General features: G+C 58.3%; 47 protein-coding genes, 2 tRNA genes and 1 other RNA gene (2 of these 50 cut by a window edge). 29 read left to right on the forward strand and 21 right to left on the reverse strand.

All coding sequences use genetic code 11. The annotated features are described in order from the left end of the window. On the reverse strand, window positions 1-589 hold the start of the coding sequence (gene amrS, locus JFU58_RS13645) for an AmmeMemoRadiSam system radical SAM enzyme (protein WP_063033242.1). The gene continues 896 nt to the left of window position 1, outside the view; only the first 589 of its 1,485 coding nucleotides appear in the window; it begins with the start codon at window positions 587-589; the stop codon falls past the left edge of the window. An 81-nt stretch (window positions 590-670) separates the two neighbouring features. Continuing rightward, window positions 671-1,387, reverse strand: coding sequence for a YczE/YyaS/YitT family protein (locus JFU58_RS13650; protein ID WP_063033241.1), 717 nt, complete (start codon window positions 1,385-1,387; stop codon window positions 671-673). A gap of 194 nt (window positions 1,388-1,581) precedes the next feature. Between JFU58_RS13650 and JFU58_RS13655 the strand changes: the two genes are divergently transcribed. Beyond that, window positions 1,582-2,022 carry an Lrp/AsnC family transcriptional regulator gene (locus JFU58_RS13655; protein ID WP_201140929.1) on the forward strand — a complete coding sequence of 147 codons (441 nt, stop codon included), beginning with the start codon at window positions 1,582-1,584 and terminating at the stop codon, window positions 2,020-2,022. Between the two features lie 324 nt (window positions 2,023-2,346). Here JFU58_RS13655 and ssrA read toward each other — a convergent pair. The 4 genes from ssrA to JFU58_RS13675 form a co-directional block, all read right to left on the reverse strand. Further along, window positions 2,347-2,744, reverse strand: a transfer-messenger RNA (tmRNA) gene (gene ssrA, locus JFU58_RS13660). 102 nt (window positions 2,745-2,846) lie between these two features. After that, window positions 2,847-3,131: a hypothetical protein gene (locus JFU58_RS13665; RefSeq protein WP_063033225.1), complete on the reverse strand. Its 285-nt coding sequence runs from the start codon at window positions 3,129-3,131 to the stop codon at window positions 2,847-2,849. A gap of 186 nt (window positions 3,132-3,317) precedes the next feature. Further along, window positions 3,318-6,128, reverse strand: coding sequence for an FAD-binding and (Fe-S)-binding domain-containing protein (locus tag JFU58_RS13670; RefSeq protein ID WP_201140930.1), 2,811 nt, complete (start codon window positions 6,126-6,128; stop codon window positions 3,318-3,320). Between the two features lie 70 nt (window positions 6,129-6,198). Continuing rightward, the gene (locus JFU58_RS13675; RefSeq protein WP_063033223.1) at window positions 6,199-7,893 is read right to left on the reverse strand and encodes a lactate permease LctP family transporter; all 1,695 of its coding nucleotides are present in this window, start codon (window positions 7,891-7,893) and stop codon (window positions 6,199-6,201) included. 261 nt (window positions 7,894-8,154) lie between these two features. Between JFU58_RS13675 and JFU58_RS13680 the strand changes: the two genes are divergently transcribed. After that, window positions 8,155-8,922: an FCD domain-containing protein gene (locus tag JFU58_RS13680; protein ID WP_063033222.1), complete on the forward strand. Its 768-nt coding sequence runs from the start codon at window positions 8,155-8,157 to the stop codon at window positions 8,920-8,922. 55 nt (window positions 8,923-8,977) lie between these two features. On the opposite strand, the gene smpB is transcribed toward JFU58_RS13680, so the two are convergent. After that, window positions 8,978-9,460 (reverse strand): SsrA-binding protein SmpB, encoded by a 483-nt coding sequence (gene smpB / locus JFU58_RS13685; protein WP_017478553.1) that lies wholly within the window; start codon window positions 9,458-9,460, stop codon window positions 8,978-8,980. 167 nt (window positions 9,461-9,627) lie between these two features. Between smpB and JFU58_RS13690 the strand changes: the two genes are divergently transcribed. Further along, complete coding sequence (locus tag JFU58_RS13690) at window positions 9,628-10,062, forward strand: type II toxin-antitoxin system RatA family toxin (protein WP_003212236.1); 435 nt, start codon at window positions 9,628-9,630, stop codon at window positions 10,060-10,062. Next, window positions 10,055-10,369, forward strand: coding sequence for an RnfH family protein (locus tag JFU58_RS13695; RefSeq protein WP_063033220.1), 315 nt, complete (start codon window positions 10,055-10,057; stop codon window positions 10,367-10,369). Before JFU58_RS13690 ends, JFU58_RS13695 begins: the two co-directional genes overlap by 8 nt. A gap of 62 nt (window positions 10,370-10,431) precedes the next feature. Here the strand turns inward: JFU58_RS13695 and JFU58_RS13700 are convergent, their stop codons facing one another. Further along, complete coding sequence (locus tag JFU58_RS13700) at window positions 10,432-10,959, reverse strand: outer membrane protein assembly factor BamE (RefSeq protein WP_017478555.1); 528 nt, start codon at window positions 10,957-10,959, stop codon at window positions 10,432-10,434. A 98-nt stretch (window positions 10,960-11,057) separates the two neighbouring features. Here JFU58_RS13700 and fur point away from each other — a divergent pair, with 98 nt between their 5' ends. Then, entirely contained in the window at window positions 11,058-11,462 is a 405-nt protein-coding gene (gene fur / locus JFU58_RS13705) for a ferric iron uptake transcriptional regulator (protein ID WP_003212228.1), read from the forward strand. A 96-nt stretch (window positions 11,463-11,558) separates the two neighbouring features. On the opposite strand, the gene recN is transcribed toward fur, so the two are convergent. Then, window positions 11,559-13,232 carry a DNA repair protein RecN gene (recN, locus tag JFU58_RS13710; protein WP_017478557.1) on the reverse strand — a complete coding sequence of 558 codons (1,674 nt, stop codon included), beginning with the start codon at window positions 13,230-13,232 and terminating at the stop codon, window positions 11,559-11,561. 253 nt (window positions 13,233-13,485) lie between these two features. Between recN and grpE the strand changes: the two genes are divergently transcribed. The 8 genes from grpE to JFU58_RS13750 all read left to right on the forward strand — a co-directional run bounded on the left by grpE (window position 13,486) and on the right by JFU58_RS13750 (window position 23,952). Then, complete coding sequence (gene grpE / locus JFU58_RS13715; RefSeq protein ID WP_003212224.1) at window positions 13,486-14,046, forward strand: nucleotide exchange factor GrpE; 561 nt, start codon at window positions 13,486-13,488, stop codon at window positions 14,044-14,046. A gap of 102 nt (window positions 14,047-14,148) precedes the next feature. Continuing rightward, a complete protein-coding gene (dnaK, locus tag JFU58_RS13720; RefSeq protein ID WP_063033219.1) occupies window positions 14,149-16,065 on the forward strand; it encodes a molecular chaperone DnaK in 1,917 nt (638 codons plus the stop codon). Between the two features lie 316 nt (window positions 16,066-16,381). Beyond that, window positions 16,382-17,506: a molecular chaperone DnaJ gene (dnaJ, locus tag JFU58_RS13725; RefSeq protein WP_063033218.1), complete on the forward strand. Its 1,125-nt coding sequence runs from the start codon at window positions 16,382-16,384 to the stop codon at window positions 17,504-17,506. 10 nt (window positions 17,507-17,516) lie between these two features. Then, window positions 17,517-18,323 (forward strand): 4-hydroxy-tetrahydrodipicolinate reductase, encoded by an 807-nt coding sequence (dapB, locus tag JFU58_RS13730; RefSeq protein ID WP_017478561.1) that lies wholly within the window; start codon window positions 17,517-17,519, stop codon window positions 18,321-18,323. Window positions 18,324-18,582: 259 nt separating this feature from the next. Then, window positions 18,583-19,719, forward strand: a complete 1,137-nt coding sequence (carA, locus tag JFU58_RS13735) for a glutamine-hydrolyzing carbamoyl-phosphate synthase small subunit (RefSeq protein WP_063033216.1) — start codon at window positions 18,583-18,585, stop codon at window positions 19,717-19,719. A gap of 105 nt (window positions 19,720-19,824) precedes the next feature. Further along, complete coding sequence (carB, locus tag JFU58_RS13740) at window positions 19,825-23,046, forward strand: carbamoyl-phosphate synthase large subunit (protein ID WP_201140931.1); 3,222 nt, start codon at window positions 19,825-19,827, stop codon at window positions 23,044-23,046. Beyond that, entirely contained in the window at window positions 23,043-23,519 is a 477-nt protein-coding gene (greA, locus tag JFU58_RS13745) for a transcription elongation factor GreA (protein WP_003212209.1), read from the forward strand. Before carB ends, greA begins: the two co-directional genes overlap by 4 nt. Before the next feature lie 28 nt (window positions 23,520-23,547). Next, window positions 23,548-23,952 carry a hypothetical protein gene (locus JFU58_RS13750; protein WP_063033215.1) on the forward strand — a complete coding sequence of 135 codons (405 nt, stop codon included), beginning with the start codon at window positions 23,548-23,550 and terminating at the stop codon, window positions 23,950-23,952. Window positions 23,953-23,960: 8 nt separating this feature from the next. Here JFU58_RS13750 and yhbY read toward each other — a convergent pair whose 3' ends face one another. After that, window positions 23,961-24,269, reverse strand: coding sequence for a ribosome assembly RNA-binding protein YhbY (gene yhbY / locus JFU58_RS13755; protein ID WP_003212205.1), 309 nt, complete (start codon window positions 24,267-24,269; stop codon window positions 23,961-23,963). A 105-nt stretch (window positions 24,270-24,374) separates the two neighbouring features. Here yhbY and rlmE point away from each other — a divergent pair, with 105 nt between their 5' ends. The 16 genes from rlmE (at window position 24,375) to JFU58_RS13835 (ending at window position 40,600) form a co-directional block, all read left to right on the forward strand. Next, window positions 24,375-25,025: a 23S rRNA (uridine(2552)-2'-O)-methyltransferase RlmE gene (gene rlmE, locus JFU58_RS13760; RefSeq protein ID WP_003212203.1), complete on the forward strand. Its 651-nt coding sequence runs from the start codon at window positions 24,375-24,377 to the stop codon at window positions 25,023-25,025. A gap of 200 nt (window positions 25,026-25,225) precedes the next feature. Continuing rightward, window positions 25,226-27,136, forward strand: coding sequence for an ATP-dependent zinc metalloprotease FtsH (gene ftsH, locus JFU58_RS13765; RefSeq protein ID WP_017478564.1), 1,911 nt, complete (start codon window positions 25,226-25,228; stop codon window positions 27,134-27,136). A gap of 8 nt (window positions 27,137-27,144) precedes the next feature. Continuing rightward, on the forward strand, window positions 27,145-27,996 hold the full coding sequence (gene folP / locus JFU58_RS13770; protein WP_093201994.1) for a dihydropteroate synthase: 852 nt from the start codon (window positions 27,145-27,147) through the stop codon (window positions 27,994-27,996). Window positions 27,997-28,012: 16 nt separating this feature from the next. Continuing rightward, a complete protein-coding gene (gene glmM, locus JFU58_RS13775; protein ID WP_093201990.1) occupies window positions 28,013-29,350 on the forward strand; it encodes a phosphoglucosamine mutase in 1,338 nt (445 codons plus the stop codon). Between the two features lie 66 nt (window positions 29,351-29,416). Further along, window positions 29,417-30,172, forward strand: coding sequence for a triose-phosphate isomerase (tpiA, locus tag JFU58_RS13780; protein WP_063033212.1), 756 nt, complete (start codon window positions 29,417-29,419; stop codon window positions 30,170-30,172). Between the two features lie 4 nt (window positions 30,173-30,176). Then, a complete protein-coding gene (secG, locus tag JFU58_RS13785) occupies window positions 30,177-30,560 on the forward strand; it encodes a preprotein translocase subunit SecG (protein ID WP_026078118.1) in 384 nt (127 codons plus the stop codon). A 21-nt stretch (window positions 30,561-30,581) separates the two neighbouring features. After that, window positions 30,582-30,667 (forward strand) — tRNA-Leu (locus JFU58_RS13790). A gap of 96 nt (window positions 30,668-30,763) precedes the next feature. Further along, window positions 30,764-30,840, forward strand: a tRNA-Met gene (locus tag JFU58_RS13795). Window positions 30,841-30,980: 140 nt separating this feature from the next. Next, on the forward strand, window positions 30,981-31,439 hold the full coding sequence (gene rimP, locus JFU58_RS13800) for a ribosome maturation factor RimP (RefSeq protein WP_003235029.1): 459 nt from the start codon (window positions 30,981-30,983) through the stop codon (window positions 31,437-31,439). Window positions 31,440-31,486: 47 nt separating this feature from the next. Further along, a complete protein-coding gene (gene nusA / locus JFU58_RS13805; protein WP_003212187.1) occupies window positions 31,487-32,968 on the forward strand; it encodes a transcription termination factor NusA in 1,482 nt (493 codons plus the stop codon). Window positions 32,969-32,995: 27 nt separating this feature from the next. Continuing rightward, the gene (gene infB / locus JFU58_RS13810; protein WP_003212186.1) at window positions 32,996-35,518 is read left to right on the forward strand and encodes a translation initiation factor IF-2; all 2,523 of its coding nucleotides are present in this window, start codon (window positions 32,996-32,998) and stop codon (window positions 35,516-35,518) included. Window positions 35,519-35,677: 159 nt separating this feature from the next. Beyond that, on the forward strand, window positions 35,678-36,079 hold the full coding sequence (gene rbfA, locus JFU58_RS13815) for a 30S ribosome-binding factor RbfA (RefSeq protein WP_017478568.1): 402 nt from the start codon (window positions 35,678-35,680) through the stop codon (window positions 36,077-36,079). Window positions 36,080-36,082: 3 nt separating this feature from the next. Continuing rightward, on the forward strand, window positions 36,083-37,000 hold the full coding sequence (gene truB, locus JFU58_RS13820; protein ID WP_003212182.1) for a tRNA pseudouridine(55) synthase TruB: 918 nt from the start codon (window positions 36,083-36,085) through the stop codon (window positions 36,998-37,000). 115 nt (window positions 37,001-37,115) lie between these two features. Beyond that, window positions 37,116-37,385 (forward strand): 30S ribosomal protein S15, encoded by a 270-nt coding sequence (rpsO, locus tag JFU58_RS13825; protein WP_003177875.1) that lies wholly within the window; start codon window positions 37,116-37,118, stop codon window positions 37,383-37,385. 194 nt (window positions 37,386-37,579) lie between these two features. Beyond that, window positions 37,580-39,685, forward strand: a complete 2,106-nt coding sequence (pnp, locus tag JFU58_RS13830; RefSeq protein WP_003212180.1) for a polyribonucleotide nucleotidyltransferase — start codon at window positions 37,580-37,582, stop codon at window positions 39,683-39,685. 294 nt (window positions 39,686-39,979) lie between these two features. After that, window positions 39,980-40,600, forward strand: a complete 621-nt coding sequence (locus tag JFU58_RS13835) for a BON domain-containing protein (RefSeq protein WP_063033211.1) — start codon at window positions 39,980-39,982, stop codon at window positions 40,598-40,600. A gap of 228 nt (window positions 40,601-40,828) precedes the next feature. Here the strand turns inward: JFU58_RS13835 and JFU58_RS13840 are convergent, their stop codons facing one another. From JFU58_RS13840 to JFU58_RS13890, 11 genes are all read right to left on the reverse strand, one after another. Beyond that, entirely contained in the window at window positions 40,829-43,768 is a 2,940-nt protein-coding gene (locus JFU58_RS13840) for a DUF748 domain-containing protein (RefSeq protein ID WP_201140932.1), read from the reverse strand. 108 nt (window positions 43,769-43,876) lie between these two features. After that, a complete protein-coding gene (locus JFU58_RS13845) occupies window positions 43,877-44,893 on the reverse strand; it encodes a class I SAM-dependent rRNA methyltransferase (RefSeq protein ID WP_201140934.1) in 1,017 nt (338 codons plus the stop codon). 43 nt (window positions 44,894-44,936) lie between these two features. Next, a complete protein-coding gene (locus JFU58_RS13850) occupies window positions 44,937-45,812 on the reverse strand; it encodes an oxygenase MpaB family protein (protein ID WP_063033208.1) in 876 nt (291 codons plus the stop codon). Window positions 45,813-45,818: 6 nt separating this feature from the next. After that, window positions 45,819-47,756 carry an acetate--CoA ligase gene (gene acs, locus JFU58_RS13855; RefSeq protein ID WP_201140936.1) on the reverse strand — a complete coding sequence of 646 codons (1,938 nt, stop codon included), beginning with the start codon at window positions 47,754-47,756 and terminating at the stop codon, window positions 45,819-45,821. A gap of 105 nt (window positions 47,757-47,861) precedes the next feature. Then, window positions 47,862-49,526, reverse strand: a complete 1,665-nt coding sequence (gene pgi / locus JFU58_RS13860) for a glucose-6-phosphate isomerase (RefSeq protein ID WP_017478575.1) — start codon at window positions 49,524-49,526, stop codon at window positions 47,862-47,864. A 225-nt stretch (window positions 49,527-49,751) separates the two neighbouring features. Further along, window positions 49,752-50,603 carry a pantoate--beta-alanine ligase gene (gene panC / locus JFU58_RS13865; protein WP_201140937.1) on the reverse strand — a complete coding sequence of 284 codons (852 nt, stop codon included), beginning with the start codon at window positions 50,601-50,603 and terminating at the stop codon, window positions 49,752-49,754. Then, window positions 50,600-51,400 (reverse strand): 3-methyl-2-oxobutanoate hydroxymethyltransferase, encoded by an 801-nt coding sequence (gene panB, locus JFU58_RS13870; RefSeq protein ID WP_201140938.1) that lies wholly within the window; start codon window positions 51,398-51,400, stop codon window positions 50,600-50,602. The genes panC and panB overlap by 4 nt, the downstream gene beginning before the upstream one ends. A gap of 215 nt (window positions 51,401-51,615) precedes the next feature. Beyond that, the gene (gene folK / locus JFU58_RS13875; protein WP_063033204.1) at window positions 51,616-52,113 is read right to left on the reverse strand and encodes a 2-amino-4-hydroxy-6-hydroxymethyldihydropteridine diphosphokinase; all 498 of its coding nucleotides are present in this window, start codon (window positions 52,111-52,113) and stop codon (window positions 51,616-51,618) included. A gap of 4 nt (window positions 52,114-52,117) precedes the next feature. Continuing rightward, on the reverse strand, window positions 52,118-53,524 hold the full coding sequence (locus JFU58_RS13880) for a polynucleotide adenylyltransferase PcnB (RefSeq protein ID WP_017478579.1): 1,407 nt from the start codon (window positions 53,522-53,524) through the stop codon (window positions 52,118-52,120). A gap of 710 nt (window positions 53,525-54,234) precedes the next feature. Further along, window positions 54,235-55,671 (reverse strand): sigma-54-dependent transcriptional regulator, encoded by a 1,437-nt coding sequence (locus tag JFU58_RS13885; RefSeq protein WP_177025802.1) that lies wholly within the window; start codon window positions 55,669-55,671, stop codon window positions 54,235-54,237. A gap of 22 nt (window positions 55,672-55,693) precedes the next feature. After that, window positions 55,694-57,671, reverse strand: partial view of a sensor histidine kinase gene (locus JFU58_RS13890; protein ID WP_167410169.1) — the 3' portion only. It continues 977 nt past the right edge of the window; 1,978 of the gene's 2,955 nt are visible here — the last part of the coding sequence; its start codon lies beyond the right edge, outside the window; the stop codon is at window positions 55,694-55,696.

Genomic DNA, 57,671 nt, shown 5'->3' on the forward strand with positions numbered 1-57,671 from the left:
GAGAGATAGATTTTAGTGAAATTGAAAATATGTCGATGACCGGCAGAAGTTCATCAATGGCTTCCTCGCTGATAAAAAAAGCCGATTTATACAAATTGATCAAGCCCGCTTCTTTTGCAAGCTTTGCAGTGTCCAGTATGAACTCATGCCAGACGACGGGATCGTTATAAGTCCAAGAAATAACCCGTATGCCGTGCTGCAAAGCAGTTTCCACGACTTGTTCGGGTGTGTAGTAATACACATCCTTGTCGGTCACGTATTTCGCTTGTGAGGTTTTCCAGTTGTGGCAGTACCCACAATTCAGCATGCAACCAATATTGCCCAGAGATAGGATTCGCTCCCCTGGCGCAAAGTGGAAAACGGCTTCAGTTTCTATTGTTTCTTCGGTGCTATGGACGCCTTTTCCATAGTTCAGAGTGACTAGCCGCCCACCCCTGTTTCCACGTACCTTGCAAAATCCCAACTTCCCTTCCTGTATCACACAGTTTCTGGGTGACAAATGGCATTTCACGGCACCATTCGGGAGCAACTCTTCCAACATGGCTGGGGTACTTTCCAGCATCCAGTTTTTTCCATTAGTACTTTCCATGTTCCACTCCTCATCACGAAGTTACATTGTGCACATCACGGGCTAAATACTCGGGGCGAACGATTTTGCAGCCAATGGTCATCAATAAGCAGCAGACGTATTGGCTAATCCGTAATTCTTAAGTGAAAGCCGTTTGGCGTTCATATTCATGAACGGTTGAATAAGAGGGCCTATAACCAGCAGGAATGCGATTGTTCCAAGTCCGAATGGGCCACCCAACAGCCATCCGATCGAAAAGATACCAATCTCGATAACCATTTTGGCTTTGGTAAATGACCAGGACCACTTTGAAACCATAGTCAGCACCACCAGGTCCATGATCCTGATTCCAATTCCACTCATGATGATCAATGCAGAAGAATAGGCGCACAAAATCAAGCCAACCGCCAACATTGCGTAGCCATTCAGTCGAACCGTGAGGTAGTCGCCCATTCCGAGGAATGTCCAGAGGTCAATGAGTAACCCTGTTAGGGTAGTTGTAATAAATGGACTGATGGGTGGATACTTTTTGTTCCAAAGCGTCCACCACGTCAAAAAGAATACAGACACTATTCCTGAGCACACTCCCATCCCGTACCCAAGCTGCCTATCGATAGAAATGATAAGAACATCCAGTGGGTCGGTGCCGAGCTGGCTGACAATAAAAAACTTTGCACCCAGTGAAAAAACCGTGACGCCCAATAAATACATCAAGACCTGATCGATCTTGAAATCAAGGAACCCGAGCGTTTGTGTTTTTAGGTAGCTCCGGAAATAGAAGCCGGATGTTTTTTCTGACTTTATCTGTTCGTCGCGCATACGATTACCCGCTCTTTGAGGAAAGCTTTAGTTGGGCAGCGTTTAAGAAGTGAAGCAGTTGATAGTCTGTTTTTTTTGCAGGGTTTTATGGGCTGAAAATAGGCTAGCACTGGCTAGTTTTTTGATGCATTATTTTTTAATGGAAATTGTATGGGTTTCGTTAAAATTTTCACTTTTTTTCAGAGAAAACCTTCATGGATCGTATAGACATCAAAATCTTGAGCGTGGTGCAAGATTCGGGGCGCATTTCAATTACCGAATTGTCAAAGCACGCGGGCCTTTCCATCCCCGCTACAACTGACCGGCTGCGAAAGCTCGAGGATGGGGGCGTCATTTCTGGCTATTGTGCTCAGGTTGATCCTGCAAAGCTTGGGTTTGGCATATCAGCTGTTGTCGGCATGACGACCTTCAAACCCTCAAAATCCAAGTTGATTGCAACGCTCAACGACATCCCCGAAGTCGTTGAATGTCTGCACGTTACGGGTAATGACTCTTACCTTATTAGGATCTATGCCAAGTCGATGGCAGACATTGAGAGCGTTATCGCGCAGATTAATAACTATGGCGAAACGCGCACCAGCATCGTGTTATCGGTTCCAATTGAAAGAAGGAAACTGGTACTCGCCGACAGATAGAAACTGGTTACAGAGGGGATCGCCTCCTACATGTCAAGATGAGTGCGAGGCCAGTGGATCAAAGGTCGCCTTCAGGATCGGTTCACTTCACCAAGCCTCATCGGACGTCAGCGTTCGATGTGATCCGCCCAAAACGGGCAGCTCACGCGCGTCTGCGGCTTTCGGGAGAGGCCGGTAAGGGCCAAGTGCCATATCGCCATCGCTAAGCACGAAGTCTTCACCAGCCGCCTTGGCCGGCTGGAACCAAAAAAACACGAGAGCTCGCCTATTTACTGGATTTCAGACACAAAAAAAGACGTCCGTGGACGTCTTTTTTTGTTGAGTTGGTGGAGCCGGGGGGATTTGAACCCCCGTCCGCCAGTACTCCGCTGTCGGTACTACATGCGTAGCCGTATCTATTAAGTTAACCCTCAGCGACCCGAAGGGCAGGGTGCTTTGGGCGAGTTGTGTAAGTTTTAGCCGATTCGTCCACAACGTACTGCACGGCGATTCTGTTCTATATGACAATCACTTTGGGTTTACAGACATCCCCTGGTGATTGCTGGACCCGAAGGTACCAGAAGCTCAGGATCTAAAGCTGCTTACGCAGCGAGAGAGAATTCCTGGCCGTAGGTTTCGTCATTGGCAACTATAAGAAGTTGCAACAGTGGATTTACGAGTTCTGTTACCAACTCGGCATGCACCTAAAGTTTCGCAACCGGCGTCGAATCCTAAACGGCCCCGTGCTTGTAACTCGTTGTTTCTTAGTGAGTGACAAGCCTGTGCAGTGTACGCCAATCACTCACAGAAGGCCAACCCGAAGGTTGGCCTGAGCAGTCAGCGGGTTATTGATTGCCGCCTTTGTCCGTGTCCTGCAGGCTTTGCAGCGCCTTGGAGGTGATCTCGATGCACTTCTTGTCATCGCCTGCCGCATGGGCTGCCTTGGCTTGGGAGACGGCGGTGTCAATTTCGCCGGCTTTGCCGCTGGTGTCGGTGGCGAGCAAGGCTTTCCCGTTGTTGATTTTGTCCAGGTTGATTTGGCACAGATCGTCTTTTGTTCCGGCGGCAAACGCGGGGGACGCCAGCATCGCAGCGGTAATGAACAAACCAGCAAGAGCGGAACGCTTCATGGGTATCTCCTTGTGCAAATAGGGCTCGATGCTGCCGGTTTTCCGTGCAGCCAGCGAGGTCACTGATGAGCCTCGTTTGTCGAGGCCTATGCAGATGACTACGCCGGCGCGCAGGGGTTCTGTTTTGTCGCTGGATTAGTCGAAAAACCCCGAAGTCATTAGGTTTGGCACCAAAAAGGGGCGGCTCTAATGGGCCCGCGCCTGGGTTACTCGGTCCACGAGGTACACCAGGCCGTGGTAATCAATTCCACCATGTTGCGTCAGACCAATCTCACACGTACGGCTGGTGGAAATGCCCTCGCTGCAATACTGCACGGCGTCCTTCAGGCTGCGCAGTGAGTGCGCGTTCAGCTCCGGCGTGGTGAAGCCTTTGTCGCCGGCAAACCCGCAGCAATGAATGCCTTCGGGGATCACCACGTTTTTGCTGCACTGCCTGGCCAGGTCGATCAGCGCCTGGCTTTCTCCCAGGTGCTGGGTGCTGCAGGTGACGTGCACGGCGATCGGGGCTTCCTGGGGGGTGAAGTCGAGGCGGTCCATCAGGTGCGTGCGGATAAAGCGTACCGGGTCGTAGAGGTCGAGGCGGGTTTCGGCCAGGTCCTGGACCAGGCGCAGGGTGCACGGGCTGGTGTCGCAGTAGATCGGGTCGAGGCCGCCACGGCTGGCGTGGAGCAGGGCGCCGATCAGTTCCTGGCGTTTGTGTTCGGCTTGTTCGGCGTAGCCCTTGGATGCGAAAGGCTGGCCGCAGCAGAGGTTGTCCTGATTGTCGGGAAAGACTACCTGGTAACCGGCTTTTTCCAGCAGGCCGCGGGTTTTGTCGTACAGCGACATCTGTTCGTGGTCTCCGGCTGCCGGGCCCATGGCGCGTGATACGCAGGCAGCGAGGTACACCACCCGTGGTCGCTCGTCGCTCACGGCGGGGCTGAAACGAATGGCCTTTTCCGGTTGCGGCATGGCGTTGGTCCACTGGGGGATTTGCCCCTTGGACAGGCGGGTTACCGTGGCGGAGAGCTTCGCCAGTCGCGGCGCGCCCAGCAGCATGCGCGCACCGTTGGCCACGTGCAGGGTGAAGCGCGCACCCTGCAGTGCCGTGGCGAAATGCGTCGACAGCCATTCGGCGGTTTTGGTGCGGTCGGCGTCGCGGCTGCGTAGCTTTTTCACCAGGTCGCCGGTATTGATGCCTACCGGGCAGCGTTGGGCGCAAAGCCCGGTGGCCGCGCAGGTGTCGATGCCTTGGTATTGATAGGCCGCTTCCAGTTCGGTGGTATCGATGCCGGCGCGTTTTCGGGCCTGGATATCGCGCCAGATCACAATGCGCTGGCGCGGGCTCAAGGTCAGTCCTTTCGACGGGCATACAGGTTCGCAGAAACCGCACTCGATGCACTTATCCACAAGCTCGTCCGCGGCGGGCAGTGGCTTGAGGTGCTTGAGGTGGATTTGCGGGTCTTCGCTGAGCACCACGTCCGGGTTGAGAATGCCGTTGGGGTCGAGCAGGCGCTTGAGTTGCCACATCAACTGGTAGGCATCGCTGCCCCATTCCAGTTCGACGAAGGGTGCCATGTTGCGACCGGTACCGTGCTCGGCCTTCAGCGAGCCGCCAAACTCCACGGCCACCAACTGGGCGACGTCGTCCATGAACGCCTGGTAACGTGCGACTTCTTCCGCGCTGTTGAAGCCTTGAGTGAACACAAAGTGCAGATTGCCTTCCAGGGCGTGTCCGAAAAGGATCGCTTCGTCGTAGTGATGTTTGTCGAACAACTCGATCAGGCGGTTAACGCCAATAGCCAGTTGTTCCACCGGGAAGGTCACGTCTTCGATGATCACGGTGGTGCCGGTTTTACGCACGGCGCCCACGGCGGGGAAGGTGTCTTTGCGGATCGCCCACAGGCGGGCGTTTTCAATCGGGTCTTCGGTGAAGTCGACTTGTTTCTCCACCGGGAAGCTGGCCAGGGAGGCCATGATCAGCGCCAGTTGCTCCTGCAGCAGCGAGGGCGAGGCGGCGCGGGATTCGATCAGCAGGGCGCAGGCATTTTCCGATAGCTGCTGTACGAAAGCCGGCATGCCGGGTTTGTCCTGCACCGAACGCATGCTGCGGCGGTCCAGCAGTTCAACCGCTGAAACAGGTTGGGATTTGAGTACCGTCACCGCGTTGCAGCAGGTTTCCACATCCGGGAACACGATCAGGGCCGAGGCTTTGTTCGGGTGGTTGATCACCGTGTCATAGGTCACTGCGCTGATAAAACCCAGGGTACCTTCGGAGCCCACCAGCAGATGGCTGAGGATATCCAGCGGCTCGTCGAAATCCACCAGGGCGTTGAGTGACAAGCCGGTGGTGTTTTTCAGGCGGTATTTGTGGCGGATTTTTGCAGCCAATTCGGCGTTGGCCCGCGTTTCGCGGCCCAGTGTCGCCAGGCGTTCAAGCAGGTCGCCGTGACGTTGGCGAAAGGCTGAAACACTGGCCGGATCTTCCGTGTCCAGGCGGCTGCCGTCGGCCAGCACCAGGCGGATGCCCGCCAGGGTGTGGTAGGTATTCTGCGCCGTGCCACAGCACATGCCGCTGGCATTGTTGGCGACGATGCCGCCAATCTTGCAGGCATTGATCGACGCCGGGTCCGGGCCGATCTTGCGTCCGAACGGCGCCAGCCAGGCGTTGGCTTGCGCGCCGATCACGCCGGGCTGCAAGCGGATTTGTGTGCCCTGGCCGCGAATCTCGCGCCCGTTCCAGTTGTCCCCCAGCACGATCAGTACTGAGTCGCTGATGGCCTGTCCCGAAAGGCTGGTGCCCGCCGCACGAAAGGTCACCGGCACGCGGTCGCGCTGGGCCAGTTGCAGCAGGGCCACCACTTCATCTTCCGATTCAACACGGATCACCAGTTGTGGGATCAGTCGGTAAAAACTGGCGTCGGTGCCGAAGGCGAGGGTGGAAAGTGGATCGTCGAAGCGACGATCTTGCGGGATCAGTTGTGCGGTGTCGCTCAGAAAAGCAGCAGGCAGGCTCATCGGTCCTCCAGAAATAGCTGACGCCGGAATCGCTGTCCGGCGTCGGTTCTTACCCTATTACGTGCAGGTCTTAGTGCACCAGCATACCGGTGAACCAGTAGGCCTGGGCCAAGGTAATCAGCCCGACAATCGTCGCGAAGAACAGGCTGTGCTTGAGGGTGAAGCGGAACAGGTCAGATTCCTTGCCCACCAGGCCAGTCGCGGCGCATGCCACGGCGATCGACTGCGGCGAGATCATCTTGCCGGTCACGCCGCCGCTGGTGTTCGCCGCCACCAGCAAGACGTCGTTGACGCCGATCTGGTGGGCGGTGGTTGCTTGCAGCGAGCTGAACAGCGCGTTGGACGAGGTGTCGGAACCCGTCAGAAACACACCGAGCCAGCCGAGGAACGGCGAGAAGAACGGGAATGCCGCGCCGGTAGCCGCCAGTACCAGGGCCATGGTCGATGACATACCCGAGTAGTTGGTGACGAAGGCAAAGGCCAGCACCATGCCGATGGACAGGATCGGCCAGCGCAGTTCATAAAAAGTTTCTTTCAAGGTGGTCAGACCAGTTTTGAAATCGATCTTCAGCACCAGCATCGATACCAGGGCGGAGAAGAAAATCGCCGTGCCGGTCGCGGAAATCGGATCCAGCTTGAATACCGCAGGGATGGCTGTTGGCGTAGCAACGATGGGCGCAACCTTGATCACCAGTTGATCCAGGTACGGAATCGCAAAGTTGAACACCGAGCTGTACATCGCGCCGCCAGCGGCGAACATCGCCTTGAACGGCTTCAGGGTCCAGATGGTGACCAGCACGGTCAGGATCAGGAACGGCGACCAGGCTTTGAAAATTTCCCCCAGGCTGTAAGGCGAAGCCAGGGTGTTGCGAGGCAGGCCAAAGCCACCGGCGCTGGCAGTGACAGCAGTGCCGGACGTTGCGCCAGCGATTTGCGCGCCGGCACTACGCTTGGGCTGCCAGACTTTCAGGAACAGGGTCAGGGAAATCAGGCTGGCCAGGGCCGAGGTGATGTCTGGCAGTTCCGGGCCGATGAAGTTCGAGGTGAAGAACTGGGTTACGGCGAAGCTCAGGCCCGCAACCAGTGCGGCTGGCCAGGTTTCCTTGACACCGCGCAGACCGTCCATCATGAACACCAGCCAGAACGGCACGAACAACGACAACAGCGGCAATTGGCGGCCGGCCATGGCGCCGATCTTGAACGCGTCGATGCCCGTCACTTGGCCGGCCACGATGATCGGAATCCCCAGCGCGCCGAACGCGACGGGTGCGGTGTTGGCAATCAAACACAGGCCGGCGGCGTACAGCGGGTTGAAGCCCAGTCCTACCAGCAATGCGGCAGTAATCGCCACCGGTGCGCCGAAGCCGGCCGCACCTTCCAGGAACGCGCCGAAGCAGAAGCCGATCAGCAGCACTTGTAGGCGCTGGTCGTCGGTAATCGACAGCACGGAGCTGCGGATGATCTCGAACTGGCCGCTCTTGACCGTCAGTTTGTAGAGGAATACGGCGGCGACGATGATCCAGGCGATGGGCCACAGGCCGTAGGCAAAGCCGTAACCGGCGGCGGCGAGCGCCATATCGACCGGCATCTGGAAGGCAAAGATCGCCACCAGGATCGACAGTGCCAAGGTGATGCTGCCCGCAACGTGGCCTTTGAGGCGAAACACCGCCAGGGCCAGGAAGAAAAATACGATGGGAATAACGGCGGCCAGTGCGGACAGGCCAAGGCTGCCGAGCGGGCTGTAGAGCTGTTGCCAGGTTTGCATATGGGGTGGCCCCTAATTGTTGTTGGTCAGGCACTGCTTTGGTGATTTGGATAATTGGTATTACCAATTTACAATCACCGTTGGCTAGGTTAAAAGCCTTCAGGGGGATGTGTCAATTTGCCGCTTGCGAATCTTTGGTCGTAGGTTGGCTTGAACGGATGCTGATCGGCTGAAACGAGGACGTTCTGATAGGTGCCGGATACACGGCAATAGGCCAGAATAGGGGCCCCGGCGAGTGGTCGGGATGGTGGAGAGTGAGTTATGGGGTTTGATCAGGTGCGTCAGCGCCGTTTGTCTGACGATATCGTCGAGCAGCTTGAGGGCATGATCCTTGAGGGCACGCTGAAGTCGGGCGAGCGCTTGCCGGCCGAGCGCGCACTGGCCGAGCAGTTCGGGGTGTCGCGTCCGTCGTTGCGTGAGGCGATCCAGAAGCTGGCGGCCAAAGGTTTGCTGATCAGCCGTCAGGGTGGTGGCAATTATGTGGTGGAGTCGCTGGGATCAACCTTCAGCGATCCGCTGCTGCATCTGCTGGAAAATAATCCCGAGGCTCAGCGCGATCTTCTGGAGTTTCGTCAGACGCTGGAAGCCTCGTGCGCGTATTACGCAGCGTTGCGTGCCACTGAGGTTGATCGCGAGCGGCTGACGGCAGCCTTCGAAGAGCTGCAGGATTGCTATACGCGGTCAGACGAAGTGAGCCGGGCGGAAGAGGGCGCGGCGGATGCGAGGTTTCACCTGGCCATCGCCGAGGCCAGCCATAACGCGGTATTGCTGCATACCATTCGCGGCCTGTTCGATCTGCTCAAGCGTAACGTGGTGACCAACATTGGTGGCATGTATCAGCAGCGTACCGAAACACGGGACATGCTGATCAATCAGCACCGTGATCTGTACCTGGCGATTATCGAAGGGCGTGCCGAGCAGGCGCGGGAGGTTTCAACACGTCACCTGCTGTATGTGCAGGAAGTGCTGGAAGAAGTGCGTCAGGAGGTTCAGCGCATGGCGCGGGCGGAGCGGCGCAAAGGGATCTAGCAATTGTTGTGGCTGAGGGAGCGGGCTCCCTCAGCCATATCAAGTCACAAGAAATTCAATCTTCCTTGCCCTTGTTACGCACGGCGCGCTGCAATTCCCGGTTGGAATCGCGTTCGCGCTCGGTGTCACGCTTGTCGTATTCCTTCTTGCCCTTGCCCAGTGCGATCTCGCACTTGACCAGGTGCTTGCTCCAGTACCACGACAGGCAAACGCAGGCGTAGCCTTTTTGCTGCACGGCAGCTTGGAGTTTTTCCAGCTCGCGAGCATTGAGCAGCAGCTTGCGCGTGCGCACCGGGTCGGCAATCACGTGGGTGCTGGCGGTCATCAGCGGCGTGATATGACTGCCGAGCAGCCATGCCTCACCGTCTTTGAGCAGCACGTAACTGTCGACCAGTTGCAGCTTGCTGGCACGCAGACTTTTTACTTCCCAGCCGGCCAGGACCAGACCAGCCTCGAACCGATGTTCGATGAAGTAATCGTGTCGCGCCTTTTTATTTTGCGCGATGGTCCCTGTTGGGTGTTTCTTTTGTTTAGCCATAGGGGCGGCATTATAGGGAGTTGCGAGCGCGTCGGCTACGGTCAACCTGCGTGCTTGAGCGTGTTGAATGAATCCCGGACAATGCAGGCTGGTTTTTGATTTTTTCTTTCGCGAATCCTGTTGTCCTTTCGCGATGTTTGCCGCTCAGCTGTGGAAATAACGCTCACATGACGACGCATATTCAACGTTCGGCCCTGTTGCCCTACCCGGCGCAGGCGCTCTATGACCTGGTCAACGACGTGGCGCGTTACCCGGAGTTCCTGCCTTGGTGTTCGACTGCCGAGGTGTTGGAGAGCAGTGATGAGCATATGGTTGCCAGCGTGGGGGTGGCAAAGGGCGGCTTGAGCCAGCACTTTGTCACGCGCAACACGCTGGTGCCCGGGCAGTCCATTGAGATGAATCTCGAAGAAGGCCCGTTCACTCAGTTGCATGGTGTGTGGGTGTTCAAGGCGTTGAACGAGAAGGCCTGCAAGATCAGCCTGGACCTGTCGTTCGATTATGCCGGCCCTATCGTGCGTGCCACCTTGGGCCCGTTGTTCAATCAAGCTGCCAATACCCTGGTGGACGCGTTCTGCCAACGCGCCAAGCAAATGCATGGCTGAGCCATTGGTTGAAATCGAGGTGGTGTACGCCGCGGTGGATCGCCAGGCGTTGATGAGCCTGGCAGTAGCGCCGGGCTGCAGCCTCAGGGCGGCGGTGTTGGGCTCGGGAATGGCTGCGCAATTCCCGGAGCTGAATCTGGAGAGTTGCCCTTTGGGAATTTTCGGCAAGGTGGTAGCGGACGCTGATGTGCGTGTTGTGCAGGCTGGAGATCGAATCGAGATCTACCGGCCGTTGTTGGCAGATCCGATGGAGATACGTCGCTTGCGTGCGGCGAAGGCTGCCAAGGCAAAACAGCAAAACCCATAGTTTGCTAAACAGCAGGCAACAAAAAGCCCGGCATGCCGGGCTTTTTATCGTGCGTTACAAACTTACTGCGGGCTCGAGTCCAGAGGTTCTGGAGTCGGCACTGGAACGGTTTGTACGCCGTCGACGCCTTTCTGGATCTCGTCCAGTAAGGAGCCAGGCTTGGCCGGTACTTCGGACTTCGGCTTCTCCTCGTTCTGCGCGGGCGCAGGAGCAGTGGTGCCGTTGTCCTTGCCCAGCAAGGCTTCATCGCGGCTTACGCCCGGTTTGAAGTCCCCCGACAGGCTGACGAGCTGGTCATTGCCATTGAAGATGACACTGACCCGCTCCTGCTGGCGTTCACCGCCACCAGGTTGGATGCTATAGAGATAATCCCAGCGATCGGCATGGAATGTGTCGGTCAGCAGGGGATTGCCCATGATAAACCGTACTTGCCGTCGGGTCATTCCCGGGCGTAACTGGTCTATCATGTCCTGCGTGACGACATTGCCCTGCTGGATGTCGATTTTGTAAACCCCGGGGAATGAACAACCGGCGAGTGCGAGCAGTCCCACAAAGGTGAAACTGGTTAGCAAGAGCTTGGTGTTTTGCATCGGTGGGCGACTTCCACTATCTTGGCTGGGACAACGTAAACGCCGATCATACCCGTATTAAGAGAAGCTGCGAAGCAGCATCCGCGAGAAAGCTAACCATGGTTGAAAATAGCGAACTACGCAAAGCCGGTCTTAAAGTGACTCTGCCACGAGTCAAGATTCTACAAATGCTCGATTCTGCTGAGCAGCGCCACATGAGTGCCGAGGATGTATACAAGGCGCTGATGGAGTCTAACGAGGACGTCGGCCTGGCCACGGTTTACCGTGTTCTGACCCAGTTTGAAGCAGCAGGACTGGTGGTTCGTCATAATTTCGACGGCGGTCATGCAGTGTTCGAATTGGCTGACGGCGGTCATCACGACCACATGGTTGACCTGGATACCAATGAGGTTATCGAGTTCACCAGTCCGGAAATCGAGAAGCTCCAGCACATGATTGCTGAGCAACATGGATTCGATTTGGTGGACCACAATCTGGTTCTCTACATACGTAAGAAAAAGTAAGAAAGCTACGCAGATTCGCTCTGCGAAACGATCGAAGGCGACCCTAGGGTCGCCTTCGTGCTTTCTATAGAAAGAAAATACTCAGTAAGCCAGGCTTCAGACCTTCGCGGTTACCACCATTTTCTTCGCGTGAGCCAAGGACTCCTTGGTCAGGTCAATGCCGCCGAGCATCCGTGCCACTTCTTCTACCCGTTCGGTCTTGTTCAGCTTGGACACGGCGGTATGGGTCGCATCGCTGCCACGTACCTTGTGCACGAACAAGTGTTGATGCCCTTGGGCAGCTACTTGTGGCAAGTGAGTAACGGTCAACACCTGACCACGATCGCCCAATCGGCGCAGCAGCTGGCCAACGATCTCGGCAGTCGGGCCGCCGATCCCGACGTCCACTTCATCGAATACCAGCGTTGGCACGCGTGAGGTCTGGGCGGTGATCACCTGGATCGCCAGGCTGATCCGTGACAGCTCGCCGCCGGACGCTACTTTTGCCAGTGCCTTCAATGGCTGGCCCGGGTTTGCGCTGACCAGCAGTTCTACCTGTTCAAGACCATTAGGCAGCAGCTCATTGCTGGTGTTGGTGTGCAGCTCGATGGTGAAGCGCCCGCCGGGCATTCCCAGGCGCTGGATCTCTTGTTCCACCGCGCTGGCCAGGCCCGTCGCCGCCTGATGGCGCAGGTCGCTGAGTTCTCGGGCTTTCTCTTGATAATGGCGAGCAAACGACGCTAGTTCTTCACCCAGCCGCTCGATGGATTCATCGTTGGCGTTCAGGGTTTCGATTTCATCCAGCAGCTTTTGCTGCATGGTTGCGACTTCGGTCGGCTGGATCCGGTGTTTGCGCGCCAAGGTATAGATGGTGTCCAGGCGCTCTTCTATATCTTGCAAGCGTGCCGGGTCGGCATCGAAATGATCGAGGAAGCGGTTCAGCTCGCCCACGGCTTCTTCTACCTGGATTTGCGCACTGGTCAGCAATGTGGTGGCTTCATTCAGTGATCCGGAGGCGTTGTTCACGCTGGACAGGCGATTGAGGCTGGCCGTCAGGGCGTTGAGCACATTGCCGGAATCACTTTCGCTGCACTGCTCCACCACTTGCCGGCAGATGCCCAGCAGGGTTTCGGCGTTGGTGAGGTTTTTGTGTTCCTGTTCCAGTTGCTCCAGTTCTGTCTCGCCGAGCCCCAGGCTTTCCAGCTCTTCCAGTTGGTAGCTGAGCAATTGGTGACGGGCGCGCTGCTCATCGCCGGAGTTGGAGAGACGCTCCAGTTCCTGGCGGGTCTGGCGCCAGCGCTGCGCAGCCAGTTGCACTTGGCGCGCAAGATCCGTGGCGCCGGCGTATTCGTCGAGGAGCCGGCGATGGGTATCGGTTTTCAGCAGGGACTGGTGTTCATGCTGGCTGTGGATGTCGATCAGCAGCTCGCCCAGGGCTTTCAAGTCGCCGAGGGGGCAGGGGGTGCCATTTATATAGCCGCGGGAGCGCCCTTCGGCAGTGATCACCCGGCGCAGGATGCACGGGCCTTCATTATTAAGGTCGCGCTCGGCAAGCCAAGCCTCGGCTTCCGGGATGTCGGCCAGGTCAAAGGTGGCGAGGATGTCGGCTTTGTCGGCGCCAGGGCGTACCACGCCGCTGTCGGCACGATCGCCCAGGGTCAGGCCCAGGGCGTCGAGCATGATCGACTTGCCGGCGCCGGTTTCGCCTGTGATTACGCTCATCCCGCGATCCAGTTCAAGATCCAGATGTTCAACGATGGCGTAGTTATGTACGGACAGGTGCACCAGCATGACGGCCGCTCCCAGGCTTTATGTCTGGTTATTTATACAGTGTTTTGTTTGAGGGTGACAATCCTGATGCTTAGTCCGATTTGCTTGAATAACTGTCTTTTTAAGTGCGACAGGGAATGATCGGGGGAAATTGATCCAGGACAAGTGAAAGACTTTTGGTAACGCCCCAGCCCTTGAACCTGAAAATTGTGGCCCCATATACCGGAACAGAAGCGCGAGTCGAGTTCGCGCATGATTTTGAAAGGAGAAATCTATGGCTGACGAACAGACGCAGGATACGCAAAATCCAGACGCCAACCAGGCCGCAGGTGAAGATCTGGCAGCTCGTGTGCAAGTGCTCGAAGAGCAATTGGCCGGCGCACAGGATCAATCGTTGCGTGTTGCCGCTGATCTGCAGAACGTCCGCCGCCGCGCCGAGCAGGATGTAGAAAAGGCTCACAAGTTCGCCCTGGAAAAATTTGCCGGTGATCTGCTGCCGATTATCGACAGCCTGGAACGTGGCCTTGAGTTGTCCAACCCGGACGACGAAAACATCCGCCCAATGCGCGAAGGGATCGAACTGACCCTGAAAATGTTCCAGGACACCCTGAAGCGTTATCAGTTGGAAGCCATCGATCCACAAGGCGGCGAGCCGTTCAATGCCGAGCATCATCAGGCGATGGCGATGCAGGAAAACGCTGATCTTGAGCCGAACAGCGTGTTGAAGGTGTTCCAGAAGGGTTACCAGCTCAACGGTCGCTTGCTGCGCCCGGCAATGGTTGTGGTGAGCAAGGCTCCTGCACCGGTTGCACCTTCTATTGATGAGCAGGCTTGAAATAAGTCGTAACGGCCCCATCTATAAGTCAAGCGTTTAAGTACTGCCGCAGTTAGCCACCACTGCTGTGGCAACAAAATCTAAGTTTCGGGAGAGTAAATCATGGGCAAAATTATCGGTATCGACCTGGGGACTACCAACTCCTGCGTCTCCGTGCTGGAAAACGGCGTATCCAAAGTTATTGAAAACGCCGAAGGCGCACGTACCACCCCGTCCATCGTGGCTTATGCCAACGACGGCGAAATCCTGGTTGGCCAGTCCGCCAAGCGTCAAGCTGTGACCAATCCGCATAACACCCTGTACGCGGTGAAGCGTCTGATCGGTCGTAAGTTCGACGAAGAAGTTGTACAGAAAGACATCAAGATGGTCCCGTACAAAATCGCCAAGGCTGACAACGGTGACGCCTGGGTTGAAGTGAACGGCCAGAAAATGTCGCCGCCACAAATCTCGGCTGAAATCTTGAAAAAGATGAAGAAAACCGCCGAAGACTACCTCGGTGAGGCCGTGACTGAAGCGGTGATCACCGTTCCGGCCTACTTCAACGACAGCCAGCGCCAGGCGACCAAAGACGCCGGCCGTATTGCTGGCCTGGACGTAAAACGTATCATCAACGAACCAACCGCAGCCGCTCTGGCCTACGGTATGGACAAGGCCAAGGGCGACCACACCGTGATCGTTTACGACCTGGGTGGCGGTACCTTCGACGTTTCCGTGATCGAAATCGCTGAAGTCGATGGCGAGCATCAGTTCGAAGTGTTGGCCACCAACGGTGACACGTTCCTGGGCGGTGAAGACTTTGACATTCGTCTGATCGACTACCTCGTTGACGAATTCAAGAAAGAAAGCGGCATGAACCTCAAAGGTGACCCGCTGGCCATGCAGCGCCTGAAAGAAGCCGCTGAGAAAGCCAAGATCGAACTGTCTTCGAGCAATTCGACCGACGTGAACCTGCCGTACATCACTGCAGATGCCACCGGTCCTAAGCACTTGAACGTGAAAATCTCCCGCGCCAAGCTGGAGTCGCTGGTAGAAGACCTGGTTCAACGCACCATCGAGCCTTGCCGCATTGCGCTGAAAGACTCGGGTATCGACGTTGGCGCGATCAACGACGTGATCCTGGTCGGCGGTCAGACCCGTATGCCACTGGTTCAGAAGCTGGTGACCGAGTTCTTCGGTAAAGAAGCACGTAAAGACGTGAACCCGGACGAAGCGGTTGCCATGGGTGCTGCCATCCAGGGCGCGGTATTGGCCGGCGACGTGAAAGACGTTCTGCTGCTGGACGTCAGCCCGCTGACCCTGGGTATCGAAACCATGGGTGGTGTGATGACTGCGCTGATCGAGAAAAACACCACGATTCCTACCAAGAAATCGCAAGTGTTCTCGACTGCCGACGACAACCAGGGCGCCGTGACCATTCACGTGCTGCAAGGTGAGCGTAAGCAAGCTGGTCAGAACAAGTCCCTGGGCAAGTTCGACCTGGCCGAGATTCCACCAGCACCACGTGGCGTGCCACAAATTGAAGTGACCTTCGACATTGACGCCAACGGCATCCTGCACGTAGGCGCCAAAGACAAGGCCACCGGCAAGACTCAGTCGATCGTGATCAAGGCAAACTCGGGTCTGTCCGAGGAAGAAATTCAGCAGATGATCCGTGATGCTGAAGCCAACGCTGACGAAGACCGCAAGTTCGAAGAGCTGGCCGCCGCCCGTAACCAGGGTGATGCACTGGTTCACTCGACTCGCAAAATGATCGCTGATGCTGGCGACAAAGTGACTGCCGAAGAGAAAACTGCAATCGAAGCTGCAGTGGTCGCCCTGGAAGCCGCCGTTAAAGGCGACGACAAGGCTGCTATCGAAGCCAAGGTTGAAGAGCTGTCGAAAGTCTCTGCGCCAGTGGCTCAGAAAATGTACGCCGAACAAGGCCAGCCGGCTGACGGTGCTGCACACCAGGCAGAACCTGAAGCCAAGCACGACGACGTTGTCGATGCGGAGTTCGAAGAAGTCAAAGACCAGAAGTAACTTGGTCGCCCGGTTGACCGCTCACAAGCGGTGACTGGTAGGATGTCGCCGCGCGGGAGCTTGCTCCCGCGTTGGCGTGTCTGGGGTACGCGAATTTTTACAGCATGCGACAACGCTCGGATGCTGGCGGTGTGATCGGGAATGCTCCTGCTTTCCGGACGACAGTCACCGCGTTTTTGGCCGGTTGCCGGCTGAAAGCAGTAACGACCAGGATCGTTGAATTGACGTGAGTTGGGTCCGGGCCTGTATTGGGGCTCAACGAGTTTGGCAAGACTCAGGAGGGTTTTGCCGAACGTCCTTAAGAGTGCAAAGACTTATGGCAAAGCGTGACTATTACGAAGTGTTGGGTGTGGAGCGCGGCTCCAGCGAGGCGGACCTGAAAAAGGCTTACCGTCGCCTGGCGATGAAGCACCACCCGGACCGTAATCCGGACAACAAAGAATCCGAAGAGCTGTTCAAAGAGGCCAATGAGGCCTACGAATGCCTGTGTGATCCTAACAAGCGTGCGGCGTACGATCAGTACGGCCATGCTGGTGTCGACCCAAGCATGGGCGGCGGCGGTGCAGGTTTTGGTGGTCAGAACTTCTCCGATATTTTCGGCGACGTGTTCAGCGACTTCTTTGGCGGGGGCCGTGGTGGCCAGCGTGGCGGTGCCCAGCGTGGCAGTGACTTGCGCTACACCCTGGAGCTGAACCTGGAAGAGGCGGTGCGTGGCACCAGCGTTAATATCCGCGTTCCGACGCTGGTCAATTGCAAGCCGTGCGACGGTTCGGGCGCCAAGAAAGGCTCTTCGCCGATCACTTGCCCGACTTGTGGCGGTATCGGCCAAGTGCGCATGCAGCAAGGCTTCTTCTCGGTGCAGCAAACCTGCCCGCGCTGCCATGGCCAGGGCAAGATCATTTCCGATCCGTGCGACTCGTGCCACGGCGAAGGGCGTGTCGAAGAGTACAAGACCCTCTCGGTGAAAGTGCCAGCGGGTGTTGATACCGGTGACCGCATTCGTCTGTCTGGTGAAGGCGAGGCGGGCACGCAGGGCGGCCCGACGGGCGACCTGTACGTGGTGATCAATGTGCGCGAGCACTCGATCTTCCAGCGCGACGGCAAGCATCTGTTCTGTGAAGTGCCGATCAGCTTTGTCGACGCGGCCCTGGGTGGCGAGCTTGAGATTCCGACGCTGGACGGTCGGGTCAAGCTGAAGATTCCGGAGGGCACGCAGACCGGCAAGCAGTTCCGTATCCGTGGCAAAGGCGTTGCGCCGGTGCGCGGTGGCGGTGCTGGCGACTTGATGTGTCGTGTGGCGGTAGAAACACCGGTGAATCTGGGGCGTCGTCAGCGCGAACTGTTGGAAGAGTTCCGCAGCTCCCTGGCCGGCGATGATACCCATTCGCCAAAGACCACTGGCTGGTTCGAAGGCGTAAAGCGTTTCTTCGGCGACCTGTAAGGAAGTGAGTATGCGACGTATCGCGGTGATGGGCGCTGCCGGGCGTATGGGCAAGACTCTGGTCGAGGCTGTGCAGGCCCGCTCGCCGGCCTCCGGGTTGACGGCGGCGATTGTTCGTCCCGGCAGCACCTTGATTGGTGCGGACGCGGGTGAGTTGGCGTCCCTGGGGCGGATCGGCGTATCGTTGTCCGGCAATCTGGAGCAGGTTGCCGACGAGTTCGACGTGCTGATCGACTTCACCCTGCCGGACGTGATGCTGAAAAACCTGGCGTTCTGCCGCAAGGCGGGCAAGGCCATGGTGATCGGCACGACCGGTCTGAGCGCTGAGCAAAAACAGCTGCTGGTGGAGGCGGGCAAGGATATTCCTATCGTGTTCGCGGCCAATTTCAGCGTCGGCGTCAATCTTTCGCTGAAGCTGCTCGACATGGCGGCGCGCGTGATGGGTGATGAGGCTGACATCGAGATCATCGAGACTCATCACCGGCACAAGATCGATGCGCCGTCGGGTACGGCGTTGCGCATGGGTGAGGCGATTGCCGATGCCCTTGGGCGGGATCTGTCGAAGGTGGCAGTGTATGGTCGTGAAGGTCATACCGGGGCTCGCGCCCATGACACCATCGGTTTTGCCACCGTTCGCGGCGGTGACGTGGTGGGCGATCACACCGTGCTGTTCGCGACCGAGGGTGAGCGTCTTGAGATTACCCACAAGGCGTCGAGCCGCATGACGTTCGCCAAGGGTGCTGTACGTGCGGCACTGTGGCTGGACGGTCGTACGCCGGCCTTGTACGACATGCGTGACGTGCTGGATCTGCATTAAGAAGTAGCTAAAACGGGGTCTCAGGAATATCCTAAGGCCCCGTTTTTACCCGCTAAGCGACGTCCTGTCGCATTCCCCTGCCTTTAAGGCTCATTAGCGGTGGACCAAAAAAGCCTTTTTCTGTAAGCTACAGCTTTAGTGTGTCCACTAAAAGCGCGCAGAATAATTCAGTGAAGAAGCGGGGTGACGTGTCCATACGTCACTCCGCTTTTTTACAACCTGCGATCGCCCTTTCAGGCTTTATTTACGGGAGGTCTTCTTGACTAAGCCAGCCATACTCGCCCTTGCTGATGGCAGCATTTTTCGCGGCGAAGCCATTGGAGCCGACGGTCAGACCGTTGGAGAGGTGGTGTTCAACACCGCCATGACCGGCTATCAGGAAATCCTTACTGATCCTTCCTACGCCCAACAGATCGTTACCCTGACCTATCCGCACATCGGCAACACCGGTACTACGCCGGAAGACGCCGAGTCTGATCGTGTCTGGTCGGCTGGCCTGGTCATCCGTGACCTGCCACTGGTAGCGAGCAACTGGCGTAACACGATGTCCCTGTCCGATTACCTGAAAGCCAACAACGTTGTGGCGATCGCCGGTATCGATACGCGTCGCCTGACACGCATCCTGCGTGAAAAAGGTTCGCAGAACGGCTGCATCATGGCCGGTGACAACATCTCCGAAGAAGCAGCGATTGCAGCGGCCCAAGGTTTCCCTGGCCTGAAAGGCATGGACCTGGCGAAAGTCGTCAGCACCAAGGAAAAGTACGAGTGGCGCTCCACTGTCTGGGACTTGAAGACCGACAGCCACGCGACCATCGAAGCTTCCGAGTTGCCGTACCACGTTGTGGCCTACGACTACGGTATCAAGCACAACATCCTGCGCATGCTGGTCGAGCGCGGTTGCCGCGTGACCGTGGTGCCGGCGCAAACCCCGGCCAGTGATGTACTGGCCTTGCAGCCGGACGGTGTGTTCCTGTCCAACGGCCCCGGTGACCCGGAGCCTTGCGATTACGCCATCAAGGCGATCAAGGAAGTGCTGGAAACCGAGATTCCGGTATTCGGTATCTGCCTCGGCCACCAGTTGCTGGCCCTGGCCTCCGGCGCCAAGACCCTGAAAATGGGCCACGGCCACCACGGTGCCAACCACCCGGTACAGGATCTGGACACTGGCATCGTGATGATCACCAGCCAGAACCACGGTTTTGCAGTGGATGAAGCGACCTTGCCGGGCAACGTCCGGGCGATTCACAAGTCGCTGTTCGACGGTTCCCTGCAAGGCATCGAGCGCACCGACAAGAGCGCGTTCAGCTTCCAGGGCCACCCTGAAGCAAGCCCGGGCCCGAACGACGTAGCGCCGCTGTTCGACCGTTTCATCAATGAGATGGCCAAGCGACGCTAAGTGAGCGGCCCGAGGGTGGCCCGGGAAACCGGCGGCCCCCTCGGGCTCTTCAAAGATTGTTCAAGACGGCTTGCCGACTGACCTGCGGATTTGAGTGACAAACCCATGCCAAAACGTACAGACATAAAAAGCATCCTGATTCTCGGCGCTGGCCCGATCGTGATCGGCCAGGCCTGCGAATTCGACTACTCCGGCGCCCAGGCCTGTAAAGCCCTGCGCGAAGAGGGCTATCGCGTCATCCTGGTGAACTCCAACCCGGCCACCATCATGACCGACCCGGACATGGCTGACGCCACCTACATCGAGCCGATCAAGTGGCAGACCGTTGCCAAGATCATCGAGAAAGAACGTCCGGACGCGTTGCTGCCAACCATGGGTGGCCAGACCGCCCTGAACTGCGCACTGGACCTGGAGCGCGAAGGCGTCCTGGAGAAGTTCGGCGTAGAGATGATCGGCGCCAATGCCGACACCATCGACAAGGCTGAAGACCGTTCGCGTTTCGACAAGGCCATGAAGTCCATCGGCCTTGACTGCCCGCGCTCCGGTATCGCCCACAGCATGGAAGAGGCCAATGCGGTCCTCGAGCGCCTGGGCTTCCCGTGCATCATCCGTCCGTCCTTCACCATGGGCGGCACCGGCGGCGGTATCGCTTACAACCGTGAAGAGTTCGAAGAAATCTGCGCCCGCGGCCTGGACTTGTCGCCGACCAAAGAGCTGCTGATCGACGAATCCCTGATCGGCTGGAAAGAATATGAGATGGAGGTTGTCCGCGATAAGAAGGACAACTGCATCATCGTCTGCTCGATCGAAAACTTTGACCCGATGGGCGTGCACACCGGTGACTCGATCACTGTTGCGCCAGCACAGACCCTGACGGACAAGGAATACCAGATCATGCGTAACGCCTCGTTGGCGGTATTGCGTGAGATCGGCGTGGAAACCGGTGGCTCCAACGTCCAGTTCGGCATCTGCCCGGACACTGGCCGCATGGTTGTGATCGAGATGAACCCGCGTGTATCGCGCTCTTCGGCGCTGGCATCGAAAGCTACCGGCTTCCCGATTGCGCGCATCGCCGCCAAGCTGGCGATCGGTTACACATTGGACGAGCTGCAGAACGAAATCACCGGCGGCGCAACGCCGGCCTCCTTCGAGCCGTCGATCGACTATGTCGTCACCAAGCTGCCACGCTTCGCTTTCGAGAAATTCCCGAAAGCCGACGCCCGCCTGACCACTCAGATGAAGTCGGTCGGTGAAGTCATGGCCATCGGCCGGACCTTCCAGGAGTCCCTGCAGAAAGCCCTGCGCGGCCTGGAAGTGGGTGTTTGCGGTCTGGATGAGAAGCTCGACCTGAGCAATCCGGAAAGCATGAGCGTGCTCAAGCGCGAGCTGACCGTGCCGGGTGCCGAGCGTATCTGGTACGTGGCCGATGCTTTCCGCGCCGGCATGACCGTCGAAGACATCTTCGGCATGAACATGATCGACCCGTGGTTCCTGGTGCAGATCGAAGATCTGATCAAGGAAGAAGAGAAGGTCAAGACCCTCGGCCTGTCCTCTATCGACCGCGACCTGATGTTCCGCCTCAAGCGCAAAGGCTTCTCCGACATGCGTTTGGCCAAGCTGCTGGGCGTGACCGAGAAGAACCTGCGCACCCATCGCCACAAGCTGGATATCTTCCCGGTCTACAAGCGCGTTGATACCTGCGCGGCCGAGTTCGCCACCGACACCGCGTATATGTACTCCACCTACGAGGAAGAGTGCGAAGCAGCGCCGTCGGGCCGCGAAAAAATCATGATCCTGGGTGGCGGTCCAAACCGTATCGGCCAGGGCATCGAGTTCGACTATTGCTGCGTACACGCCGCTCTCGCCCTGCGCGAAGACGGGTACGAGACCATCATGGTCAACTGCAACCCTGAAACTGTTTCCACCGACTACGACACCTCCGACCGTCTGTACTTCGAGCCGGTAACGCTGGAAGACGTACTGGAAATCTGCCGCGTCGAGAAGCCAAAAGGCGTGATCGTCCAGTACGGCGGCCAAACCCCGTTGAAACTGGCTCGCGCACTCGAAGCTGCTGGCGTACCGATCATCGGCACCAGTCCTGACGCTATCGACCGTGCTGAAGACCGTGAGCGCTTCCAGCAGATGGTTGAGCGCCTGAACCTGCGTCAGCCGCCAAACGCCACTGTGCGCAGCGAAGACGAAGCGATCCGCGCAGCCAGCAAGATCGGTTACCCGCTGGTGGTGCGTCCGTCCTACGTACTGGGCGGACGGGCGATGGAAATCGTCTACGAAGAAGACGAACTCAAGCGTTACCTGCGTGATGCGGTAAAAGTGTCCAACGACAGCCCGGTGCTGCTGGATCACTTCCTCAATTGCGCCATCGAGATGGACGTGGATGCGGTCTGCGACGGCACCGACGTGGTGATCGGCGCGATCATGCAGCATATCGAACAGGCTGGCGTTCACTCCGGTGACTCCGCTTGCTCGCTGCCGCCATACTCGCTGCCTGCGCACATCCAGGACGAGATGCGCGAACAGGTCAAGAAAATGGCCCTGGAACTGGGCGTGGTCGGCCTGATGAACGTACAGTTGGCGCTGCAAGGCGAAGACATCTACGTCATCGAAGTCAACCCGCGCGCCTCGCGTACCGTGCCGTTTGTTTCCAAGTGCATCGGTGTTTCCCTGGCGATGATTGCTGCCCGTGTGATGGCCGGCAAGACCTTGAAGGAAATCGGTTTCACCAAGGAAATCATTCCGAACTTCTACAGTGTGAAAGAGGCGGTGTTCCCATTCGCCAAATTCCCTGGCGTGGACCCGATCCTGGGCCCAGAGATGAAGTCCACCGGTGAAGTGATGGGCGTGGGCGATACCTTCGGTGAAGCATTCGCCAAAGCCCAGATGGGCGCCAGCGAAGTGCTGCCGACCGGCGGTACTGCGTTCATTAGCGTGCGCGATGATGACAAGCCACTGGTTGCAGGCGTGGCCCGTGATCTGATCAACTTGGGCTTCGAAGTCGTGGCTACTGCCGGGACCGCCAAGCTGATCGAGGCTGCCGGCCTGAAAGTACGTCGCGTGAACAAGGTGACGGAAGGCCGTCCACACGTGGTCGACATGATCAAGAATGACGAAGTCACCCTGATCATCAACACCACTGAAGGTCGTCAGTCGATCGCGGACTCCTACTCCATTCGTCGTAACGCCTTGCAGCACAAGATCTACTGCACCACTACCATTGCTGCTGGCGAAGCTATCTGCGAGGCGCTCAAGTTCGGTCCTGAAAAAACCGTGCGTCGCTTGCAGGATCTACACGCAGGATTGAAGGCATGATCAAATACCCAATGACCGTCCAGGGCGCAAAAGCCCTGGAAGAAGAACACGCCCACCTGACCAAGGTCGTCCGTCCGAAGCTGAGCCAGGACATCGGTACGGCCCGGGAATTGGGTGATCTGAAGGAAAACGCTGAATATCATGCTGCCCGCGAGCAGCAAGGTATGGTCGAGGCGCGGATCCGTGACATCGAAGGCCGCCTGCAGAACTCGGTGGTTATCGACGTCACGACCATCCCGCATACCGGCAAGGTGATTTTCGGCACCACCGTGGAAATCGCCAACGTCGAGACTGACGAAAGCGTGGTTTACCACATCGTGGGTGAAGACGAGGCCGACTTCAAACTCGGCAAGATCTCCGTCGGTTCGCCGCTGGCCCGCGCCTTGATTGCCAAGGAAGAGGGCGATGTGGTGGCCGTCAAGACGCCTGGTGGCGTGATCGAGTACGAGATTGTCGAAGTTCGTCACATCTGAAAGACGGCGCCCGCTTCGTGCGGGCGCCATGCTTTGGCAGTTTGCCCAGATGCTTTGGGTTGGCGGCCTATGGCTGTTACATATTGGTGTACTGCCGGCGCTGGGCCTGATTGGCCTGGCACCGTTGCTGATCGATGAGGTCAGCGGATTATTAAGCGCGTTGCTGGTGGGTTTTGCAGCGGCGTGCGTGACGCTTCAGGCGCTGGTGCTGATCAAGGCCGAAGGCTTGGAGAGTATGTGGCGGGATATTCGCGGGCAACTGCTGTTGATGGCGCTGTATGCGTGCGCGATGTTTTGCGTGGTACGCATCTTTCTGCCGGAAGCGTTGCGCTGGCAGCTGTTCAGCTATCTTGTGCTAGGGTTTTCCGGATTGGTGCTGGTTGTACAGCCGGCGCCAGGATGGAGTGGCAGGGCGTGCGAAACACGCCCTTGACCCTTGTTTCACTTGAAGCGGTGTACGTTCGACAGTTGCTTGTTGGCGCTGAAGTTCTTGCGATACAGCAGTGCCATCTTGCCGATGACCTGAACCAGGTCCGCTTTGCCAGCCTTGCACAGTTCTGCAATGGCTGCCAGGCGCGCCTCGCGATCAAGGATGCTGACCTTGATCTTGATCAGCTCGTGATCGCCCAATGCGCGTTCAAGTTCGGCTAACACACCTTCAGTCAAACCGTTGTCAGCCACAATCAAAACTGGTTTCAGATGGTGGCCAATGGATTTGTACTGTTTCTTCTGCTCTTGAGTGAGCGGCATAATCTGACCCCTGCGTCTGATCTTGTAAAAAGCGGCGGCCAGTTTACCCGAGCGAGTCCGGGACCGCCCAGTTAATCACGACCCGTTTTATTTTCGAGGTGGCCCGTGGCCCGTTCCAAAACTAGCCTTAAGTGGCTGCAAGAGCATTTCAACGACCCTTACGTCAAAATGGCGCAAAAGGATGGCTACCGTTCCCGGGCCAGCTACAAGCTGCTGGAGATCCAGGAAAAGGACAAGTTGATCCGTCCTGGCATGAGTGTTATCGACCTGGGTGCCGCCCCGGGTGGCTGGTCCCAGGTGACCAGTCGTCTGATTGGTGGGCAAGGTCGTTTGATCGCTTCCGATATTCTGGAAATGGACAGCATCCCCGACGTGACCTTTGTTCACGGCGATTTTACCCAGGATGAAGTACTGGCACAGATCCTGGAAGCCGTCGGAAATTCGCAGGTAGACCTTGTGATTTCCGATATGGCCCCCAATATGAGTGGATTACCGGCTGTTGATATGCCGCGAGCCATGTTCCTGTGCGAATTGGCACTGGATCTGGCGGGACGGGTACTGCGTCCGGGTGGTGACTTCTTGGTCAAGGTCTTCCAGGGTGAAGGCTTCGACGAGTATCACAAGAACATCCGCAAGCTGTTCGACAAGGTACAGACACGCAAGCCTGACTCTTCCCGGGACAGGTCCCGTGAGCAGTATTTGCTGGGTCGCGGGTTCCGTGGCATTGAAGGCGCTGCCAGTGAAGAGCGTTTTTGAGAAATTTGACGGAGGCGATAGGTTTTTTTATATCGCTTTCGTCACGAAGCTTTACGAATATTGTGTAGTCAAAGTTTCACAAAGGGTTACAGACGGCGCCTGCCAGAGTTGTAGGTAATGTAGTAAGTTAGGCCGGTGAATATCATGCGAAGCACGCGCCAGTAGCGGAGCTTGCTTCAGAGGGTAGTTAATTGAACGATATGGCAAAGAATCTGATCCTGTGGTTGATCATCGCGGCTGTCCTCGTGACGGTGATGAACAACTTCTCCAGCCCTAACGAGCCGCAGACCCTCAACTATTCCGACTTCATCCAGCAAGTTAAGGATGGCAAGGTCGAGCGCGTAGCAGTTGATGGCTACGTGATTACCGGCAAACGCAACGATGGCGACAGCTTCAAGACCATCCGTCCGGCAATCCAGGACAATGGCCTTATCGGCGACCTGGTGGATAACCACGTAGTCGTCGAAGGCAAGCAGCCTGAGCAGCAGAGCATCTGGACCCAGCTTCTGGTGGCCAGCTTCCCGATCCTGGTGATCATCGCCGTGTTCATGTTCTTCATGCGCCAGATGCAAGGTGGTGCGGGAGGCAAGGGCGGGCCGATGAGTTTCGGCAAGAGCAAGGCGCGCCTGCTCTCCGAAGACCAGGTGAAAACTACCCTGGCTGACGTTGCCGGTTGCGACGAAGCCAAGGAAGAAGTGGGCGAACTGGTTGAATTCCTGCGTGATCCGGGCAAGTTCCAGCGCCTGGGTGGTCGTATTCCTCGCGGTGTGCTGATGGTTGGCCCGCCAGGTACCGGTAAAACCCTGTTGGCCAAGGCCATTGCCGGCGAAGCCAAAGTACCCTTCTTCACCATTTCCGGTTCCGACTTCGTCGAAATGTTCGTCGGTGTCGGTGCCAGCCGTGTTCGCGATATGTTCGAACAGGCGAAGAAACATGCGCCCTGCATCATCTTCATCGATGAAATCGACGCCGTTGGTCGCCACCGTGGCGCTGGCATGGGTGGCGGTCATGATGAGCGTGAGCAGACTCTTAACCAGTTGCTGGTTGAGATGGACGGTTTCGAAATGAATGACGGCATCATCGTAATCGCCGCAACCAACCGTCCAGACGTGCTCGACCCTGCGCTGCTGCGTCCGGGCCGTTTCGACCGCCAGGTTGTGGTCGGTCTGCCGGACATTCGTGGTCGTGAACAAATTCTGAAAGTGCACATGCGCAAAGTGCCAATGGGCGACGACGTGGCTCCGGCCGTGATTGCCCGTGGTACTCCAGGCTTCTCCGGTGCCGACCTTGCCAACCTGGTGAACGAAGCGTCGCTGTTCGCTGCCCGTACCGGCAAGCGCATTGTTGAAATGAAAGAGTTCGAGCTGGCGAAAGACAAGATCATGATGGGCGCCGAGCGCAAATCCATGGTCATGTCCGAGAAAGAGAAGCAGAACACTGCCTATCATGAGGCTGGTCACGCCATTGTTGGTCGCGTCGTGCCTGAGCATGACCCTGTCTACAAAGTATCGATCATTCCGCGTGGCCGGGCGCTGGGCGTCACCATGTTCCTGCCGGAAGAGGATCGCTACAGCCTCTCCAAGCGCGCCTTGATCAGCCAGATCTGCTCGCTGTATGGCGGCCGGATCGCGGAAGAGATGACCTTGGGCTTTGATGGTGTTACCACCGGCGCCTCCAACGACATCATGCGTGCGAGCCAGATTGCACGGAACATGGTGACCAAGTGGGGGCTGTCGGAAAAACTCGGTCCTTTGATGTATGCCGAGGAAGAAGGCGAAGTATTCCTGGGTCGCGGTGGTGGCGGTCAAGCTGCCAGCTTCTCCGGTGAGACAGCCAAGCTGATCGACTCCGAAGTGCGCAGCATCATTGACCAGTGCTACGGCACGGCCAAGCAGATCCTCACCGATAACCGCGACAAGCTCGACGCCATGGCTGACGCCCTGATGAAGTACGAGACCATTGATGCCGATCAGATCGACGACATCATGGCCGGCCGTACGCCTCGCGAGCCTCGCGATTGGGAAGGTGGTTCGGGTACTTCGGGCACGCCTCCAGTGGTGCAGAACGAACGCCCTGAAGCCCCAATCGGCGGCCCGGCTGCTGACCATTAAGGTTTGAAATGACTTCTGCGTTGTCCTCGACCCGGTTGCCTTGCGGCAGCCGGGTTCTTGATTTGGCCCGTACGCACGTGATGGGCATTCTTAACGTTACCCCTGACTCCTTTTCCGATGGCGGTCGCTTCAGTCAGCTTGATGCTGCGTTGCGCCACGCGGAAGCCATGGTGGCTGCCGGGGCGACCTTGATTGACGTGGGCGGCGAGTCGACCCGTCCCGGGGCTCGCGCGGTTTCTCCCCTTGAGGAATTGGAGCGTGTAGCGCCGATTGTCGAGCGCATCCATCGAGAGCTTGATGTCATCATTTCTGTCGACACCTCGACACCGGCCGTCATGCGTGAAACCGCGCGGCTGGGTGCAGGGTTGATCAACGATGTGCGCTCCCTGCAGCGTGATGGTGCTCTGGATGCAGCTGCCGCAACGGGGTTGCCGGTTTGCCTGATGCATATGCTCGGTGAGCCGGGCACGATGCAGGACGACCCGCATTACGACAACCTGGTCGGTGAAGTGAAAGATTTCCTTGTCGAGCGCATGGCTCAATGCGCCGCAGTGGGGATTGCCCCCGAGCGGATAATCCTCGATCCGGGATTTGGTTTTGCCAAAACCTTGCAGCACAATTTAAGCCTGTTCAAGCATATGGAATCCCTGCATGCCCTTGGTCGCCCTTTGTTGGTCGGGGTTTCGCGTAAGAGCATGATAGGTCTGGCGTTGAATCGTCCGGTGGGTGAGCGGCTGCATGGCGGCCTGGCACTTGCGGCACTTGCTGTGGTCAAGGGTGCACGTATCTTGCGCGTCCATGACGTGGCCGAGACGATAGATGTAGTGCGGATGATCGCAGCGGTTGAATCAGCCGAATAAGAATGATGGAGCACTTATGACTAAAAAGTATTTTGGTACCGATGGCATTCGCGGTCGGGTCGGCGAATTCCCGATTACTCCCGATTTCATGCTCAAGCTGGGCTGGGCCGCCGGCATGGCGTTCCGCAGCATGGGTGCCTGCCGCATCCTGGTGGGGAAGGACACGCGTATCTCGGGTTACATGTTTGAGTCCGCGCTGGAGGCAGGGCTGTCCGCTGCCGGCGCTGATGTGATGCTGTTGGGGCCGATGCCTACGCCAGCGATCGCTTACCTGACGCGTACCTTTCACGCTGAGGCCGGTATCGTGATCAGCGCTTCGCACAATCCTCACGATGACAACGGCATCAAGTTCTTCTCGGGCCAGGGCACCAAGCTGCCGGACGAGATTGAGCACATGATCGAAGAATTGCTCGATGCGCCGATGACGGTCGTCGAGTCGAGCAAGCTGGGCAAGGTTTCGCGGATTAACGACGCCTCTGGTCGTTACATCGAATTCTGCAAAAGCAGCGTGCCAAGCAGTACCAATTTTGCCGGGCTGAAAGTCGTCATCGACTGTGCTCACGGCGCGACCTACAAAGTAGCGCCGAGTGTGTTCAAGGAGCTTGGCGCAGACGTTACTGTGCTGTCGGCTCAGCCCAATGGTTTGAACATCAACGACAATTGCGGCTCGACCCATATGGGGCAATTGCAGGCGGCTGTCCTGGCTGAGCATGCCGACTTGGGTATCGCGTTCGATGGTGATGGTGATCGGGTATTGATGGTCGACCATACGGGCGCAATCGTTGATGGCGACGACCTGTTGTTCATCATTGCTCGCGACTTGCACGAGCGTAACAAGCTGCAAGGCGGTGTCGTCGGCACCCTGATGAGCAATCTTGGCCTGGAGCTGGCCCTGGCAGATCTGAGTATTCCGTTTGTGCGCGCCAATGTCGGTGATCGCTACGTGATCGCTGATCTGCTGGAGCGTAATTGGCAGGTGGGTGGTGAAAACTCCGGGCATATCGTCTGCTTCCAGCACACGACTACCGGGGATGCGATCATCGCGGCGCTGCAGGTGCTGCTGGCGCTGCGTCGTCGCGAAGAAAGCCTGGCCCAGGCACGGCAGGCGCTGCGCAAGTGCCCTCAAGTACTGCTCAACGTGCGCTTTGCAGGTGGTGACAACCCTATCGAGCATCCTGCGGTGAAAGAGGCCAGCGAGCGCGTCACTGCCGCCATGGCGGGTCGTGGCCGGGTCTTGTTGCGCAAGTCGGGCACAGAGCCTCTGGTGCGTGTCATGGTCGAAGGCGAGGACGAAACACAGGTTCGCGGCTATGCCGAAGAGCTGGCAAAACTGGTAACTGAAGTTTGCGCCTGAATTCGGCTTGCCAGTGATGATGTGGTTGGGTAACATCTGCGCCCACTTTGACCGACGAGGTACAGCATGCGTCGCACTATGGTAGCTGGTAACTGGAAGATGCACGGTACCCGCGCCAGTGTCGCTGAGCTGATCAACGGCCTTCGTCACTTGGCCTTGCCTAGCGGTGTTGATGTCGCGGTATTCCCGCCTTGCTTGTATATCAATCAAGTGATTGATGGCTTGAAAGGTAAGTCGATTCAGGTCGGCGCGCAGAACTCTGCGGTGGAATCCATGCAAGGTGCGTTGACCGGTGAGATTGCGCCGAGTCAGCTGGTTGATGCGGGTTGTTCCCTGGTGCTTGTTGGGCACTCCGAGCGCCGTCAGATCATGGGCGAGCGTGATGGGACACTCAATCGCAAATTCGCGGCGGCACAGGCTTGTGGCTTGATTCCGGTGCTGTGCATAGGGGAGACCCTTGAGCAGCGTGAGTCCGGTAAAACTCTTGAGGTTGTCGGGCGTCAGCTGGGCAGCATCATCGAGGAGCTGGGAGTCGGTGCCTTTGCAAATGCAGTAATCGCTTACGAGCCGGTCTGGGCCATTGGTACCGGGCTGACTGCTTCACCGCAACAGGCGCAGGATGTGCACGCAGCCATCCGCGCGCAGTTGGCGGCAGAGAATTCTGAGGTCGCACGAGGTGTGCGGCTTCTATACGGCGGCAGCGTGAAGGCGGCCAATGCGGTCGAACTGTTCGGCATGCCGGATATCGATGGGGGGCTCATTGGTGGAGCTTCCCTGAATGCAGATGAGTTCGGTGCGATTTGTCGCGCCGCGGGAAACTGAAAAAATGCTGGAAACAGTCATCGTTGTTTTTCATCTGCTGGGTGCACTGGGCGTAGTTGCTCTGGTTTTGCTGCAGCAGGGTAAAGGTGCGGACGCTGGTGCGTCTTTCGGGGCAGGTGCTTCAAATACTGTGTTCGGAAGCCAAGGTTCCTCTACCTTTCTTAGTAAGTTTACTGCTATACTTGCCGCCGGTTTCTTCATAACCAGCTTGGGGTTAGGTTACTTTGCTAAAGAGAAAGCTCATGTGCTGACTCAAGTAGGTCTCCCAAACCCAGCAGTGTTGGAAGTACCAAAAGCAAAACCGGCTTCTGATGATGTCCCGGTGCTTCAAGAGCAAAAGTCGGCTACTCCAGCGACTGACGTACCTCCAGCTCAAGAGCAGAAGTAAGAAGGTTGTAAACGCTGTATTGCCGAGGTGGTGGAATTGGTAGACACGCAACCTTGAGGTGGTTGTGCCCATAGGGTGTAGGGGTTCGAGTCCCCTTCTCGGTACCAATTATCAGGAGAGCCCGCTGTTGCGGGCTTTCTTGTAGGTGGAAGGTTACATTGACCCTGTAAGGGATCGGTCGTATACTTCCGCCCCAGCTTTGTCGCGGGGTGGAGCAGTCTGGTAGCTCGTCGGGCTCATAACCCGAAGGTCGTCGGTTCAAATCCGGCCCCCGCAACCAGTTTTAGCGGAGCCCCTTTTAAGGGGCTTTTTGTTAGCTGGACACTTTCAACGCCGCTGTTCGACGGCGTTTCAAGGATGGGCGTTTCGCCCATTTTTTTATTTTGCACAGCATGCACATACATGCACGAGGGGGTTCAGGTGTCGAGCAAGCTAGAAGAGTTGCAGGCCTTGTTGGCCCCGGTGGTCGTGGCCCTAGGCTATGAATGCTGGGGTATTGAGTTTTCGGCTCAAGGTCGCCACTCAATGTTGCGCGTTTATATCGATAAAGAGGGCGGCGTGCTGGTGGACGATTGTGCCATTGTCAGCCGTCAGATCAGCGGTGTCCTGGATGTTGAAGATCCGATCTCCGTTGAATACACCCTCGAAGTTTCCTCGCCTGGCATGGAACGCCCACTGTTCACTATTGATCAGTTTGCAAAATTTGCCGGTGAACAAGTGAAGATCAAGCTGCGCTCTCCCTTTGAAGGGCGACGCAACTTTCAGGGCCTTCTGCGCGGTGTAGAAGAGCAGGACGTCGTGGTGCAGGTAGAAGACCATGAGTTCCTGTTGCCGATCGATATGATCGACAAGGCCAACATTATTCCCAGTTTTGACTGAGACGCGGATCCCGCGGATCCAATGGCTTGCGAAAGGCGAGGCGTACGATGAGCAAAGAAGTACTGCTGGTTGTTGAGTCGGTATCCAATGAAAAGGGCGTACCGGCAAACGTGATTTTTGAAGCGCTGGAGCTGGCTCTGGCCACTGCTACCAAAAAGCGTTTTGAAGACGAAGTTGATCTGCGTGTGGAAATCAACCGCCACACCGGTGCCTACGAGACTTTCCGTCGCTGGACGGTCGTCGAAGAAGCCGATCTTGATGATCCGGCCATCGAAACCTGGCCGAGCAAGGTTGCTGAAACGCATCCGGGTGCCCAGGTCGGTGATGTCGTTGAAGAAAAGATCGAATCCATCGAGTTCGGCCGCATCGCTGCACAGACTGCCAAGCAAGTCATCGTGCAGAAGGTCCGCGAAGCCGAGCGCGCTCAAGTCGTTGACGCTTATCGCGAGCGCCTGGGGGAAATCATCTCCGGCACCGTGAAAAAAGTCACCCGCGACAACGTGATCGTCGACCTGGGTAACAACGCTGAAGCGTTGCTGGCCCGCGAAGACATCATTTCCCGCGAAACTTTCCGGGTTGGTGTGCGCTTGCGTGCATTGCTCAAGGAAATCCGCACCGAGAACCGCGGCCCTCAGTTGATCCTGTCGCGTACCGCGCCGGAAATGCTGATCGAGTTGTTCCGCATCGAAGTGCCGGAAATTGCCGAAGGCCTGATCGAAGTCATGGCTGCGTCCCGCGATCCGGGTTCGCGCGCCAAGATCGCGGTCCGCTCCAAGGACAAACGCATCGACCCGCAAGGCGCTTGCATTGGTATGCGCGGTTCGCGCGTCCAGGCAGTGTCGGGCGAATTGGGCGGTGAGCGTGTGGACATCGTCCTGTGGGACGATAACCCGGCGCAGTTCGTGATCAACGCAATGTCGCCTGCTGAAGTGGCGGCAATTATCGTTGACGAGGATGCCCATGCAATGGATATCGCCGTCGGCGCAGACAATCTGGCTCAGGCCATCGGTCGCGGTGGTCAGAACGTACGTTTGGCCAGCCAGTTGACCGGCTGGACCCTGAACGTGATGACCGAATCGGACATCCAGGCTAAGCAGCAAGCAGAAACCGGTGACATCCTGCGCAACTTCATCGACGAGCTGGAAGTCGACGAAGACCTGGCGCAGGTGCTGGTAGATGAAGGCTTCACCAGCCTGGAAGAGATTGCCTACGTACCGTTGGAAGAAATGCTCAACATCGACGGCTTTGACGAAGACACCGTCAACGAGCTTCGCGCTCGGGCCAAGGATCGTTTGTTGACTAAAGCCATCGCTACTGAGGAAAAGCTGGCAGACGCCCATCCGGCCGAAGACCTGCTCTCGCTTGAGGGTATGGACAAGGATTTGGCGATGGAACTGGCGGTGCGCGGCGTAATTACCCGCGAAGACCTGGCCGAGCAGTCTATTGACGACCTGCTCGACATCGACGGCATTGACGATGATCGTGCCGGCAAGTTGATCATGGCCGCCCGAGCCCATTGGTTCGAGTAATTAGGCGCGGCCTGAGGAGAGAAGTGCATGACGCAAGTCACGGTGAAACAACTGGCCGATGAGGTCAAAACACCGGTAGAGCGCCTGTTGCAGCAGATGCGTGAGGCAGGTCTGCCGCACACCGCCGCCGACGAAGGTGTGAGCGATAGTGAGAAGCAGTCTTTGCTGACTCACTTGAAGAGCAGCCACAAGGCGAAAGTGGAAGAACCGCGCAAGATTACATTGCAGCGCAAAACCACCAGCACCCTGCGTGTTGCTGGCAGCAAGAGCATCAGCGTTGAAGTACGCAAGAAGAAAGTCTTCGTACAGCGCAGCCCGGAAGAAATCGAAGCCGAGCGCAAACGCGAACTGGAAGAACGTCGCGCAGTAGAAAATGCTGCTCGTCAGAAGGCTGAAGAAGAAGCCAAGCGTCGCGCCGAAGAAGAAGCGCGTCGCCAGCCTGCTGCTGCGCAACCTGCTAACACTGAGGCCGTTGCTGCGCCTAGCGCGCCTGTTGAAGCTGTTCGTGAGGCCGCTCCGGTTGCCGCCGCGCCGGCTCCTGCAGCCGACGCTCGCAAACGCGAAGAACCTCGTCGTCCGGACAAACCACGTGCCGACGATAACAATCGTCGTGGCAGTGGCGATGGTGAGCGCAAAAACGCTCCACATCGTGCTTCGGTCAAAGAGAAGGCGCCAGCGCCACGCGTTGCTCCACGTACTACCGACGAAGAAAGCGACAGCTTCCGTCGCGGTGGTCGCGGCAAGGCCAAGCTGAAGAAACGCAACGCCCACGGTTTCCAGAGCCCAACCGGCCCTGTCGTGCGTGATGTGCAGATCGGCGAGACCATCACTGTTGGCGACCTCGCCAATCAGATGTCGGTCAAGGCTGCTGAAATCATCAAGTTCATGTTCAAACTGGGTACCCCAGCGACCATCAACCAGGTACTGGACCAGGAAACTGCCCAACTGGTTGCTGAAGAGCTGGGTCACAAAGTGACCCTGGTCAGCGACACCGCCCTGGAAGATTCCCTGGCCGAGTCCCTGAAGTTTGAAGGCGAGACCTTCTCCCGTGCGCCAGTCGTGACCGTAATGGGCCACGTTGACCATGGTAAGACCTCGCTGCTCGACTATATCCGTCGTGCCAAGGTAGCTGCAGGCGAAGCCGGCGGCATCACCCAGCACATCGGTGCATACCACGTTGAAACCGAGCGCGGCATGGTCACCTTCCTCGACACCCCTGGTCACGCCGCGTTTACCGCCATGCGTGCCCGTGGTGCCAAGGCGACTGACATCGTGATCCTGGTAGTTGCAGCGGACGACGGCGTAATGCCGCAGACCATTGAAGCTGTCCAGCACGCTAAAGCCGCTGGTGTTCCTCTGGTTGTTGCAGTGAACAAAATCGACAAGCCGGGCGCCGATCTCGATCGCATCCGTAGCGAACTGTCGGTTCACGGCGTGACTTCCGAAGAGTGGGGCGGTGATACGCCATTCGTTTCGGTTTCGGCGAAAGTCGGTACCGGTGTAGACGAACTGCTCGAAGCGGTCTTGCTGCAAGCCGAAGTTCTCGAACTGAAAGCAACTCCATCGGCCCCGGGTCGTGGTGTTGTGGTTGAATCGCGTCTCGACAAAGGTCGTGGCCCGGTTGCAACCGTTCTGGTTCAAGACGGTACCCTGCGCCAAGGCGACATGGTCCTGGTCGGTTCGAACTATGGCCGTGTACGTGCCATGCTCGACGAGAACGGCAAGCCAATCAAGGAAGCCGGTCCTTCCATCCCTGTCGAGATCCTCGGCCTGGACGGTACCCCGGACGCTGGCGACGAGATGAGCGTGCTGTCGGACGAGAAGAAAGCCCGTGAAGTGGCTCTGTTCCGTCAAGGCAAGTTCCGTGAAGTGAAGCTGGCCCGTGCTCACGCCGGCAAGCTGGAAAACATCTTCGAGAACATGGGCCAGGCAGAGAAGAAGACGCTTAACATCGTCCTCAAATCTGACGTTCGTGGTTCCCTCGAAGCGTTGAACGGCGCCTTGAACGGCCTGGGTAACGACGAAGTGCAAGTGCGTGTTGTCGGTGGCGGTGTCGGTGGTATCACCGAATCCGACGCCAACCTGGCACTGGCTTCCAACGCTGTACTGTTCGGCTTCAACGTGCGTGCCGATGCTGGCGCACGGAAGATCGTCGAGCAGGAAGGCCTGGACATGCGTTATTACAACGTCATCTACGACATCATCGAAGACGTCAAGAAAGCCCTCACCGGCATGCTTGGCAGCGACGTCCGGGAGAACATCCTGGGTGTGGCCGAGGTGCGTGACGTATTCCGCTCGCCGAAATTCGGCGCGATCGCCGGTTGCATGGTTATCGAAGGTGTTGTGCACCGTAACCGTCCAATCCGTGTACTGCGTGAAGACATCGTTATCTTCGAAGGCGAGCTGGAATCCCTGCGCCGCTTCAAGGATGACGCTTCCGAAGTACGTGCCGGCATGGAATGCGGTATCGGCGTCAAGAGCTACAACGACGTCAAGGCGGGTGACAAGATCGAAGTCTACGAGAAGGTCCAGGTTGCTCGCAGCCTCTAACTCGCGCACTTCAAGGGCCACGCGGCGCCCGGGCATGCAAATGCCTGGCGCCGTGTTCGGACTCTAAACGCAACGCCCGGTCTGGCTTTTGTCAGGCCGGGCGTTTGCCGCTTTCAGACCCCACGGGTTTCACCGTGTGGCAGTAACAGGTAACAAGACATGGCAAAAGAATACAGCCGTACCCAACGTATCGGCGATCAGATGCAGCGTGAGCTGGCACAGCTGATCCGTCGTGAAGTAAAAGACCCACGTGTTGGCCTGGTCACCATCACCGCCGTTGAAGTCAGCCGTGACGTTGGTCACGCCAAGATCTTCATCACCGTGATGGGTCAGGACAGCAGCGAAGAAATCGCGCAAAGCATCAAGGTGCTCAACTCTGCCGCAGGCTTCCTGCGGATGCAGTTGGCCCGTGAAATGAAGCTGCGCAGCGTTCCACAGTTGCACTTCCACTACGACGAAAGCGTCGTGCGTGGCGCGCACCTGTCGGCACTGATCGAGCGGGCCGTGGCTGAAGACAATCAGCACCCGGTCTCCGCTACGCCTGAAGACGCCAAGGAGTAATCGGTGGCTCAGGTCAAACGTATCCGTCGTAACGTCAGCGGCATCATTCTGCTCGACAAGCCCATTGGCTTTACCTCCAATGCGGCGTTGCAGAAGGTTCGCTGGCTGCTCAATGCCGAGAAGGCAGGGCACACCGGCAGCCTCGACCCCTTGGCCACCGGCGTGTTGCCGTTGTGCTTCGGCGAGGCCACCAAGTTTTCGCAATACCTGCTCGATTCCGACAAGGGTTACGAAACCCTGATGCAACTGGGCAAGACCACCACCACGGCAGACGCCGAAGGCGATGTTCTGCAGGTTCGCGAAGTGACCGTTGGTCGTGCTGATATCGAAGCGGCCTTGCCTGCTTTTCGTGGGCAAATCAGTCAGATACCGCCGATGTACTCGGCTCTCAAGCGTGATGGCCAGCCGCTTTACAAGCTGGCACGTGCAGGTGAAGTGGTGGAGCGCGAACCGCGTTCTGTTACTATTGCGCGCTTGGAATTGCTCGCCGCTGAAGGCGACACTGCCCGGTTGGCGGTGGACTGCAGCAAAGGCACTTATATCCGTACCCTCGTGGAAGATATCGGTGAGCAATTAGGCTGTGGCGCATACGTTGCAGAACTGCGACGCACCCAGGCAGGCCCTTTCACCCTGGCCCAGACGGTCACGCTGGAAGAGCTGGAAGCCGTACATGCCGAAGGCGGCAACGAAGCGGTTGATCGCTTCCTGATGCCATCGGACAGCGGTTTGCTGGATTGGCCATTGCTGCACTTTTCGGAGCACAGCGCGTTCTACTGGCTTAACGGCCAGCCAGTACGTGCACCGGATGCCCCGAAGTTCGGTATGGTGCGGGTACAAGATCACAACGGTCGCTTTATCGGTATCGGTGAAGTGAGCGAAGACGGGCGCATCGCGCCGCGTCGACTGATTCGGTCAGAATGACCGAACGAGGGTGGCTGTTAACAGGCACGGTCACTACTCATTTTTAGATACAGGGATTTGTCCCTGGCCTGTTGAAACCGCCCTTTGGGTGGTTTCCTGAAAAAAGGATTGCCTCATGGCTCTCGACGTTCAAGAAAAAGCTCAAATCGTAGCTGACTACCAGCAAGCTGTTGGTGACACTGGTTCGCCAGAAGTGCAAGTTGCACTGCTGACCCACAACATCAACAAGCTGCAAGGTCACTTCAAGGCCAACGGTAAAGATCACCACTCCCGTCGTGGTCTGATCCGCATGGTAAACCAGCGTCGTAAGCTGCTGGACTACCTGAAAGGCAAGGATCTGGGTCGTTATCAGACTCTGATCGGTCGCCTGGGTCTGCGTCGCTAATAAGCGATTGCGCTAGAGGTTGGTTGGCTGTCGTGTGTCAGTGGGTTTCCCGCTGGCCCATGGCAGGCTTCCAGCCTCAAGTTTTATCTGGATACACGTTTTACCCTGGACAGGCGTTGGGCCGATTCCCGACATTGCCCAAGAATTTCGCAAGAAGACAAGTTCCCCAAGAGCCACAAAGAAGGTAGGACACCGTGAACCCGGTTATCAAAAAATTCCAGTTCGGTCAGTCGACCGTTACCCTCGAGACAGGCCGTATCGCCCGTCAAGCCTCCGGCGCAGTGCTGGTCACCGTTGACGACGACGTCACCGTATTGGTGACCGTTGTAGGCGCCAAGACCGCTGACCCAAGCAAAGGCTTCTTCCCTCTTTCCGTTCACTACCAGGAAAAGACTTACGCTGCCGGTAAGATCCCTGGTGGTTTCTTCAAGCGCGAAGGTCGTCCTTCCGAGAAAGAAACCCTGACTTCCCGACTGATCGATCGTCCGATCCGTCCGCTGTTCCCAGAAGGCTTCATGAACGAAGTGCAGGTTGTCTGCACCGTCGTTTCCACCAGCAAGAAGACCGATCCGGACATCGCTGCGATGATCGGTACCTCGGCTGCCCTGGCCATCTCCGGTATTCCTTTCGATGGCCCGATCGGCGCTGCCCGCGTTGCGTTCCACGAAAGCACCGGCTACCTGCTGAACCCGACTTACGAACAACAGAAAGCTTCGAGCCTGGACATGGTCGTTGCCGGTACTTCGGAAGCCGTTCTGATGGTTGAATCGGAAGCCAAAGAGCTGACCGAAGACCAGATGCTTGGCGCGGTACTGTTTGCTCACGACGAGTTCCAGGTTGTGATCAACGCGGTTAAAGAACTGGCCGCTGAAGCTGCCAAGCCAACCTGGACCTGGGCTCCTCAGCCAGAAGCTACCGCACTGCTGGGCGCTATCCGCTCCGAGTTCGGCACCGCTATCTCCGACGCCTACACCATCACCATCAAGGCCGACCGTTACGCTCGCCTGGGTGAGTTGAAGGACCAGGTTGTTGCCAAGCTGTCCGGTGAAGAAGGCCAGCCTTCTTCCAGCGAAGTCAAAGCAGCCTTCGGTGAAATCGAATACCGCACCGTTCGCGAAAACATCGTTAACGGCAAGCCTCGTATCGACGGTCGCGACACTCGTACTGTACGTCCGCTGAACATCGAAGTCGGCGTTCTGCCAAAAACCCACGGTTCGGCTCTGTTCACCCGTGGCGAAACCCAGGCTCTGGTTGTTGCAACACTGGGTACTGCCCGTGATGCACAGCTGCTGGACACCCTGGAAGGCGAGAAAAAAGACCCGTTCATGCTGCACTACAACTTCCCTCCGTTCTCGGTCGGTGAGTGTGGCCGCATGGGTGGCGCTGGTCGTCGCGAAATCGGTCACGGCCGTCTGGCCCGTCGTTCGATTGCAGCCATGCTGCCTGCCGCCGACGTGTTCCCGTACACCATTCGTGTTGTGTCGGAAATCACCGAGTCCAACGGTTCCAGCTCCATGGCTTCGGTCTGCGGTGCTTCCCTGGCTCTGATGGACGCCGGTGTACCGATGAAGGCACCGGTTGCCGGTATCGCCATGGGTCTGGTTAAAGAGGGCGAGAAGTTCGCCATCCTGACTGACATTCTGGGTGACGAAGACCACCTCGGCGACATGGACTTCAAAGTAGCCGGTACCGCTAAAGGTGTTACCGCGCTGCAGATGGACATCAAGATCAAAGGCATCACCGAAGAAATCATGGAGATCGCTCTGGGCCAAGCCCTGGAAGCGCGTCTGAATATCCTCGGTCAGATGAACCAGATCATTGGCCAGTCCCGCACCGAACTGTCGGAAAATGCTCCGACCATGATCGCGATGAAAATCGACACCGACAAAATCCGTGATGTTATCGGTAAAGGCGGCGCGACCATTCGTGCGATCTGTGAAGAAACCAAGGCTTCGATCGACATCGAAGACGATGGCTCGATCAAGATCTTCGGCGAAACCAAGGAAGCGGCTGAAGCGGCACGTCAGCGCGTCCTGGGTATCACTGCTGAGGCCGAGATCGGCAAGATCTACGTCGGTAAGGTTGAGCGCATCGTCGACTTCGGCGCATTCGTCAACATCCTGCCTGGCAAGGACGGTCTGGTTCACATCTCCATGCTGAGCGATGCTCGCGTTGAGAAAGTGACCGACATCCTGAAAGAAGGCCAGGAAGTGGAAGTGCTGGTACTGGACGTGGACAACCGCGGCCGTATCAAGCTGTCCATCAAGGACGTAGCAGCAGCCAAGGCCTCGGGCGTTTAATCACCCCGTCGCTGTAAGCTGAAAAAAGGACTCTTCGGAGTCCTTTTTTATGCCTGCGGGAAAATGCCGGAAAATCAGGTGCTTACTAAAATCCAAAAGCCGCAACTTGCATGCAGGCACGAGGGAATTCATGCAAGTTGCACGATTCCGAAAAAACGATGATTTTATAAGTTATTGTTTTATAACGATTTAATGTCGGTCCGGGACTTGGCACACTGCCTGCAATAACCCTGTTAACGCTGCAGCATCAAGGTTCACACGCTGCAGACTTTTAATAAAACAGGAGTTACTCGTATGAAGAAGTTCGCTCTCGCTACTGCTACCGCTCTGACCCTAGCCATGGGTGCTAACGTGGCCTTTGCACAGACTTCCCAAGCTCCAATGACTCTGGCAGCCGGTGAAGTGACCAAGGCTAAAGAGGCTACCTCGGATACCTGGATCACCACCAAAGTTAAATCCGACCTGCTGACCGAGAAAGGCATTCCAGGTTCGGACATCAAGGTTGAGACCAACAAAGGTGTGGTTTCCCTGTCCTCGACAGTCGCTATCTCCGACGCGCAGAAAGCCACTGCTGTAGCGATCACCAAAAAAATCAAAGGCGTAACCGCAGTTTCGGCTGACGGCCTGATGGCTGGCGGCGCTACCAAGGCTGATAACGTCGACAAAACCAAAAGTGCAGCGGCTGGCGCCAAAGAGTCCACCTCGGACACTTGGATTACCACCAAAGTGAAAGCTGACTTGGTAACCGAGAAAGGTATTCCTGGCACCGACATCAAAGTCGAAACCAACAAAGGTGTAGTTTCCCTGTCGTCGACCGTCGCAGTGACTGAAGCGCAGAAAACCACCGCGGTGAACATCACCAAGAAAATCAAAGGCGTTAAAGCTGTATCGGCCGATGGCCTGAAAGCAGAGTAACGCTTAGCGAATCGCCTGAACTAGGCAAGAGGCGGCCACGAGCGAGTTAGATATCCGCTCAATGCACCTCACAGGTTCATGCGACCGACCACACGGATGTGGTCATTACAGGCCCCGGCACTTGTGTCGGGGCCTGTTCTATTGCGGGTAGAAAAGCTTGAAGGGTAAGCGAGGCTCTTGTGGCGAGGGGGCAAGCCCCCTCACCACAGGTACTCAGCGGGTGCCGGATTATTCGGCGTCCAGATGCATCGGTGTCACTACCCGACCATCTTTCTCCGCTTCCCCAAGGTTGGCATCGATGAAGTAAACCCGCTCATCTTCCAGCTGGCCCTTGTCCACCAGGTAGTCCTTGATCGCACCGGCGCGGTCCTGGCCGAGTTGGCGCAGCAACACGTCACTGCCACTCCAGAACTTGATTACACCGTCCCGCAGCTTGGCGGTGCGGTCGTCATTGCTCAGGTCTTTCCACTCGGCCGGAGGCTGTTGTTTCAGGCGGGTACGGTAGATGCCTTCCAGCAGCGGCGCCTTTTCCTTTTCAGGGACTTCAAGCAGCGACGCCTGGGCCGGGACCTTATCGCCACGGCGCTGGAGGATCTTGTAGTAGTTGTACTGGTATTCGCGTTCCAGTCGCTGTGCGGCCAACAATGGGCCGTCACTGCTGGCAGCGGCGGTGCCTTCGATCTCCAGGCGCAGGGCAGGGCGCTCTTTGAGGGCCTTGGCCAGGCTGTCCAAGGCTGACTGGGAATCCTTGCTCAGCTCGCTGGAACCCGGGGCGAACGACACGTTGCCAAGGTCTTGAGCACCACTTCCGCTAATCAACCCGCCAATGAACTTGAAGGGCGCCGTGGCCGCGCGCACCACCAGGTTACGCAGGGTCTGCCAGACAATCGGCATCACGCTGAATTGCGGGTTGTTCAAGTCGCCGGTCACTGGCAGTTCGATCGAAATCTTGCCGTCGGAATCCTTGAGCAGCGCAATCGCCAGGCGTATCGGCAGGTCCACCGCGTCTGCACTGTCGACCTTCTCACCCAGCTGCAGCTGCTCGACCACCACCTTGTTCTCGGCCTTCAACTGACCCTTGGTGATGACGTAATGCAGGTCCAGGTTGAGGCGGCCCTTGCGGATGCGAAACCCGGCGAACTTGCCCGAGTACGGTGTCAGGGTGGTCAGTTCGACACGTTTGAAGCTGGTGGCGATATCCAGTGCCGCCATCGGGTCAAACGGGTTCACGCTGCCCTTGATGGTCACCGGTGCATAACGGTCGACCTTGCCCTTGACGTCAACGCTGGCCGGCTTGGCCTGGCGACTGTCGATGGTGCCGATCTGGCCGTTGAGCTGTTGAATCGCCGTGGCAAAGTTCGGAGTCAGGCTGAAGTCGGCGAAGTTGGCCGAGCCGTCGTTGATCGCAATCTGACCAATATGAATCCCCAGAGGCTTCTCTTTGCTCGCTGCAGGTTTGGCTGCGGACTTGCTGCCACTGTTGGCCGGCTGCGGAATCAGCAAGTCATCGATGTTGGTAGTGCGGTCATCATTGATCATGAAACGTGCGTAGGGCTGCAACAGGTTGACCTTGTCAATGGACAGGCTGTCACCATGTTGATAATTCACGCCTTCCAGCACCAACCGCTGCCACTTGAGGAAGTCACGGTTCTTCATGGTGTCCAGGGTGTGCAACTGGTCGACCTGTGCCCGGCCAGTTACCTGGAACGCCAGGGGCTCGGTGCTTTTCAGGTTCACGTCGAGGTTGCTGCCGAGCATGCCGCTACGCAGTTCCAGGCGGATAAACGGGCTGATGTAGGACTGGGCGACACGCAGGTCGATGTCCTTGGTATCCACTTTCAGCTTGGCGCTGACCGGGCTCAGGTTGACCTGGCCGGTAGCCTGGAGCTTGCCCTGTTTGCCTACGCCGGTATCCAGCTTGAGGGTAAACGGGCTTTGGTTGAGGCTGTCGAAACCCTGCAGGTCGACGTTCAGCGGGCCGACGTCCAGGGCGACGGCCGGTTTAGCCGAACGGTCCGCCAGATGCACTTGATAGTCACGCAGTTGCACGTCCTTGAGCAGCACTTGCCAAGGCTTGCTCGGCGCTGCCGGCGCTGGCTTTGGCGAGTCGGCGGTGGCGGGTGCGGTGGCTGGCTCGGCTGCGGGTGCAGTTGCAGGTTTGCTCGGTTGGCTGGCAAACAGCTTCTGCCAGTCCAGCTGGCCGTCGGCTTCAAGGGCGGCCCAGGTTTCGAGTTTATTACTGCGGATCTTGCCAACGATCACTTGCTGTTTGGCCAGGTCCACGGTGGTTTCGCTGACGTCCAGCTTCTGCAGGCGCGCGAGTGGCCGGCCATCCGGCGCCTTGATCGCGAACGGCGCGACACTCAGGGCGACGTTGGTCAGGTTCAGCTCGGTTTCCTTGGCCAGGCTCAGCTTGTAGTCGGTGCTGAAATTGAGGATGCCGTCTTCGAGAACCAGCGGTACCGCATCACGCACATACGGCCACCAGACTTTCATTTTGCCGTCGGTAACCTTGAGTTTGCCTTCGGAGGCAATCGGGATGAGGCTGAAGTTACCGGTCCAGTCGATCTGCCCGCCTTCCGGGCCCGCCGCGACCAAGGTCATGGCGGCGTTGTCATCGGGCAACGTGCTGAGGTTTTTCAGCTCGAAATCCAGTTTGTCGTAGAGAAACTCGATGGGTTCGCTGGGACGCAAATCCTGGAAGTGCACATAACCGCCCGCCAGCTTGATGTTGTCGATGCGCAGCGGGAATGGTTTGGCGTTCGGGTCCGTTGGCGTCGGTTCGCTGGCTGGCAATTTGAACAGTTGCGCAAGGTTGAGCTGGCCGGATTTGTCGAACCGCAGCTCGGTTTTCGGCTTGTCGAGTTGTATGTCGGCCAAGTGCAGGGCACGGGTCCATAGGCTGTCGATCTGCAGGTTGGCGTACAGGCGTTCAAAGGCTACTTGCTCCTTGCCCGGTTCTCCGATGTTCAGGCCCCACACGGTCAGTTCGAGGCTGAACGGGTTGAGCTCGATACGCTCAATGTGCGCCGGCACCGTGGCGTAATTGGCCAGCTGTTGGTTGGCCACGCGAAGGGCAATGCCGGGGAGAATAAGGAAGCCCAGCAAGCTGTATAGGGCTAGGGCGGTCAGCAAGGCGCCAGCGGCGCGAATCAATCCTTTGGGCATATGTGACGCCATCTATGTCGATCAAGAGTGCCTTGGAGTATGGCACGGGTTTACGGTTCCGAAGAACCGGGCCTTTATTCGGCGTGCAGGCCCCCTTTGGGACAAGTCTTACAGCTGCAGGATGAGGGTCTTCAGCGGTGGTTGCTGGTCGAGGGACGGGAAATCTGCGCCGGGTGCCATGATCTGCCAGTCGCGGACCGGACGCCCGGCTTTTTCGGCGCAACGCAGGACCTGGTCGCGCCAGTCGTCCATGCCGACTTTTGCCAGGTTATTGCAGCAGATCAGCACGCCGTTATCGGCAGTGGCCAGCAGCGCCGGCTTGAGCAGGCTCTGGTAGTCGCGCAGCAGGTCGACGGTGCCGAAGGCGCTCTTGGCCCAGGCCGGCGGGTCGAGCAGCACCAGGTCGTATTGACGCTGGTCCAGACGCGGATAACTCGGCAGCTTCTGGCCGCGACGCTGGCTGATGGGCAGGCCGGCCAGTTGGCGGATTGCCGGGAAGTAGTCGGACTGGACGAATTCCATCGTCGGCAATTGCGGATTCAGTTGCCCGTTTTCGCGACCGACCGCCAGGTTGCCCTCGGCAAAGTCCAGGTTGCACACCTCATGGGCACCACCGGCGGCGGCGCTCAGGCCTACGCCGCAGGTGTAGGCGAACAGGTTCAACACGCTTTTGCCGGCACTGTGTGCCTTGACCCAGCCGCGGGTGTTGCGCAAGTCCAGGAACAGCAACGGGTCTTGCCCGGCATGGCGGCCGCGCACGCGGTAGTTGAGGCCCCACTCGTGGCCGATCAAGTCTTCCAGAGCCGCGGGCTCGGCACGGTAAACCGTGTCTTCACGGTCGATACGCGAGTTGCCCCGGGAGCGGTCGTTGTAGACCAGCAACAGCTCCAGCCCCAGGTGCTGGTTGATCGCCTGATGCAGCTGCAGCAGGTCGCCGCTCTCCAGTGACTGGTGAAAGCTCTGCACCAGCAGTTGCGGGCCGTAGCGGTCGATCGTCAGGCCGCCAGCGCCTTCCTGGCTGCCGTGGAACAGGCGATAGCAATCGGTACCTTGTGCATGCAGCTCAGCGAGCAGGTCCTGGCGATGATCGAGGGCGGCGCGCAGCGCCTGATTCAAGGAAGACATAGTGCGCGCCTTGGAGAGTAATTGGGGCGCGGGAGTTTAACAGTTATGGCTCCAGCAGGCCCATTCGCCTGTGGGCCCGTTGCACCGAACCATTGCGCATGGCCCAACGCAACAACGGCGCGCTGCGCCTGACCCCGGCGCGAATCATCTGGCGCTGCAGCGGGCTTTGTTTCTGCCCGAGCATGTCGCTGGCCCAGTCCGGCAGCAGGTCGATACCGGCCTGCATCATCAGTGAGCCAAACGGCTTGGCCAAAGTACTCGGCGACGGCGCATTCAGCAGCAACCGCAGGACTTCGTGGCTGCGTTTGTCACACAGCAGTTGCGGGCGAATACGCTCAAGGTAATCGGAAATTTCCTGGCGTGAACGTGGCACATGGCGCGCCCCCAGTTGCTCGGCCACCAGGGCTATTTCGCTGTAGTACCGGTCTTGATCCCTGGGGGATAACTCCGGGTTGCGGTAACGCAGGTGGGCCGCAAGAAAGTTACTGACCTCCGCCACATGCACCCAGGTCAGCAACTCGGGATCGCTGGCCGCATACGGTCGGCCATCAGGTGCATGGCCGACCACTTGCAGGTGAATGGTGCGCACTTTCTCGATCAGCCATTCGGCGTCGCGGCGCGAACCGAATGTGGTTCCGGAAATGAACTGCGAGGTACGCCGCAAGCGCCCGAGCATGTCTTGTCGAAAGTTTGAATGGTCCCACACGCCGGCCAGGGCCAGCGGGTGCAACGCCTGCAACATCAGCGCGCTGATGCCGCCAATCAACATGCTGCTGAAGTCGCCATGGACCTTCCAGCTCACCGAGTTCGGCCCAAAGAGACCTGGATCACCCTTGGGGGTTTCCAGGTCGAGTTGACCCAGCGACAAGCCGGTCAGGCTCATCAGCTGGTTTTCGATGCGGCTGCGAATGAATTCCATGGGTTCCTATCGGTTGAGGCGCTTGTCGATCAGGCCATCTACCACGCTCGGGTCGGCCAGGGTGGAAGTATCCCCCAGGCTGTCCAGTTCGTTGCAGGCAATCTTGCGCAAAATCCGCCGCATGATCTTGCCTGAGCGGGTTTTCGGCAAGGCCGGTGCCCATTGAATCAGCTCGGGCTTGGCGAAACTGCCGATTTCCTTGCTCACCAGATCCAGCAGGTGTTTTTTCAGCGCCTCGTCGGGCTCGACGCCATTCATGGGCGTGACGAAGGCATAGATGCCCTGGCCTTTGACGTCGTGGGGATAGCCCACCACGGCGGCTTCGGCGACCTGATCATGCAACACCAGGGCGCTTTCCACCTCGGCGGTGCCGATACGGTGCCCGGACACGTTGATCACATCATCGATACGCCCGGTGATCCAGTAGTCGCCGTCCTCGTCTCGCCGGGCGCCGTCGCCGGTGAAGTAGTAGCCCGGATAGGGTTTGAAATAGGTGTCGATCATCCGTTGCGGGTCGCCGTACACGCTGCGAATCTGCCCCGGCCAACTGGATTTAATCGCCAGCACGCCGCTGCCGGCGCCGCTGATTTCCTTGCCTTGCTCATCCAGCAGTACGGGCACCACGCCAAACATGGGTTGGGTGGCGCAACCGGGCTTGATCCGTTGGGCGCTGACCAGCGGGCTGAGCATGATGCCGCCGGTTTCGGTCTGCCACCAGGTGTCGACAATCGGGCAGCGTTGTTCGCCCACGGCATTGAAGTACCAGTCCCAGGCTTCCGGGTTGATTGGCTCGCCGACACTGCCCAGCAGGCGCAGGCTGGCGCGGGAAGTGTTTTCCAGTGGCCCGTGGCCTTCACGCATCAGCGCGCGCAACGCCGTAGGCGCGGTGTAGAAGATATTGACCTGATGCTTGTCGATCACCTGCCAGAAGCGCGAGCTGTCCGGATAACTCGGCACACCTTCGAACATCAGCGAGGTCGCACCATTGGCCAGTGGCCCGTACACGATATAACTGTGGCCGGTGACCCAGCCGACATCGGCGGTGCACCAGAACACTTCGCCGTCGCGGTAGTCGAGCACGTACTTGAACGTCATCGCAGCCTGCAGCAGGTAACCGCCGGTGGTGTGGAGTACACCTTTGGGTTTGCCGGTGCTGCCGGAGGTGTAGAGGATAAACAGCGGGTCTTCCGCCTCCATGGGCTCGGGCGGGCAGTCGTCGCTGGCTGCGTCCAAGGCCTGTTGATACTTGAGGTCGCGGCCTTCAGTCCAATTGACCGCCGCGCCGCTGCGCTGCACTACTAGTACCGTGCTGACGTCCGGGCAACTGGCCAGGGCCTTGTCGACATTCTGTTTCAGCGCTACCGGCTTGCCACCGCGTACGCCTTCATCGGCGGTGATCACTGTGCGGCAGTCGGCGTCGAGAATGCGGTCGCGCAGGGCATCTGGCGAGAAACCACCAAACACCACCGAATGCACCGCACCGATCCGCGTACAGGCCAGCATGGCGTAGGCCGCCTCGGGAATCATCGGCATGTAGATGCACACCCGGTCGCCTTTCTTCACGCCACGGCTTTTCAGCACGTTGGCCAGGCGGCTGACGTTTTGATGGAGCTGGCGGTAGGTAATTTTGGAAGACTTTGCAGGATCATCGCCTTCCCAGATGAAGGCCGGCTGGTCGGCACGTTGGGCCAGGTGACGGTCGATGCAGTTGTAACTGACGTTCAGTTGGCCGCCGGCAAACCATTGGGCGGCACCGGTCTTGATGTCGGATGTCTGGACGGTCTGCCAGGGCGTGGACCAGTCGAGAAAGCGCTTGGCCTGTTCGGCCCAGAAGGTGTCGGGTTGCTCGACGGATTGGCGGTAGAGGCGCTGATAGTCCTCTTGACTGAGTTGCGCAGCCCGGCGGACGGCATCGGCGGTAGGGAACATGCTGATATCGAACATGAGGGATCCTTATTCTTGTTTTTGCGACAAGCAATAAAGATGCACCCTGTGGCAGGCGGGTTCAAGGCCAACGTCCAAACAGACGTTGGCCTTGCGGGCATTACATCAACCGCGGTGACGGCCGCGGAAGTAGTTGATCAACCCTTGGGTGGACGCATCGTCCGCAGGCTGTTCTTCGGTGCCGGTCAGGCGGTTGTAGACGCCTTTGCCCAGCTCCTTGCCCAGCTCCACGCCCCATTGGTCGAAGGCGTTGATACCCCAGATGACGCTTTGCACGAACACTTTGTGCTCATACATCGCCACCAGCGCGCCGAGGCGACGAGGGCTGATGCGCTCAACCACAATGGTGTTGCTCGGACGGTTGCCCGGGATCACCTTGTGCGGTGCCAGCTTCTGCACTTCGGCTTCGGCCATGCCTTTGTCGCGCAGCTCGGCTTCAGCTTCGGCGCGGGTCTTGCCGAGCATCAGGGCCTGGCTCTGGGACAGGCAGTTGGCGTACAGCCACTGATGGTGGTCGGAGACCGGGTTGAAGCTGACGATCGGCACGATGAAGTCGGCCGGGATCAGCTGGGTGCCCTGGTGCAGCAACTGGTGGTAAGCATGCTGACCGTTGCAGCCTACGCCGCCCCAGATAACCGGGCCGGTGTCGGTGGAAACCGGCGTACCGTCCTGGCGCACGCTCTTGCCGTTGGATTCCATATCCAGCTGTTGCAGGTGCTTGGTGATGTTACGCAGATAGTGGTCGTACGGCAGGATCGCGTGACTCTGCGCGCCCCAGAAATTGCCGTACCACACGCCCAGCAGACCCAGCAGCACGGGCATGTTCGCTTCGAACGGCGCGGTCTGGAAGTGCTGGTCCATGGTGTAGGCACCGGACAGCAGTTCCTTGAAGTTGGACATGCCGATGGCCAGCGCGATCGGCAGGCCGATGGCCGACCACAGCGAGTAACGACCGCCCACCCAGTCCCACATCGGGAAGATGTTTTCTTCGCGGATACCGAAGGCCACGGCCGCCGCGTTGTTGCTCGATACGGCGATGAAGTGGCGATACAGCTCGGCTTCCGAGCCACCCTGGGCCAGGTACCAGGCGCGGGCGGCCTGGGCGTTTTTCAGGGTTTCGAGGGTGTTGAAGGATTTCGACGAGACGATGAACAGCGTGGTCTCGGCGCGCAGCTTCATGGTCAGCTCGTGGAACTCACTGCCGTCGATGTTCGCCAGGTAATGGCAGCGCACGCCTTTGTGGGCGTAGGACAACAGCGCTTCAGACACCAGCTCCGGGCCGAGGAACGAGCCACCGATGCCGATGTTCACCACGTCGGTGATCGGCTTCTCGGTGTAGCCACGCCACAGGCCATCGTGGATGCGGCCGACCAGGTCAGTGATCTGGTTCAGCACCTTGTGCACGTCCGGCATGATGTTCACGCCGTTGACCGACAGCTTGTCACCCACTGGACGACGCAGCGCGGTGTGCAGCGCCGGGCGGCCTTCGGAAGAGTTGACCGGCTCGCCGTTGAACAGCGACTTGATCGCGCCCTGAAGGTCGACTTCCTTGGCCAGGCCTACCAGCAGGTCGCGGGTTTCGCTGGTGATCAGGTTTTTCGAGTAATCGAGGAAAAGTCCGCAGCTGCTCAAGGTGAACTGGGTAAAGCGCTGGGGATCGGCATTAAAGGCTTCGCGCATGCTGAAATCCTGCATGGCTTGGCGATGTTGATTGAGCGCTTGCCAGGCGGGCAGAGCGGTAACGTCATGAGGAGTGCGGTAGTACGCCATCGCTGCGGGTTTCCTTTTTATTGCTGGGACTGCTGGTAGGACACTTTAAAGCCGGGAATGTGCTGTCTTTGTGAAGATGACAGGCTCCGGTCGACGCCAACGAATAGCGTAGGGCGAATACATTAAACCTAGCGTGTCGATCTGTCTTGGCTTTGTCTGCGCTGTGGCCGGTACTTTTTTATACCGGCCGATCAGGCAGTGCAACAGGCGGGGCGTGCGGCGGGGTCAGTTCAGGTGCAAATGCAGGTTGTCGATCAGCCGGGTGGCGCCCAGGTAGGCGGCGACCAGAATCACCAGATCCTTGTCTTCAGCGGTGGCCGGGCGCAGGTGCAGGCCCTGGCGGACCTCCAGGTAATCCATGCGAAAGCCGGCCGCTTCAATTTGCTGGACCTGTGCGGCACGCAGGTTGGCGAAATCGCGGTCGCCCGCTTCAATGGCGGCGGCAATCTGGCTGAGGCTGCGGTACAGCACCGGCGCGATGGCGCGCTGCTCTTCGGTGAGATAACCATTGCGCGACGACAGCGCGAGGCCATCGTCGGCGCGAACGGTCGGCTCGCCGATAATCTGGATCGGCATGTTCAGGTCATGGACCATGGCGCGAATGACTGCCAGTTGCTGGTAGTCCTTCTGGCCAAAGATCGCCAGGTCTGGCTGGACCATATTGAACAGCTTGCTGACCACCGTGGCCACGCCTTCAAAATGCCCGGGACGGCTGGCGCCGCACAGGCCTTCGGACAGTTGTGGCACGCTGACCCGTGTCTGGCCGGCCATGCCGTCGGGGTACATCTCGTCGACGGTCGGGGCGAACAGCAGGTTGCAACGGGCTTGCAGCAGCTTCTCCTGGTCAGCCGCCAGGGTGCGTGGGTATTTGTCCAAGTCTTCGCCGGCGCCAAATTGCAGCGGGTTGACGAAAATGCTCGCGACGACGAAGTCCGCTTGTTGCGCAGCCTTGGTGACCAGCGTGGCATGGCCGCTGTGCAGGTTGCCCATGGTGGGCACGAAGCCGATGCGTTTACCCGCGCTGCGGGCATGGGCGACGGCGGCGCGCAGTTCGCGCACGGTTTTGACGGTGTTCATGCAGAGAATCCGTGTTCAGCGCCGGGGAAGGTAACGGCTTTGACTTCGCTGACGTAGGCGGCGAGGGCCGATTGAATGCTGTCCTGGCCAGCCATGAAGTTCTTCACGAACTTGGGTACGCGACCGGTCAGAGACAGGCCCAGCATGTCGTGCAGCACCAATACCTGGCCGTCGGTGCCGGAACCTGCGCCGATACCAATCACCGGGATTTTGACGGCCTGGGTGATTTCCGCTGCCAACTCGCTTGGTACGCATTCCAACAGAATCATGCATGCACCGGCCTGCTCCAGGGCGATGGCATCGGCCCGCATCTGGCGCGCCTGGGCTTCGCCGCGGCCCTGTACCTTGTAGCCGCCGAGGATATTCACCGACTGGGGCGTCAGGCCCATGTGCGCGCAAACCGGCACGCCGCGTTCGGCCAGCAAGCGAATCGACTCCGCGAGCCAGGCAGCACCTTCAACCTTGACCATGTGCGCACCGGCACGCATCAGTTGAGCGCTGTTGGTCAGGGTCTGTTCGATGGTGGCGTCGGCCATGAAGGGCAGGTCGGCGATGATGAAGGCGCCTTCGTTCCCGCGTTTGACGCAGGCTGTGTGGTAAGCGATTTCGTCGTTGGTGACCGGCAGGGTGCTGTCATTCCCTTGTAGAACCATGCCCAGGGAGTCCCCCACCAACAACACTTCAACCCCTGCCTGGCAGCTGGCCTGGGCAAAAGTGGCGTCGTAGCAGGTCAGCATGGTGATCTTTTCACCTTTGAGTTTGAGGCTCTGCAAGGTGCTCAGGGTAACGTTTGGCATGAAAAGGGTCCTCATTCAGGCGCTTGGAAACAGCGAGTAACGCGCGTGAGTCTTCGTTTATACAGGCGCACTTTCTTAAGGATCAGTGCTTATAAGGCCTGGATTGCGCCCTTTAGCGCCGGGTAGGCGGCAGCGGGACGCCTATAGTCGTGAGGAGGACTCTGGAAGTCAATTGGATGTGTTACCGCATTGTTACGGCCGGGGTGTTACCGCTGTTACTGATGCGATTCAGCAGGCGCCAGGCGTTCCAGGCCGACAAACGGGCAGGCGTCCAACAGGTCGCTGAGCTGGCGGCCATCGGCGAGTTGCAGGCTGGCGGGGGCCAGTTCTGCCAATGGGTAAAGCACGAATGCCCGCAGATGCATCTGATAGTGCGGCACCTTCAGGCGCGGCTCGTCGATCAACCGGTCACCAAATACCAGGATGTCCAGGTCCAGGGTGCGCGGGCCCCAGCGCTCGAGGCGCTCGCGGCCCTGGTCATTCTCGATGGTTTGCAGGGCATCAAGCAGTTGCAGGGGCGCAAGTTCGCTGTCCAGGGCCGCCACCGCATTGGTGTAGCGCGGTTGGCCCGGGAGCAGGGAATCACTTTGATAGAAAGCGGAGACGCCCGCCAGCGTGGTGTTCGGCAACTGCGCCAAGGCCTCGACGGCATGGCGCAATTGTTGTTCAGGGGCCGCCAGGTTGCTGCCCATGCCGATGTAGATACGTTCCACGTGCTTACTCGCCAGACGCACTCGAAGCGTCGCCAGCGCTACGTTTGCGCTTGCTGCCACTGCTGCGGCGACGTTTTTTCGGGCCATCGCCGGTGGCTTCGCCTTTGCTGCTGAGCTCTTTGATCATCTCGCGGCGCTGGCTGTCGTTGGCGTCCTGGTAGTCGGTCCACCACTCGCCAAGGCCGTCGGTCTGTTCGCCGGCGCTTTCACGCAGCAGCAGGAAGTCATAGCCGGCACGGAAGCGCGGGTTGTCCAGCAACAGGTCGGCACGTTTGCCGCTGCGGCGTGGCAGGCGCTCCTGCATGTCCCAGATCTCACGGATCGGCATGGTGAAGCGTTTCGGGATGGCGATGCGCTGGCATTGCTCGGCGATCAGCTCGTGAGCAGCTTCCTGCATGGCTGGAATTGCCGGCATGCCACGGTCTTGCAGGCGCATGACGCGTTTCGGAAGCGCGGGCCACAACAGGGCGGCAAAGAGGAACGCCGGGGTGACCGGTTTGTTCTGCTTGATGCGCAGGTCGGTGTTGATCAAGGCTTCGCTGATCAGCGTGTGGGTGTAGGTCGGGTTGTACTCCAGTGCCTCGGCGCTGGCCGGGAACAATGGGTCGAACAACTGCAGGTCAACCAGCATTTCGAAGGTGTCGGCGGCATAGCCGGAGAGGAACAACTTGAGCACCTCTTCGAACAGGCGTGCCGACGGGATTTCCCGCAGCATCGGCGCCAGGTCGCGAATCGGTGCCGCCGTGTGCTTCTCGATCCCGAAGTTCAGCTTGGCCGCGAAACGCACGGCCCGCAGCATGCGCACCGGGTCTTCCTGGTAGCGTTGCGTCGGGTCGCCGATCAGGCGCAGCAGGTTGTTGCGAATGTCGTGCACGCCGTTGGCGTAATCGAGAATGCGCTCGCTGACCGGGTCGTAATACAAGGCATTGATGGTGAAGTCGCGGCGTTGCGCGTCTTCTTCCAGAGTGCCGTAGACGTTGTCCCGCAGGATGCGTCCGCTTTCATTGCGGGAAGACTGGTTGGTGTCTTCTTCTTCATCGTTTTGCGGGTGGTTGGCGCGGAAGGTCGCGACCTCGATGATCTCGCGACCAAAGTGGATATGCACCAACTTGAAGCGCCGACCGATGATCCGCGCATTGCGGAATTCGGCACGCACTTGTTCCGGCGTGGCACTGGTGGCGACGTCGAAATCCTTGGGAGTGATGTTGAGCAACATGTCGCGCACGCAACCGCCAACGAGGTAAGCCTGGTAGCCGGCGTTCTGCAGGCGTTCGACGATGTTCACCGCATAACGGCTGAACTGGGCACGCTGCAACGAATGCTGGTTGCTGTTAAGCACTTCAGGCGTGCTGCGGATGTGTTGCGTACGACGCAAGGGAGAACGGAATGACTGGAACAACTTCTTCAGCATGGGATGCACTGTTTGAAGGAATGTTCGGCCATAACGAAGAATGACCGCATGATGGGCCGGGATTCTAGCATTTAGTCAGGGGATGGTGTAGGAACTAGCGGCAAGGCTTGAGCCAGAAGCTTAAAAGAAGGGTGGCAGGTGCCAAATCGCGGAAACTACAAGGGGAGCCGAAGCTCCCCCAGAAGTAGTTGCGTGCTCTATTTTTATTATTGGTTTCGGGCTTCTTGTTTTTGTTGATCGCCCTCGCCATGAAGCTTCACCTTCATGACACTCCCAATCGGGAGCCAAGAGCAAACGGATTGCTTTGGTCGCTGTGTTGCTGATCTACGATCCAACCAGTTCAGGCTCTGCCTTAGGGCAGTTTTTGTTGTTCTCGGCCTGGTTGCGGGGCAAGCCCCAAATGCAACGCCTCTCCAAAAGAATCAGTTAGCTGCGCCTCCGCCGTGTTGTTTTTGTTATGCGTGAGTCGATTCGTCTTATTTTTATTGTCTTGTACATTTGCTTGTTATTGTTTTTGTACTAAGCATATAGCAGGGTGCGTGCCAACTTTTGCGAGGCCCAGCAAAATAAGGGGGTCGGAGCGCTTTCGGGTTTCTTGAAGGCGAAAAAAAGCCGGGGCTTCGTTACCGTAAGCCCCGGCTTTTGTTACGTGAAAAATCAGCGGTAACAGTTTTTTCACATCTGAAGGTGTTACCTGTGGGGCCACCCACTCAGCTTTCGCTGGCAACCCCGGTCTTGCGCCGCGGGATACCCAGGCGCTGGCGCCGTTCCCACAGGCATTTACGGCTGACGCCCAGTTTGCGCGCCAGTTCGGTCTCGGTCATATGGTCCTGGTGCTCGAGGACGAAGTGCTGGAAGTAATCCTCCAGTGACAAATCTTCCGTCGGCTCATGGCTGTTGTTACTGCCACCCTGCTGAGGCGGCAGGCCTATGAAGTCGTCATCGTCCAGGTCGCTGAGCTCGATATCGATCCCCAGCAGCTCGGCGGAAATCTCCGGGCTCTCAGACAGAATCACCGCGCGCTCTACCGCGTTCTCCAACTCCCGCACGTTACCCGGCCAGGAATAGTGACGGATTGCCTGCTCGGCATCGGCGGCAAACTTCAGGTCGGTACGGTTGATTCGTGCACTTTGGCGGGCCAGGAAGGCCGTAGCGATCTCGTTGACGTCGGCGCCACGCTCACGCAAAGCCGGCAGTTTGAGTGCGATCACGTGCAGGCGGTAATAAAGGTCTTCACGGAACTGGCCAATTTTGGCCAGGCTTTTCAGGTCACGGTGCGTGGCCGCGATCAGTCGTACGTCGACCTTTTGCGACTGTACCGAGCCGACGCGGCGGATTTCGCCTTCCTGGAGGACCCGCAGCAAGCGTGCCTGAGCTTCCAGTGGCAGTTCGCCAATCTCGTCGAGGAACAGCGTGCCACCGTCGGCAGCTTCAACCAAACCCGCCCGGCCAGCGCTGGCGCCGGTAAAGGCGCCTTTTTCATGGCCGAACAATTCGGATTCGATCAGGGATTCGGGGATCGCCGCGCAGTTCACCGAGATCATCGGTGCCTTGGCGCGCTTGGACAGGTTGTGCAGGGCGCGGGCCACCAGTTCTTTACCGGTGCCGGATTCGCCCTGAATCAATACATTGGAGTCAGTGGGCGCCACTTTGCGGATCTTGCTGTACAGGTCCTGCATCGGTGGGCAGGAGCCGATAATGCCGATTTCGCCATTACTGTTATCCACGCCGGGCTTTTCAGCACCGTTGACGGCCTTGCCCGCTGTCGGGCGTTCAGCCGGTGTGCTGCTGGCGGATTGGCGGTCACGCAGGATGCGGGCCACGGCCTGGAGCATTTCGTCGTGGTCGAAAGGCTTGGCGATGTAGTCCACCGCGCCCATCTTCATCGAGTCCACTGCCGAGCGCAGGCTGGCGTAGCTGGTCATGATCAGCACCGGCGTGCCTTGGCCGAGCTTGATCAGCTCGGTGCCAGGGGCGCCGGGCAAACGCAGGTCACTGACGATCAGGTCGAACGTGGGAATACTGAAACGCTCTTGGGCTTCCTGCACCGAGCCGGCTTCGCTGACCTGGTACTGATTACGTTCAAGCAGGCGACGCAAGGCAGAGCGGATAATGGTTTCGTCTTCGACGATCAAAATGTGCGGCATTGATTCAACTCTCTCGACGGTCTCAGTTCACAGCGGACGTCGCTTCGACATGACGCGGCAAGGTCACCCGAATACGGGTGCCGCGTTGGCTTTCGGTGTCAGCCGGGCTGTCGATGGTGATTTGTCCATAATGCTCTTCAACGATGGAATAGACCAGTGCAAGGCCCAGACCGGTACCTTCACCCGGATCCTTGGTGGTGAAGAAGGGTTCGAACAATCGATCCATGATGTTCTGTGGAATGCCGCTGCCTTCGTCCTCCACGATCAGGTCGACCGTGTGCTCGAAAGCCTCGCTCTTGACCCGTACTGCACTGCCGGCCGGCGATGCATCACGGGCGTTGGACAACAGGTTGATCAGCACTTGGGCCAGGCGTTGTGAATCGCCGTCGACCCAGTGTTCCGGATCGCACAGGTTAAAGAACTGTACTTCGAAATTGCGCCGGTTCAAGGCCAGCAGCCCAATGGCATCCTGGGCCACTTCAGCCAGGCACACGGCCTCGTCGTGATTCTGGTGAGCGCCTGCGTGGGCAAAGCTCATCAGGGACTGCACAATGCGCGAAACACGCTTGGTCTGCTCCAGAATCTGCCCGCTGATCTCGATGATTTCGCCGTCTTCTTCGCGCTCTTCCCGCAGGTTTTGCGCAAGACAGGCGATACCGGTGATCGGATTGCCGATTTCATGGGCCACACCGGCGGCCAGGCGCCCGATGCTGGCCAGTCGCTCAGAGTGCACCAGCTTGTCTTCGAGCATTTGGGTTTCGGTCAGGTCTTCTACCAGCAGCACCAGGCCGCTGTTGCCGGGCGCCAGTGGCTCATCGATGGCGGCCTTGTGCAGGTTGAGCCAGCGGGTCTGGCCGTCCAGCGCCAGGTGCTGTTTATGCAAGTGTTCGTCGGGCAGGTTGATGAAGCCCTGGAGCAATTCTTTCCACGGGTCGCCGATGGTATTCAGGCGTGAGCCCACCACGCGTTGGGCGGCGATGCCGGTGAGTTCTTCCATGGCCTTGTTCCACATCAGGATCTCTTGATCCTTGGCCAGGGAGCAGACGCCCATCGGTAACTCCTGCAGCGTCTGGCGGTGATAGCGGCGCAAGGCATCGAGTTCGGCGGCAAGGCCAGTGAGGCGCGAGTGGTAATCCTCCAGCCGGCTCTCGATGAAGTGGATGTCTTCGGTCACGTAGTTTTCGCCGCCGGCCTTGTACGGCAGGAAGGTCTCGACCATGTCCTGGGACACGCTCGGGCCCATCAAGCCGGACAGGTTGGCTTCGATGCGGTCCCGCAGACGGCGCAGCGCATAAGGTCGGCGTTCGTCGAACGGCAGGTAGAGATCGCGCAGGGCCTGCTCGACTTCCTTTTGCGCGGCCTTGGCGCCCAATGGCTTGGCCAATTGCGTGGCGAATTCCTGGGGTGAGGCGGCATGCAATTCGCGGCGTTGCGGGCGACGCACGTTATCCACAGCGCAGGCTTCGGCGGCGCTGGTTTCTTCCGGGCTGGCGTTGGTGAACAGCGAGAAGAGGGTGAACATCAGCACGTTGGCCGCCAGCGAGGCAATCGCCGCCATGTGCCAACTGGTGTCGTCTAACACGTAGATCATGTTCAACAGCGGGATGTAGAAGCCCTGCAAGTTGCCCACCAGCGGCAGCAGCATGGTCACGGTCCATACCAGGATCCCGGCCAGCAGCCCGGCGATAAAGCCTCGGCGGTTGGCAGTCGGCCAGTACAGCACCGACAACACCCCCGGCAGGAACTGCAAGGTGGCAACGAAGGCGACGATGCCCAGGTTGGCCAGGTCCTGCTCGGCACCCAGCAACAGGTAGAAGCCATAGCCGGCCATGATGATCGCGACGATCAGCGCGCGGCGGGTCCATTTCAGCCAGCGGTAGATATTGCCTTCGGCCGGTGGCTGGTAGAGTGGCAACACCAGGTGATTAAGCGCCATCCCCGACAGGGCGAGGGTGCTGACGATGATCAGCCCGCTGGAGGCTGACAAACCACCGACATAG

It is taken from the genome of Pseudomonas sp. TH34 (genome assembly GCF_016650865.1).
Lineage (GTDB): Bacteria > Pseudomonadota > Gammaproteobacteria > Pseudomonadales > Pseudomonadaceae > Aquipseudomonas > Aquipseudomonas yamanorum.

Bases quoted from the DNA above. Each gene is read 5' to 3' on its own strand.
- JFU58_RS13650 (WP_063033241.1), bottom strand. From the start codon at position 1,387: ATGCGCGACGAACAGATAAAGTCAGAAAAAACATCCGGCTTCTATTTC.
- JFU58_RS13655 (WP_201140929.1), top strand. From the start codon at position 1,582: ATGGATCGTATAGACATCAAAATCTTGAGCGTGGTGCAAGATTCGGGG.
- JFU58_RS13665 (WP_063033225.1), bottom strand. From the start codon at position 3,131: ATGAAGCGTTCCGCTCTTGCTGGTTTGTTCATTACCGCTGCGATGCTG.
- JFU58_RS13670 (WP_201140930.1), bottom strand. From the start codon at position 6,128: ATGAGCCTGCCTGCTGCTTTTCTGAGCGACACCGCACAACTGATCCCG.
- JFU58_RS13675 (WP_063033223.1), bottom strand. From the start codon at position 7,893: ATGCAAACCTGGCAACAGCTCTACAGCCCGCTCGGCAGCCTTGGCCTG.
- JFU58_RS13680 (WP_063033222.1), top strand. From the start codon at position 8,155: ATGGGGTTTGATCAGGTGCGTCAGCGCCGTTTGTCTGACGATATCGTC.
- smpB (WP_017478553.1), bottom strand. From the start codon at position 9,460: ATGGCTAAACAAAAGAAACACCCAACAGGGACCATCGCGCAAAATAAA.
- JFU58_RS13690 (WP_003212236.1), top strand. From the start codon at position 9,628: ATGACGACGCATATTCAACGTTCGGCCCTGTTGCCCTACCCGGCGCAG.
- JFU58_RS13695 (WP_063033220.1), top strand. From the start codon at position 10,055: ATGGCTGAGCCATTGGTTGAAATCGAGGTGGTGTACGCCGCGGTGGAT.
- JFU58_RS13700 (WP_017478555.1), bottom strand. From the start codon at position 10,959: ATGCAAAACACCAAGCTCTTGCTAACCAGTTTCACCTTTGTGGGACTG.
- fur (WP_003212228.1), top strand. From the start codon at position 11,058: ATGGTTGAAAATAGCGAACTACGCAAAGCCGGTCTTAAAGTGACTCTG.
- recN (WP_017478557.1), bottom strand. From the start codon at position 13,232: ATGCTGGTGCACCTGTCCGTACATAACTACGCCATCGTTGAACATCTG.
- grpE (WP_003212224.1), top strand. From the start codon at position 13,486: ATGGCTGACGAACAGACGCAGGATACGCAAAATCCAGACGCCAACCAG.
- dnaK (WP_063033219.1), top strand. From the start codon at position 14,149: ATGGGCAAAATTATCGGTATCGACCTGGGGACTACCAACTCCTGCGTC.
- dnaJ (WP_063033218.1), top strand. From the start codon at position 16,382: ATGGCAAAGCGTGACTATTACGAAGTGTTGGGTGTGGAGCGCGGCTCC.
- dapB (WP_017478561.1), top strand. From the start codon at position 17,517: ATGCGACGTATCGCGGTGATGGGCGCTGCCGGGCGTATGGGCAAGACT.
- carB (WP_201140931.1), top strand. From the start codon at position 19,825: ATGCCAAAACGTACAGACATAAAAAGCATCCTGATTCTCGGCGCTGGC.
- greA (WP_003212209.1), top strand. From the start codon at position 23,043: ATGATCAAATACCCAATGACCGTCCAGGGCGCAAAAGCCCTGGAAGAA.
- JFU58_RS13750 (WP_063033215.1), top strand. From the start codon at position 23,548: ATGCTTTGGCAGTTTGCCCAGATGCTTTGGGTTGGCGGCCTATGGCTG.
- yhbY (WP_003212205.1), bottom strand. From the start codon at position 24,269: ATGCCGCTCACTCAAGAGCAGAAGAAACAGTACAAATCCATTGGCCAC.
- ftsH (WP_017478564.1), top strand. From the start codon at position 25,226: ATGGCAAAGAATCTGATCCTGTGGTTGATCATCGCGGCTGTCCTCGTG.
- folP (WP_093201994.1), top strand. From the start codon at position 27,145: ATGACTTCTGCGTTGTCCTCGACCCGGTTGCCTTGCGGCAGCCGGGTT.
- glmM (WP_093201990.1), top strand. From the start codon at position 28,013: ATGACTAAAAAGTATTTTGGTACCGATGGCATTCGCGGTCGGGTCGGC.
- tpiA (WP_063033212.1), top strand. From the start codon at position 29,417: ATGCGTCGCACTATGGTAGCTGGTAACTGGAAGATGCACGGTACCCGC.
- secG (WP_026078118.1), top strand. From the start codon at position 30,177: ATGCTGGAAACAGTCATCGTTGTTTTTCATCTGCTGGGTGCACTGGGC.
- nusA (WP_003212187.1), top strand. From the start codon at position 31,487: ATGAGCAAAGAAGTACTGCTGGTTGTTGAGTCGGTATCCAATGAAAAG.
- infB (WP_003212186.1), top strand. From the start codon at position 32,996: ATGACGCAAGTCACGGTGAAACAACTGGCCGATGAGGTCAAAACACCG.
- rbfA (WP_017478568.1), top strand. From the start codon at position 35,678: ATGGCAAAAGAATACAGCCGTACCCAACGTATCGGCGATCAGATGCAG.
- rpsO (WP_003177875.1), top strand. From the start codon at position 37,116: ATGGCTCTCGACGTTCAAGAAAAAGCTCAAATCGTAGCTGACTACCAG.
- JFU58_RS13835 (WP_063033211.1), top strand. From the start codon at position 39,980: ATGAAGAAGTTCGCTCTCGCTACTGCTACCGCTCTGACCCTAGCCATG.
- JFU58_RS13840 (WP_201140932.1), bottom strand. From the start codon at position 43,768: ATGCCCAAAGGATTGATTCGCGCCGCTGGCGCCTTGCTGACCGCCCTA.
- JFU58_RS13845 (WP_201140934.1), bottom strand. From the start codon at position 44,893: ATGTCTTCCTTGAATCAGGCGCTGCGCGCCGCCCTCGATCATCGCCAG.
- JFU58_RS13850 (WP_063033208.1), bottom strand. From the start codon at position 45,812: ATGGAATTCATTCGCAGCCGCATCGAAAACCAGCTGATGAGCCTGACC.
- acs (WP_201140936.1), bottom strand. From the start codon at position 47,756: ATGTTCGATATCAGCATGTTCCCTACCGCCGATGCCGTCCGCCGGGCT.
- pgi (WP_017478575.1), bottom strand. From the start codon at position 49,526: ATGGCGTACTACCGCACTCCTCATGACGTTACCGCTCTGCCCGCCTGG.
- panC (WP_201140937.1), bottom strand. From the start codon at position 50,603: ATGAACACCGTCAAAACCGTGCGCGAACTGCGCGCCGCCGTCGCCCAT.
- panB (WP_201140938.1), bottom strand. From the start codon at position 51,400: ATGCCAAACGTTACCCTGAGCACCTTGCAGAGCCTCAAACTCAAAGGT.
- JFU58_RS13880 (WP_017478579.1), bottom strand. From the start codon at position 53,524: ATGCTGAAGAAGTTGTTCCAGTCATTCCGTTCTCCCTTGCGTCGTACG.
- JFU58_RS13885 (WP_177025802.1), bottom strand. From the start codon at position 55,671: ATGCCGCACATTTTGATCGTCGAAGACGAAACCATTATCCGCTCTGCC.